Here is a 57671-nt window from a genome sequence, read left to right on the forward strand (position 1 = left end):
TTTCGGGGCACGACCGTCCGGTGATCACAATGTACCGGTATTGATGGGCAGTCCCGAACTGTTGCGCCGGGCTTTTGAAAATGTCGTGCGTAATGCCCTGCGCCATTCGGGCGAAGGACAGATCGTCAAAATCACGGCCACGGATGATACCGATCACCAGCAGTTCCGCATCGACATCAGTGACGAAGGTCCGGGCATTGACGGCGACAAACTCGATGAACTGTTTGAACCCTTCGTGCGCGGGCAATCAAATGCCTGGGGCGGTGGGTTCGGCCTTGGCCTGTCGATTGCCCAGCGCGCCATTCGCGCCCATGGCGGGGATATCAAAATCCGCAACCGCGATCAGGGCGGGCTTCTCGTCACAATCCTTCTGCCCTATGAATTGCGTCAGGCCGAAGTCTGATCATCGCGACGGCCAAGAAAGACACCCATAAAAGCAAACGCCCCGGCCTGTGCAAAGCCGGGGCGTTTTGGCTTTCGGATCGGGATGGCTATCCCATACGTTCGGACGCATAGCTTCCCGGACTTGGCGGGAAGACAATGGTGCGATTGCCGTTGATAAAGGACCGGTGGTGAATGTGGGCGTGAACGGCACGCGCCAGAACCTGACTTTCAACGTCCCGCCCGATTGACACATAATCGGCCGAGTTTTGCGCATGGGTGATGCGCGCGATATCCTGTTCAATGATCGGACCTTCATCAAGATCGGCCGTCACATAATGGGCCGTCGCCCCGATCAGTTTGACGCCGCGTTCATAGGCCTGCCGATACGGGTTGGCGCCCTTGAAACTTGGCAGGAATGAATGGTGGATATTGATGATCTTGCCGCTCATTTTCTTGCACAGGCTGTCAGACAGAACCTGCATGTAGCGCGCCAGAACAATCAGTTCGACCTCGCTGCTGGCAACGATATCAAGAAGCTTTTTCTCGGCTTCGGGCTTGTTGTCCTTGGTCACCGGGATGTGGTGGAACGGGATGTCGTGATTGACCACGACCTTTTGATAGTCGAAATGGTTTGAAACCACACCGACGATATCAATCGGCAAGGCCCCGATTTTCCAGCGATACAAAAGATCGTTCAAACAATGGCCAAACCGCGACACCATCAGAAGAACCTTCATCTTTTCCGCGCTGTCATGGAACTGATAGGTCATGCCAAATTGCGTTGCCGGACCATCAAAGCCACGCGACAGGGTTTCCTGATCGACACCTTCTTCGCTGACAAAGGCCACCCGCATAAAGAACAGGCCGGTTTCCATGTCATCAAACTGGGAACTGTCGGTAATGTTGCAACCATGTTCGGCCAGATAGGCTGAAATGGCGGCAACAACCCCGCGCTGGGAGTCACAGGTGACTGTCAGAACGTAGCTTTTCATCTCGTCTGGCTTTCAAAATAACAGTGAATGAAAATGACCCGGCCCCGTCCATCGGGGAATGTTTTGGGGCCGGGCAGAAGCATCAGATATCAAGCGTGTTTTCGCGTTCCCAGCTTGAGAAATGCGAAACATATGAATTCCATTCTTTTTGCTTGAGCTTGAGGAACGCCTTGGAAAACGCCATGCCAAGTTCGGCCTGAAGCGCCTCGTTGCGGCCCAGTTCGCGTAATGCATCAAGAAGGTTCAGCGGCAGGCGCGGCGCATCCTTGACCAGATGGCCTTCTTCATACATGTCGATGTCATAATGCGGGCCGGGATCGGCGGCATTTGCCATGCCGTCAAGTCCGGCCGCAATGATCACCGCCTGAAGCAGATAGGGGTTGGTCGCCCCGTCGGGCAGGCGCAATTCAAACCGGCCCGGTCCGGGAACACGCACCATGTGAGTGCGGTTATTGCCAGTCCAGGTAACCGAATTGGGGGCCCAGGTCGCGCCCGATGTGGTGCGCGGTGCATTGATGCGTTTGTATGAATTGACCGTCGGATTGGTGATCGCGGCCATGGCCGATGCATGGTTCATGATCCCGCCTAGGAAATGCTTGCCCTTTGATGACAGGCCAAACGGGGCCGCGTCATCGGCAAAGGCATTCTGGCCGGCCTCGTTCCACACCGATACATGGCAATGGCATCCGTTGCCCGTCAGGCCGGCAAACGGTTTGGGCATAAAGGTCGCGCGAAGGCCGTGTTTCTCGGCAATCGATTTGACCATGAATTTGAAAAAGGAATGCTTGTCGGCGGTTTTAAGCGCATCATCAAATTCCCAGTTCATTTCAAACTGGCCATTGGCGTCTTCATGGTCGTTCTGATAGGCACCCCAACCCAGTTCCAGCATGTAATCGCAAATCTCCGCAATCACGTCATAGCGGCGCATGACCGCTTGCTGGTCGTAACACGGCTTTTCGGCGGTATCGGCGGCATCCGAGATTGCAGTACCATCTTCGGTGATCAGGAAAAATTCCGCCTCGACCCCGGTTTTGACATTCAGGCCAAGCTTGGCCGCCTTGGCGATCTGGGCCTTAAGGACATTGCGCGGGGCCTGTTCGACCGGCTGGTCTTCCATGATGCAATCGGCCGCGACCCAGGCAACATCGGGTTTCCACGGCAACTGGATCACAGAGTCCGGATCAGGAACCGCAAACATGTCGGGATGGGCCGGGCTCAGATCAAGCCAGGTCGCAAACCCGGCAAATCCCGCACCTTCTTCCTGCATGTCAGCAATCGCCTGGGTGGGAACAAGTTTGGCGCGCTGTCCGCCAAACAGGTCGGTAAAGCTGATCATGAAATACTTTATGCCGCGTTCCCGGGCAAAGGCTGATAGATCCTTGGTCATTGAAGTCCCCTGACGAATTTTATGCAGTGCCAACGGTTATCCCGGCGTGCCAAAAGGCACACCGGTTCCGGTGGTGCGTTAATGTTCTAGAATCCTCCCTGACCGGGAATCCAACTGGTCCCGGCAAGCGGTACACCGGCCATGGCCGCCGCTTCGATATTCAGTGCGCACAGATCCTCGGGTTCGAGGTTGTGCACATGATTTTTGCCGCAGGCGCGCGCAATTGTTTGCGCTTCAAGTGTCATGACCTTCAGGTAGTTGGCCAGACGCCGGCCAGCGGCAATCGGGTCAACCCGTTTCATCAGGTCGGCATCCTGGGTCGTGATGCCTGCGGGATCACGGCCTTCATGCCAATCGTCATACGCCCCGGCCGTCGTGCCAAGCGCGTTATAGTCTTCTTCCCATTTGGGATCGTTATCGCCAATCGCGACCAGGGCAGCCGTCCCGATCGAAACCGCGTCCGCGCCAAGGGCCAATGCCTTTGCCACGTCCGCACCATTGCGAATGCCGCCAGATACGATCAATTGTACTTTGCGATGCATTCCCATGTCTTGCAACGCTTTTACCGCCGGGCGGATACAGGCAAGCGTCGGCTGCCCGACATGTTCAATGAACACTTCCTGGGTTGCGGCCGTTCCGCCCTGCATGCCGTCAAGCACGATGACATCGGCACCGGCCTTGACCGCAAGGGCCACGTCATAATAGGGGCGGGCACCGCCAACCTTGATAAAGATCGGCTTTTGCCAGTCGGTGATTTCGCGCAGTTCCTGAATTTTGATCTCAAGATCATCCGGGCCGGTCCAGTCGGGATGACGACATGCCGAACGCTGATCGATCCCCTTGGGCAGGTTGCGCATATGCGCCACACGGTCCGAGATTTTCTGACCCAGCAACATGCCGCCGCCGCCCGGTTTGGCACCCTGACCAATGACGATTTCAATCGCATCGGCGCGTTTCAGATCGCGCGGGTTCATGCCGTACCGTGACGGAAGATATTGATACACTAGGGTTTCGGAATGGCCGCGTTCTTCCTCGGTCATGCCGCCATCGCCAGTGGTGGTCGATGTGCCCGCAAGGGTCGCCCCACGTCCCAGTGCCTCTTTGGCCGGACCGGAAAGGGATCCGAAACTCATGCCTGCGATGGTGATCGGGATTTTAAGTTCAATCGGCTTTTTGGCAAAACGGGTGCCCAGCGTGACCGCGGTTTCGCATTTCTCGCGATATCCCTCAAGCGGGTAGCGTGACATGGATGCGCCAAGGAACAGCAAATCATCAAAATGCGGGACCTTGCGTTTGGCGCCACTGCCGCGAATGTCATAGATGCCGGTGGCCGCTGCACGGCGGATTTCCGATAAGGTATAATCATCAAAGGTTGCCGATTTGCGCGGCGTGGTAACGGGATGTTTGTGGCTCATGGTCTGATCCTGTTTCTGGGCTGAAAGCATGGTTTCAGCGCTGCGCGTCAATAAGCGTCGGCATTGTCGATGTTGAAATTGTAAAGCTGGCGGGCAGAGCCATATCGCGTGAATTCTTCGGGCTTCACATCCGTGATCCCCGCATCCGACAGAAGCTTGGTCAGGATTTCGATATGTTCGGGGCGCATGTCCTTTTTGATGCAATCCGCACCAAGCGACTTGACCGTCCCGCGCACGAAAAGCCGTGCCTCATAAAGCGAATCACCAAGCGCATCCCCGGCATCGCCCAGAACAACAAGGTTGCCCGACTGCGCCATAAAGGCCGACATATGGCCGATATTGCCTTTGACCACGATGTCGATGCCCTTCATCGAAATGCCGCACCGTGACGATGCATTGCCTTCGATCACCAGCAATCCGCCGTGGGCGGTGGCCCCGGCATACTGGCTGGCATCGCCCTTGATCACGACCTTGCCCGACATCATGTTTTCGGCCACACCCGGACCGGCATTGCCATGCACCGTGATGTTGGCGGTCTCATTCATACCGGCACAGTAATAGCCGACACTGCCCTTGATCTGGACATTGACCGGGGCATCAATCCCGACGGCAACCGCATGGGCACCGCGCGGATTGGTGACTTCGAATTCCTCGTTCCCACCGTCTTTATCAAGTGCATGAAGCGACGCATTCAAATCGCGCAATTCGGTGGTTGCAAGATCAAACACTGGCATATGTGTTCCTTCCTTAAATGGCTGCCTGTGTGAAGCGGCCGGGTCGGGGCGCGATATCGCTGCACCCGACAGGGTTCTTGAAAATCAGTGTTCCCAGAAATAAACCGTGGCCGGTTCCGGTTCCCAAACCCGCGCATCTTCAATGCCCGGCAGGTTCACAAGCGCGCGATATTCCGACCCGAATGCGACATAGGCATCGGTTTCGGCCATGACGGCGGGCTTACACGCAATCGGATCGCGTACCACGCCAAAGCCCGACTTGGTGCCAACGACGAATGTGAAAAACCCGTCAAGGTCATCAAGCGCGCTGGTCAATGCCTCGCCAAGGTTCTTGCCCTTGGCCATTTCCCCGGTCAGATAGGCGGCGGCGACTTCGGAATCGTTTTCGGTTTCCATGCAAATGCCCTGATGGGACAGTTCGCGGCGCAGATTGTTGTGATTGGAAAGTGACCCGTTATGGACAAGGCACTGGTCCGATCCGGTCGAAAACGGATGGGCACCAAGGGTCGTGACCGCACTTTCGGTCGCCATACGCGTATGGCCAATGCCGTGTGTGCCCGACATGTCGGTAATCTTGAACCGTTCGACCACATCCTTGGGCAGGCCGACTTCCTTATAGATTTCCATGACATTGCCCGTGCCCATCACCCGGATATCGGGGCGAAGTTCGGCAAGGGCGGTACGGGTGGCATCGATCTGATCGGCGCCAACCGTGATCACGGCATGTGTGCTTTTGGGCAGGATCGATGCATTGGCAATGCCCGCAGCACGCAATGCATCGGTCAGGCCGGCAAAATCGGTTTCCGGTTCCGGGGACTGAATGGTGAGTTTGGCCAGATTGTTCTGATCTGCGCCATAAATGGCGATCCCCGCACTATCAGGGCCGCGATCGGTCATGGTCACCAGCATTTCCGACAGCAAAGCGCCGAGCTGCGGTTCCAGACTTTTATCTTTAAGGAATAAACCAACGATGCCGCACATGGCAGGACAGTCTCCATTCTGTTGCTTGAATGGAGACTAACTGTTCGCGATTGCGGAATCAACTCATAAGAATAAAAATTTCATCAGGGTGAATTATATTCTTCACCGTGAAGAAATTTTACGAGCGTGCCGGATAGCAGATGATCGACAGATAACGGATTGGAAATGAAAGAAGTTCTTCCGGTCCGTGCCGGGCATCGGCATCAAAAAACAGGCTGTCACCGGCCTGCATGTAATAAAGCTGATCACCGTGGCGATAGCGTACTTCACCCTCAAGCATATAGATGAATTCCATGCCTTCATGCTGGAAGGCGGGGAAACTGCTCGACTCCTCGGTCAGCGTCAGCAAATAGGGCTCGACCACAACACCGCTGGTATTGTTATCAATATGCCCAAGCAGGTTATATTCATGACCTGCGCGCGTGCCGCGCCGTTCAATCGCAATGCCTTCACCCGATTTGACGAACACCGCATTGCGCGGTTCTTCATAACGGCGGAAAAAGTCGGTCAGCGGCACGCCAAGTGCGCTTGCCAATGCCTGAAGCGATGTCAGGGACGGTGACGTCACACCGTTTTCAATCTTGGACAACATCCCCATCGAAATGCCGGTTGCCGATGCCAGATCGGCAATGGTGATGCCAAGTTTCTTGCGCAGGGCGCGGACTTCATGTCCGATCGCGATTTCCAGATTGTTTTCCTTCGGCTCGCGAAGGGCGTGCGGGTCCTGGTTCAGGGCGGCCGGTTTGTTCATGGAGTCCATGGGTATTCCTTGCTCGCTGTTGGCGTTGGTTTTGGTTGGTTTCTGCGATTTGTTATCTGCCATTGTGGCGGCTTCCTTCGCCACCGTGCCCGTAATCGGCGTGCGGTGCGTTTCCTGATCGTTTCCTGGGTCATGCGCGGACCGCTTTGCTTTGGCGGCCGTCTTTTGTTTTGTGCCGGTCTGCCCGCTGATCATTGCGATCCGTGGTGCAGTGCGGCCTTCTGTTTCATTTAAACTGTCAGGAAAGATTTATCAACTGAAGGGAAAATCATTTTGTGGAACAGGCGGGCGGTGGTGGCACAATCAAATTGTTGCAATGCCGCAGAAAATAGCACTTGAGGAATAATTATTGAATTAAATGAAAAATAATTATTGCGTTCGCGAACAAGTTGCCGCCAGAATGGAGAACATAAAAAGCCAATAATTGCGCGCTGATTGCGCGACAAGGCTGCCAAATCAGGGCGACCAAATCAGGAGGCCATCACAATGACTGCAAGCTGGAGATTCTCCGCCCTTGCCGACCGTCACCGCGCGCTTGGTTCCAATCTTGAAGACTGGAGCGGGATGGGCACGGCATGGACCTATGACAAGGATTGGGACGAAGAATATATCGCCATCCGCACCAAGGCCGGGATCATGGATGTATCGGGCCTGAAAAAGGTCCACATCACCGGCCCCCATGCTTCGCACGTCATTGATTATGCCACCACGCGCAATGTCGAAAAAATCTATCCGGGCAAATCGGTCTATGCCTGCATGCTCAATGATCAGGGCAAATTTACCGACGATTGCGTGATCTATCGCATGGGGCCGAATTCATGGATGGTGGTTCACGGATCGGGCACCGGGCACGAAGAATTGACCCGGGCCGCCGTGGGGCGCGATGTATCGGTTCGTTTTGATGACAATCTTCATGACCTGTCGCTTCAGGGGCCGTTGGCGGTCGATTATCTGGCGGAATATGTGCCCGGTATTCGCGATCTTCCCTATTTTCATCACATGCAAACCCAGCTGTTTGGCGCACCGGTGATGATTTCGCGGACCGGCTATACCGGTGAACGCGGTTACGAGATTTTCTGTCGCGGGCAGGATGCCGGGATGATTTGGGACCGGATCGTTGCCGAAGGGGCCGATATGGGCATCATTCCGACCCGCTTTACTACGCTTGATATGTTGCGGGTCGAAAGTTACCTGCTGTTTTATCCCTATGATAACTCGCAGATGTACCCGTTCGAAAACGAAGGACCGGGCGATACCCTGTGGGAGCTTGGCCTTGATTTCACGGTCAGTCCCGGCAAAACCGGGTTCCGCGGCGCCGAGGAACATTACCGTCTCAAGGGCAAGGAACGCTTCAAGATTTTCGGCATCCTGTTTGACGGCAAGGAAGTCCCGACCGAAGGGGCGGCTGTGTTCAAGGACGGGGCAAAGGTTGGCGTTGTGACCTGTGCGATGTATTCCCCGCTCAAAGACCAGACCATGGCGATTGCCCGTCTGGCGGTTGAGTGCGCCGAGCAGGGTGTGCGTCTTGAAATTGCCGGGGCGAACGGCATGCTGGGCGGTATGGCCCACACCATGCCCTTTGATGATCCGAGCAAATCCAAAAGAACCGCCAAGGGCTAGGACATATCCCCGGGATCGGCCGGATCGGCTGGATCGACCGGATCGGTCGGACCGGTTCCCCGGGGCTGTCATTTTATCCGTTGGTTTCTGACAGAATGGGATCCCGCGACCATGTCTGAGAGTTTAATAGAAGAAAGCATCCTTTCCCGCCCCAAATACGGGCAGTTGGCGATTGCACCGGGGCTTGCGCATTATTTCGTTGCCGATGCATCGGGCGCGGAATGCGTCATCCGCGTGGCCCAGACCGCCCCGAAAGGCTTCATGGAAAAGGTTCATATCCTTTATGTGCCGACACCGGGTGAAAATGCCCTGATCACTGCCCTTTATGCCTTGGGGGCGAAACGGTTCGAACATGTCCCGACCATTGATGCGGCGATTGCCAAGCTGGGCGACTGGCTTTCGGAGTCCAAAATGGGAAGCCAGCTTTATCTCGCCGGGACCGAAGGCCTGATTGGCCGGGCTGTCGCCAAGGGCGAGGAATGCGGGCTCGATCACACGGCTGTTCAGTGTGAACATCGCGGCAGTCTGGCGCGTCGGGTTCAATGCGTTCACTGCAAAACCATGATCGAAAAGGTCACAACACAGCCGGTCAAATGCCCGTCCTGTGATTTGCTGCTTTTGGTGCGCGATCATTATTCCCGGCGACTGGCTGCCTTTCAGGGGGTGTGCATCAATGCCGAAGACCCGACCGAGGTAGTCGAAATCAGGGAGGTCTTCAAATGAGCGCGTCCGATCATCTGATCCCGGTGGTGGTTTCCCGGGTTATCGAAGTCAATTCGATCATCAAGCGGTTTGAATTCAAGCATATCCACGGCAACGAACTTCCGGCCTTTTCCGGCGGGGCGCATATCGTGGTGGAAATGCTTGATGGCCCGACCAAACGCAAGAATGCCTATTCCCTGATGAGTTCGCCCTTTGATCGCGACCAATATGCCATTTCGGTGCGGCGCGACGATAACGGTCGCGGCGGATCGAAATTCATGCATGAAAAGGTCGAACCGGGCATGAGAATGAATATCTCGGCCCCGGTGAACCTGTTTGCGCTTGATCTGCGCGCCAGAAAACATCTGATGATTGCGGGCGGCATCGGCATCACGCCGTTCATCGCCCAGATGACCCAGGCATCATCACTTGGCGTGCCGTTCGAACTTCATTACGCCGCGCGCAGCGCATCACAGGCGGCCTATATGGACAGCCTGCAAGACCGGTTTGGCGACCATGTCAGGTGCTATTGCGATGATGCGGGCGGTGGTCCCGACCTGACCGCACTTTTATCGGATCAGCCGCTTGGCACCCATGTCTATGTCTGCGGGCCCAAAGGCATGATCGAAGCGGTCGTTCAAACCGCAACCGATCTTGGCTGGCCTGCGGCCCACATCCATTTCGAACATTTCCTGTCCCCGCCGGTGGGCAAGGCATTTTCGGTCCATCTGGCAAAGGCCGGGATTGATATCACGGTCGGGCCGGAACAAAGCCTGCTTGAAGCGATCGAGGCATCGGGAACACCGGTCAAATGCCTGTGTCGTGGTGGCGCCTGTGGGCAGTGCGAGACAAAGGTCGTCACCTGTGATGGTGACATTGCCCATAACGATCACTGGCTTGATGACGATCAGCGTGCATCGAAACAGTTCATCATGCCCTGCGTGTCGCGGTTCAGCGGCAAGCGTCTTGAACTTGATCTGTAAGCAAGGGGGATCTGCGATATGACCATTCACTTCAGAAACGAGACATTCCGCAATGATTTCACCTATGCCAACAGTCCGGGCAACATTCCGCGCTTTCCGTTCCCGTTCCCCGAAGACGAATATATGTATTCGACTAATGTGGAACCGCATCATGCCACACGGGCCGGAAGCCCGTTTGAACATGCCTTTGATGTCGACGAACATTATGTCTCGGAAATGAAGGACCGCGCCCTTGTCCTGGCCGACGACCCCGGCCGTTGTCAGGCCCTGCCGCATATGGAAACGGCGGCGTGGGATTTTGTCGAACTGGTGATGGTATCGAAGGCGCGCGACTATCCTGATCTGTTTGAACTGACCATTGACGGGGATCGCTGGCACTGGATCAACAAGCCGCTTCAGATCGATGACACCTTTGTCTTTGGCGACAGTTCGACCCTGCCATGTCATCCGATGGAATATATCGGCCGTCAGGTACAGGGCGACCACGCGATCCTTGATCAGCGCGATGGCAATCTTTGGATGGATGCGGGGATCATTACCGCGCAGGCAGACTGGTCGCTTGATTTCGACATTGGCATGAACTTCTTTGAATGGCATGCGCCGGTACCGCTGGCCCATGAACTCGGCGTGTTTCAACGCGCGTTGAAATTCCTGCTGTCCCTGCCGCAAGGCCAGCCGTCCCGGCGTCTGAACTGGACGCTGACGGTTAATCCAAGGCTTGATACCAGTCCGGAAAACTATCCCAAATGGGGGCCGGACAAGCTGACGGTGAATCCCGGAAATATCGGAGAAAAGGTCCATCTTCGGGTCGAACTTCAGACCTTCTGGCGTCTGCCGCGGTCCAACGCGATCCTGTTTCCGATCCGCACCTATCTGATGGCGATGAACGAAGTTGTGACCCAGCCGAAATGGGGCCGTCGCCTGCATCGGGTGATGCGCGATCTGCGCCCGGAACTGGTCGAATATAAGGGGCTGTCACGCTACCACCCGATGCTGGTGGACTGGCTTGCACAGTTTGACGACGGCGCGCCGACGTCACCGGGGATTTTCCCCGACTAACCAAAACCGGCATCAAAAAAACAAGCCGGACGGAGGAAATAACCAGCCATCTATTGGGGATCTAAGGCAATGACACTTCGCGTGGCGATTATTGGCGCCGGCCCGTCGGGCATGGCGCAGATGCGTGCATTTCAGTCAGCAGCAGCCAAAGGGGCCGAAATCCCCGAAGTGGTATGTTTCGAACGTCAGGAAGACTGGGGCGGTTTGTGGAACTATACCTGGCGCACCGGACTTGATGAATATGGTGAACCGATCCACGGGTCGATGTATCGCTATCTGTGGTCAAACGGGCCCAAGGAATGCCTTGAATTTGCCGATTACACTTTCGAGGAACATTTCGGCAAGCCGATCGCATCCTATCCGCCGCGCGCGGTGATCTGGGACTATATCAAGGGCCGGGTCGAAAAGGCCAATGTGCGCCCGTGGGTGCGGTTCAGAACCCCGGTGCGCCGGGTCGAATTTGATGATGGGTCACAGACCTTTACGGTGACTTCGCATGATCTCAAAAACGATATCATTGCATCCGAGGAATTTGATTATGTGGTGGTCGCCAATGGTCATTTCTCGACGCCGAATGTCCCGGAATTCCCGGGGTTCGAAACCTTTGGCGGGCGTGTTTTGCATGCCCATGATTTCCGCGATGCCCTTGAATTCAAGGACAAGGATATCCTGATCATCGGTACCTCCTATTCGGCCGAGGATATCGGATCGCAATGCTATAAATATGGCTGCAAATCCGTCACGGTCAGTCATCGCACCAATCCCATCGGCTTTGACTGGCCCGATAACTGGGCCGAAGTGCCGCTTTTGACCAGGGTTGAGGGCAATACAGCCTATTTCAAGGACGGATCATCGCGTGATGTCGATGCGATCATTCTGTGCACCGGCTATCAGCATCACTTCCCGTTCCTGACCGATGATTTGCGTTTGAAAACCGCTAACCGATTGTGGCCATTGGGTCTTTATAACGGGGTGGTGTGGGAAGAAAACCCAAGGCTGATGTATCTGGGCATGCAGGACCAGTTCTATACCTTCAACATGTTTGATGCCCAAGCATGGTATGCCCGTGATGTGATCATGGGCCGTCTTGATCTGCCGTCAAAGGACGCGATGAAGGCCGACAGTCAGGCCTGGCGCGACCGGGAAGAAGGCCTGAACGAAGATCATGACATGATCTGGTTCCAGGGCGATTACACCGCCCATCTTATTGAAATGACAGACTATCCGATGTTTGACATCGAAGGGGTCAACAAGACCTTCGAGGAATGGGAACATGACAAGGCCCATGACATTATGGGCTATCGCAACAAGTCATATCGATCGCTTATGACCGGCAATATGTCGCCTGCCCATCATACGCCGTGGCTTGATGAACTTGATGACAGTCTGGAAGCCTATTTGCAGACCGGATTAAAAAGCAGCGCTGCAGAATAAGCCGCATTATTAAAAAGAAACTAATAATCGCACTGACCTTCCCTTAGCAGAGCAAACTCGCAGTCACCCCCGCGCCCGTCGCGGGGTTATTTTTGTATGAGGATTGAATTTTGCAGGGTCCATGATGCCCGCGGCATCCCGGCGTTGACGCTATGTGGAGGCGTGAAAAGGGTAGGGCGCGATTGGCGTAGGTAGCGGGATGGAGCCAGAACGTCGGCGCCGCAGGACGGGGCTCAAGGCAGCACCAGCGCAGGCCGTGGTCTTTATGGAGCAAGGGATAGCGAGGGGCAGCGGGGCGCGGGGCGGGGCGGATAAGGGCTAGGGCTGGCCGAATCAGGGTTGGGGCGGGCCAGCTCAGGGCTGGTGCGGGCCGGATCAGAGTTGGGGCGGCCCAGGGCTGGGGCAGGGCGGCTCAGGGCTGGGGCAGGTCGGCTCAGAGGTGGGGCAGGCCGGCTCAAGGTTGGGGCGGGGCGGATCAGGTTGGGCAGGCCGGATCGGGGTTGTGGGGCGGTGAAATATCTGGGAAAGCGGGGCGAGGTTGGTGCGGGTTATGACGCCCGAGGCATCCCGACTTGGGGATCAATTGGTCGGGGGCAGGAAAGGCGCGCCGGACCGGAAATTCGGGCGTGTTTGGGGTGGGATGTAGGAATGTGAGGATTCCTCGTGTTACGATCTTGGTTTGGTTTTTTCCGGGTCGTAATGCGGGAAGGCGGTGATTTTGGCGGGCAGGCGCATCATGTGGCCGTCGAGTTTGCCAATCTCGACCTCGGTGCCGATATCGGCATGGGCAATGTCGATGCGGGCAAGGGCGATGTTTTTGCCCAAAATGGGGGATCGCATCGCACTGGTGATCACCCCGATCTGGGCGCGGCCGATATGGACGCAATCGCCGTGGCTGGCCGCGACATTGCCATCAATCTCGATCCCGACCAGTTTGTGGGATGGATGATCTTTCCGCCGGATCAGGGCATCGCGACCGATAAAGTCGTCTTCCTTGGATTTCAGCGGCACGGTAAAGCCGATCCCGGCTTCGAACGGGTCGGTCTGATCGGAAAATTCGTAATCGGCAAAAATCAGACCCGCTTCGATGCGGACCATATCAAGGGCGGCAAGCCCCATCGGGGTCAGGCCGTGCGGTTCGCCGGCCTCCCAGATCGCATCAAAAACGGTCAGCGCATCCTTGGGATGGCACCAGATTTCATAGCCGAGTTCCCCGGTATAGCCGGTGCGCGAAACGACAACCGGTGCGCCCTTGGCATTGCCGATGCGGCCAATGGTGAATTTGAACCAGCCGACTTCATCAAGCTTGGGCTGATGAGGGGGCGTCCAGATGACATCGCGCAGGATATCGCGGCTTTTGGGGCCCTGAACGGCGATATTGTGCATCTGATCGGTCGAGGATCGGATCAGAACATGCAGGCCAAGCTTGGCGGCCTGTTCGCGCAGCCAGACGCCGCTGTAATCATCGCCGCAAATCCAGCGGAAATTGTCCTGCCCAAGGCGCAGCAAAGTGCCGTCATCAATCATGCCGCCATGGGGATAGCACATGGCGGAATAGACGACCTGACCAATGCCGAGCTTTTTGACATTGCGGGTCAGACAATGCTGCATCAGGGTTTCACTGTCGGGGCCGGTAATTTCGAATTTGCGCAGGGCCGAAAGGTCGATCACGACCGCCTTTTCACGGCAGGCATAATATTCTTCGATCATGCCAAAGCCGGTATATTCGTGCGCCAGCCAGAAGCCCTTATAGTCAACAAAGTTGCGGGTCAGTTCGCCAAAACGCGGGTGAAAGGCGGTTTGTTTGGTCATTTTTGCTTCGGCCTCTGCTGTCGGGCGCCAGGCAACGGCATGGGTGAATTTTTCGGTGCTGTCATAGGCACGGATATGAATGTCGGTCGGCTTCCAGCCATTGGCCGCCGTGGTGTCATCAGGACAGGCCGACGATACGCAGACCAGATCGGTCATGGCCCGCAAAAGCACATAATCCCCCGGACGCGACCATGGCTGATCGGCATACATCACGCCGTGATCATCAATGCCGGTATTGAAAAAGAAATTGATCGCCATCCAGCCGGGGCGCGGATCAACCCCGTGCGCGGCAAGCGCCCCGTTGAAATTATCGGTGCAGTTCACATGCCCCGGATAGCCGATATCGTCGTAATATTTGGATGCGCAGGCCATGGCAAAGGCATCATGACGCCCGCAGGTATCCTGAATAACCTCGACCAGCGGGTCCATGTCCTGATCATAGTATTTGCCATGCAGGCCGGGCATCGGATAGGCGTGACCCATCAGGGTGCGCGTGGTGGTGACATCGAGCGGGTTCTGAAGACCGCGATCAAGTTTGCGGGCATCAAAGCACTGAAAATCGGTGCATTGCCGCCCGTCAACATCAAGGATCTGGATATAGTCACCGGCCCTGATTTCATAGGCGCGCGCGGTGGCCGCATGAATGCGCAGATCAAGCGTCGGATCGGCCAGCGGATCGGGCAGGGCAAAGCTGTATGTATCGTGATGATGGGCGCGGTCAATGGTCACAATCACCGGGCTTGCCGTGTTGTGGGCATCAATCTGCATGATCGGGGCCGGGGTGGCGACAATGACAAAGCCGTCAAACTGGGCGCATAGCACCACCGTATCACCGGCCGGACTGGCATTGCCAAACATCCGCAAGGCCAGACATTCATCAAGATTGACGTCGCGCCGTTTCAGGGTGCGGGCAAAGCGCGCCAGACTGTCATCAAAGGGATGGCTTAAAAGGTCAATCAGGCCGCGCGGTTTGCCGTGCGGCAGATATTCAAAAATCGATGGCAATGACTTTCCCGACGGATCAAGGCCGATCAGTTCGACCGTCTGCATGCCTTCGCTATTGGTCAGCGATAGCTGATCGCCTTCGCGCACCGCAATCAGCACGGCACCGCGTCCGGGAACCTCGTAACGTTCAATATTGCGCGCCATTGCGGTGCGCCCGGCATTGAGAATGCGACTGGGACGTGCGGCGCGCACGGCATGCGCAGATGACTGGGGATGTGAAAGCGCGATCATTGTGGCCTCTGCGGTGAATGATCTGTGCAGATGCAAGGCAGCGATAACATGGGTGACTTGCGCGGGACCGGATGGCAGGCACATGTGCCAGTCGGGTCGGTTGGCATTTATCGTCCGGCAGATGCCGGGGCAGCATTCAGGTGCAGCATTCAGGTCAGGAGCGAAGGCCAGAGCCAGAACCAGAACCAAGGTCGAGGCCAGAGCAAAGGCCGGGTGAGGGTCGGGACAAGAACCGGGATCAGAGCCGGGACCAGAACCAGAACCGGGGCCCGAGCCAGAGCCGGAGCTACAACCAGAACCCTTGAAAGGCCAGTTTTGAGGCTGGCCTTTCAGAGTGGTCATGATGGGATGCATCACCGGGTGCAGTTGGGTTCAGGGCAGGCTGGTGATGCACCCCGTCAATGTCAAAGATTACATGTCTTTGTAAGCTTTGTTCTCGTGGCTGGCCATCGAGGCGATGGTCCAGATGCACACGCCAATACCGACCAGCGTGAACAGAACGAGAAGGGCCGGTTTGTCGGCAAAGGTGAAATAGGCCTCTGCGCCTTCCCAGCTGGTAATCGGAGCTGTGTTCATTTTACAGTTTCCTTATCTGGATTGATCAGAAACGAACTTACTCGGCCGGGGTCGGCGAGGTCGGGTCGTTGGTGAATGCCGCCGGAACAGAGCTTTCCGGATAGGCGCTGACCGGAACTTCGGCCTTGTCGAGACCGGCAAGTTCAGCCTTGTCGGTAACGCGCAGCAGGCCAACCATCTTCAGAACGAAGGACAGGGCATAGCCCGGTACGAAACCAAGGATCATGAAGACAACGGCACTGGACAGCTGACCAACGAACGAGATTTCCGGACCGGCAACGTTCGGGTAACCCGACGCAAAGATACCAGCCATAACAAGACCCCAGACGCCGCCAAAGCCGTGAACGGCGACCGCGCCAACCGCGTCGTCGATCTTGAACTTGCCAACGAGGATGTCGTTGAGTTTCGGCATGATGCAACCGCCGCCGAAGCTGACAAGGAAAGCGAGCCCCGGATAGTAGAGATCAAGTGCCGGAGCAGAAGAGATCACACCGATCAGCGCACCCGACATCATCCAGAACGGATCGCGGGTCACGAGATACGCACCGATCATGCCGCCAGCAACGCCCATCAGAGTGTTGAATGCGAATGCCGACAGGGTTGCCGGGGTGTTGTAGATGGTCATCCAAGTGTCGCCGGTATAGATGATGCAACCGCCGAGGAAGCCGAAGAAGCCCATGACGATCAGCATCAGACCGATCAGCGACATCGGCATGTTGTGGCCGTCAATATTGTTGACCGAGCCATCAGCATTGAAGCGGCCGATACGCGGACCAAGATTGATCAGCACACCCAGGGTGAAGAAGCCGGCAATGGTGTGAACGGCACCCGCCGCACCAACGTCATGCAGGCCCCATTCGGTGGTCAGCCAACCGTCCGGATGCCAGCCCCAGGAAGCGCCGAAGACCCAGACAACCGCGCCCAGGAACAGGGCAAGAATGGTAAAGCCGGAAATACGGATACGTTCAATGACGGAACCCGACATGATCGAGGCGGTGGTCGCCGCGAACAGGGTGAAGGCCGCATAGAAGATGCCTGACGCGTTATCGGTCAGGTTCGGACCCATATTTGCACTCCAGGGCAGGCCGGCTTCGGAGCCGTCAGCGATGCTGAAGCCTGTCGGAAATGCCAGATAGATCCACCAGCCGACATAATAGAATGCCGGAATAAGGAAAGCGAACGCGATCAGGTTTTTCATACCCGATGCCAGCGCGTTCTTTGCGCGCGATGCACCCATTTCATAGGCAAGGAAGCCTGCGTGGATGGCAAGCATCAGTGCTGTACACCACCAATAGAAAACTTCGGAATTGATGGTCGTTGCCATGCTGAGCGATGACTCAAGGCTATCGAGCCTCGCCATCAACTCCGGTACGGATTGTTCCATTTTAGTCTCTCCATCACATAATGCCCCCCGATGGACATTCCTTTTATTAAAAATCAATTCCCTATAGTGAACAAGTTCAAATGTGTTTTTTATTGTGCGTTGCAAAAAATATAATAAAAACAATTAGATAATAAAAATACGATATCCGTCACAGGATAAATGTTTAAAAAATAGTCGTTGAAAAATGATGCATATCAAATATGCAGACTCGTGGAATCGTGCCGATTCTATCGAAATCGCGTGCAGGGGAATGCACCCCTCGGTTGGATAGGGGGCCTTGCCGAACGGGGGATGGGGCGGAATGGTCAGTCGCCGCGTGCCATGCTGGGCGTGACACCATAGGTTGCCTTGTAGCTGCGCGAGAAGTGGCTGCTATTGGAAAAACCGGTGGCAAAGGCGATTTCGGAAATGGTCAGCGCACTTTGGGTCAGAAGCCGGTTGGCATGGTCCAGACGCACCTGGCGATAGGTTTCAAGAAACGATTTTCCAAGATGCTGATCAAACAGGCGGTCAAGCTGACGGGTCGACAGGCGGGCAAACCGCGCCATTTCTTCGCGGGATTTCGGGTCTTCGATGGTGGTTTCCATCTTTTCGAGAACCCGCAACAGTCCCGGATGATGCACGTTATAGCGTTCGGCAAGCGATGCGCGCTGTGAGCCGGTTGATGTGCCGACCTGGGTATGGAGAAACCAGTCCGACACCCGGGTGGCGAAATCCGACCCCAGATGTTGCGCGATCATGGCATGCATCATATCAAGCGGTGCGACCCCGCCGCCGCATGTGATGCGATCACCATCAATGACAAAGCGGGCGCGTTTTGGTTCCAGATCGGGAAAGGCTTCGATCAAAGCCGGGGCGTGTTCCCAATGGATGGTGAATTGCCGCTGCCCCAGAAGCCCGGCAGCCGCCAGAACATAGGCCCCGCTTGAAATGCCGCCCATCCGCACCCCCCAGCGTGCGAGTTTGCGAAGACCGGGCAATATGCCCGGTGCCTGCCATTGTGACGGGTGGCCGCCGGCACAGACAAACAGGCTGTGCAGGCTGGTCGGGGCCTGGGCCAGCGGCGTGGTCGGCACCATGGTCCCGGTCGATGACAGCACATTGCCGCCGGTCGCCGAATAATTGAGGATCTTATAGACCGGGCGCCCGGCCAGAAGATTGGCCGCACGTAACGGTTCAATCGCCGAGGCATAGGACATCAGCGCAAAATCAGGCAGCAGGAAAAAGCCGATATGTTGCGGGGCCGGGAATGCAGTCGGCCCGGCAGGGGCGTTGGAATGGGCATCAGGCCTGGATGAGGGGGGCTTGGCAGACTGGGCGGACTTGGCCGACTGGTAGGCAGTCCGGGCGAGCGGGAAGGCCGGGTTGGGATTGGCGCTGGTTTGGGTTTGCGTGTCCTCGTCCCTGTCTCTGTGCGTATCCCTGAGCTTTTCCCTGTCCGTGCCAGATGTCATCGCATGCCCCTGATCGCGCATTTGGCGGCATCGGATGTGATGTCCCAAATATGTTATTAGATGTCCTTTTTAGACAAGCTGGAAATTGTGTCTCTGTCAAGATCAGCTGGTACCCGTTGCGGGCAACAGCGAAAGATCAAAGATGCGTTATTCAGCCCTGTCACTGCTTGGCAATGCTTTTTCCAAGAACAAGAACTGGAAACCGGCCTGGCGCAATCCGGACCCGAAACCCCGTTATGATGTGATCATCATTGGCGGTGGCGGGCATGGATTGGCGACGGCCTATTACCTGTCCAAGGTGTTTGGCGTCCGCAATGTTGCGGTTCTTGAAAAGGGCTATCTGGGATCAGGCAATATCGGGCGTAACACGACGATCATCCGGTCGAATTACCTGCTGGAAGGCAATAACCCGTTCTATGAATTCTCGATGAAGCTGTGGGAAGGGTTGGAACAGGATTTCAATTTCAACGCCATGGTATCCCAGCGCGGGGTGATCAATCTGTATCATTCCGATGCACAGCGCGATGCCTATACCCGGCGTGGCAATGCCATGCGGTTGCATGGGGTTGATGCAGACCTTCTTGATCGTGATCAGGTGCGTGAAAAGCTGCCATTTCTGGATTACGACAATGCGCGTTTCCCGATCATGGGCGGTTTGATGCAGGCGCGTGGCGGCACGGTGCGCCATGATGCGGTGGCCTGGGGATTTGCCCGCGGGGCTGATCAGAACGGTGTGGATATCATCCAGAATTGCGAAGTCACGGCAATTGACCGCGATGGCGATCAGATCACCGGTGTTCAAACCACACGCGGGGTGATCAAGTGCGGCAAGCTTGCGATGGCGGTGGCGGGCAGTTCAAGCCATGTCGCAAGGATGGTCGATATGCGTCTTCCGATTGAAAGCCACGCGCTTCAGGCGTTTGTGTCCGAGGGGTTGAAGCCGTTTATCGATACGGTCGTCACATTCGGGGCCGGGCATTTTTATGTGTCGCAATCGGACAAGGGCGGGCTTGTGTTTGGCGGGGATATCGAAGGGTATAATTCCTATGCCCAGCGCGGCAACCTTGCCTGTGTCGAACATGTGGCCGAGGCCGGAATGGCGATGATCCCGGCATTGTCGCGGGTGCGTATCCTGCGCAGTTGGGGCGGGATCATGGATATGAGCATGGATGGATCGCCGATCATGGATCGGACCCATCTTTCCAACCTCTATTTCAATGGGGGGTGGTGTTATGGCGGGTTCAAGGCGACCCCGGCATCTGGATATTGCTTTGCTCATTTGTTGGCGACCGATACCCCGCATGAAACCGCGACCGCATTTCGCATGGACCGGTTTGCACGCGGTTATCTGCTTGATGAAAAGGGCGTTGGTGCCCAGGCCAACCTGCACTAAGCCGCAAAGGAATTTGGAAATGAGCAGTCTTGTCAAATGTCCCCATTGCGGTCTTCGTCCCCGTGAGGAATTTACCATCCGTGGCGAGGTGCCAACCCCGCGTCCAGCCGCCGGTGCCGATGAAAGCGTGTGGTTTGATCATGTCTATCTGCGCGACAACCCGCGCGGGCAGCATCGGGAATATTGGCACCATTCGGGCGGGTGCCGTCGCTGGCTGGTGCTGGATCGCAACACGGTCACCCATGAAACCGGTGATGTGGTTGATGCCAGTACCCTGAAATCGGAGGGCCGGGCATGACCAGTTTTCGGATTGATGGCGGCACGCTGATTGACCGCGATGATGTGCGTGAATTCACCTTTAACGGCGAGAAACTTCGCGGTTTTGGCGGGGATACGGTTGCATCGGCCTTGCTTGCCAATGGCAGGCAACTGGTCGGGCGCAGTTTCAAATATCACCGCCCGCGTGGCATTCTGACCGCCGGGGCGGCAGAACCCAATGCACTTTTGACCATCGGGCGCGATGGGCGGCGTGATCCCAACACGCGGGCGACCATGGCGGAACTGTTTGACGGGCTTGAAGCCCGATCCCAGAATTGCTGGCCGAATGTGGATTTTGATATCGGGGCGATGAATGGTCTTTTGGGGCCGTTGCTGGGTGCCGGGTTCTATTACAAGACATTTATGTGGCCCGCGGCATTCTGGGAAAAGGTTTATGAACCGCTGATCCGCAAGGCCGCCGGTCTTGGCCGGGCAAGCTATGATCCCGATCCGGGGTCTTATGAAAAATGCTGGGCGCATTGTGATGTTCTGGTGATCGGGGCCGGTCCGGCCGGGCTTGCCGCGGCACTGACCGCCGGACGAGCAGGGGCACGGGTGATCATTGCCGATGAGGGCGCGCAACTTGGCGGCGGGATGCTGGCCGAAGGCGGGATGATCGGCAATAAACCCGCCGATGCGGTTCTGGCCGATATGGTGGGGGAATTGCATGCCCTGCCCAATGTCGAGGTGAAAAAACGCACCACCGTTTTCGGGGCCTATGACGATCAGGTCTTTGCCGCGGTCGAGCGGGTGCAAAAGCATCTGTCTGACGCGGCGATCAATCCCGACCGGGCGATGGAACGGCTTTGGCGCATTGTTGCCAAGCAGGTCATTCTGGCCACCGGGGCCGAGGAACGCCCGATTGTGTTTGGCGGCAATGATCGGCCCGGCGTGATGACGGCGGGCGCGATGCGGACCTACCTGAATGCGTTTGGTGTCGCACCGGGCAAGCGGGTTGCGCTTTTTGCCAATAACAATCAGGCCTATCAGACCGCGATGGATCTTGAGGCAAGGGGGATCGAGGTCGCAGCGATCATTGATCCGCGCAAATGCCCCGATATCGATTATGGCGGCAAGGCACGCCTGATTGCTGGGGCCATGGTTCGTGATACGGCGGGGCGCAAGGCGATCAAATCAATTGCCGTGCGTCATGATGATGGCCGTGATGAAATGATTGCGGTTGATGCGCTGGCGGTTTCGGGCGGTTATAGCCCGATTGTGCATCTGGCCTGTCATCGCGGGGCAAGGCCGGTCTGGTCGGATGAACATGTCGGTTTCATGCCGCCCGAAAATTGCGATGGCATGGTGCCGGCCGGGGCGGTTGCCGGAAAGGCCGGGATTGCATCGTGCTTTGTCGCCGGTGCGACGGCCGCAGTTTCGGTATTGAATGCACTTGGACTGAATGCCGCGCCAGCAGGTTTGCCCGATACGCAAACAGCCGATGATATTGCGCAGGGAACGGTTGCGATCTGGTCGGTGCCATCCAGCAAGGGCAAGGCATTTGTTGATTATCAGAACGATGTGATGGCGGGTGATATCAATCTTGCGATGCGCGAAGGGTATGATCACGTTGAACTTGCCAAGCGCTATACCACCAACGGCATGGCGACCGATCAGGGCAAGACATCGAATGTGATTGCGATTGGCATCCTTGCCCAAAACAAGGGTGTGTCGCCCGGCGAGATTGGCACCACGACATTCCGCCCGTTCTATACGCCGGTGTCGTTTGGCGCACTTGTTGGCGCATCGAAGGGGTTCGAATTCCAGCCGGTGCGCAAATCGCCGCTGCATGGCTGGGCCGAACGCAACGGGGCGAAATTTGTTGAAACCGGGCTTTGGTACAGATCAAGCTGGTTCCCGAAAGACGGCGAGACATTCTGGCGCGACAGTGTCGATCGCGAAGTCATGAATGTGCGCGAAAATGTCGGGATTTGCGATGTTTCGACCCTTGGCAAGATCGAGATTTTTGGTGCGGATGCGGCAGAATTCCTGAACCGGGTTTATTGCAATGCGTTCCTGAAGCTGCCGGTTGGCAAGGCGCGCTATGGCATCATGCTGCGCGAGGATGGCTTTGTGTATGATGACGGCACGACCAGTTGTTTGGCCGAAAATCATTACTTCATGACCACCACAACCGCCCTTGCGGCGGGGGTTTTGACCCATCTTGAGTTCTGTGCGCAGGTTTTGTGGCCCGATCTTGATGTGCGGCTGGCATCGGCGACCGATCAATGGGCGCAGATGGCCATTGCCGGGCCAAGGGCGCGTGATGTTCTGGCCAAAATCATTGATGACGACATTTCAAATGATGCCTTCCCGTTCCTGGCGGCCCGTGACGTTTCGATGTTTGGCGGGCGGTTGACCGGGCGGTTGTTCCGAATTTCGTTTTCGGGCGAGCTTGCCTATGAAATCGCGGTTCCGGCCGGATATGGCGAAAGCGTTGCCGATGCCATCATGGTGGCAGGCAAGGAATTTGGTATTGCGCCCTATGGCACCGAGGCGCTTGGCGTCATGCGGATTGAAAAGGGTCATGTCACCCATGCCGAGATCAATGGCACGGTGACGCCCGCCGATCTTGGCATGGGGCGGATGGTATCGGCCAAAAAGGATGATTTCATTGGCCGGGTGATGAATATGCGCGAAGGGCTTGCTGACCCGATGCGCCCGGCACTTGTTGGCATCAAGCCGAAATCACCGGCGGATAAATTCGCGACCGGGTCGCATATCCTGAAAATCGGGGATGAGGTCAGCCTTGCCAATGATCAGGGCTATGTGACGTCGATGTGTTATTCGCCAAACCTTGGTCATGCGATTGGTCTGGCCCTGGTGAAAAATGGCCCGGCGCGATATGGCGAGGAAGTCGTCATCTGGAACGGTCTGGCCGGGACCAGCATTACCGGCATCCTGTGCAATCCGGCCTTTGTCGATCCAGAGAATGAGAAGCTCCATGCGTGATTCTCCGTTAAATAACGTATCGCCCTTTGCCGCCATGCCGGACGGGCAGGCGCATGGCGCCATCCATATTGCGCCGGTCAGAACGGGCTTTGTCTTTCATGTTCTGGGGCAGGCGACAGGAACAATCGATCAGACCCGTCAGCAGCAGCTTCAAAAGATGCTGGATGCGATTGCGCCGGATCTGGGCGGGGAGCTTCGGGTATTGTCGCCCGGTCAGTGGTTCTGGGTCGGGGAAAATGATGTGTCGCAAGGCCGGTTTGGCGAAATCGCCGGGCAGCTTCCGGGCGAATTCGCCGTTTCGGATCAGACCCATGGCCGGGTGCGGTTGCGCCTTACGGGGGCGCGGGTATGTGATGTTCTGGCCAAGGGGGTGATGATTGACCTTGATGAAGGTATCTTTGGCGTCGGGCAATCGGCAATGACCCAGATCGGGCATATCGGGGCGATGGTCACGCGCCTTGATCGCGACAGTTTTGAAATCACGGTCCTGCGCAGCTTTGCCGACAGCCTGTGGCACGAGCTTCATCACATGGCCGCCGAATTCACCGGGCCGCATTCCTGAACCGCGGTGGCGTTTGCATCCATGAAGCCGGTTTTTTGATCCTGTGACCTTGTGATGTCACAATCAGGGCATAACTGATTGGGCACAAAGATCAAAACAAGGAGGTTGATTGCGATGACAAAGCTTGCTGTGAGCACCCCGGACGGGAATTTCGAGGCCTATGTGGCGATGCCGGCGAAGCTTCCGGCACCGGTTGTTGTGGTTATCCAGGAAATTTTTGGCGTCAATGCGGTGATGCGCGGCATTGCCGATGATTATGCCAAGCAGGGCTATATCGCGGTATGTCCGGACCTGTTCTGGCGGATCGAGCCGGGGATTGATATCACCGATCAGACCGAAGAAGAATGGAAGCAGGCCTTTGGCTATTATCAGGCATTTGATGTTGATAAGGGCGTTGAAGACATTGCCGCGACCATGAAGGCCGCGCGCGGGATCGAAGGGGCCAATGGCAAGGTCGGGGTCGTTGGTTTCTGCCTTGGCGGATTGCTGACCTTCCTTTCGGCCACGCGGACCGATGGCGATGCCTTTGCCGCCTATTATGGCGGTGGCATGAATAATTACATGAATGAAGCCGATAACATCAAAAAGCCGCTGATCGTGCATCTGGCGGGCAATGATGAATATATCCCGGCCGAGGCCCAGGACGTGATCAAGGAAGCACTTGGCGATCATCCGCTGACCGAGCTTCATATCTATCCGGGGCGCGATCACGCCTTTGCGCGCAAGGGCGGGGCGCATTATGACGAAGCCGATGCCAATACGGCAAATGCGCGCACGGCGGAATTCTTTGAAGCCAATCTGGTTTGATTCAGCAATAATGTGCCAAACGACAAAGGGCTGCGAAATTCGCAGCCCTTTTTGTATTTGTGCTGTGATCTGGCCGGTTATTTGACCAGAACGGCCAGCAATTTATCGAGAAACACTTCGCAGCGGCCCAGCTGGTCAAGTTCGATGAACTCGTCAGGTTTGTGGGCCTGTTCGATATTGCCCGGACCACAAACCACGGTCGGAATATCCCCCATGGCGGAAAAGACCCCGGCTTCTGTGCCAAAGCTGACCTTGCCCGTCGTGTTGGCGCCGGTCAGCGCCATGACCAGTTTGGTGACTTCCTCGTCATCGCCGGTGGCAAGACCGGGCATGTCGGAAATGACTTCGATCTCGACCCCGACATCGGCATAGGTTTCGCGCATTTCCGGGATCAACGTATTGTCGAGATAATCGAAAATCCTGGCCTTAAGCGCGTCGCGATCATCATTGGGCAGATTGCGGAATTCGAAATCGACAAAGCAGTTTTGCGGAATGATGTTCAACTGGGTGCCGCCCTTGATCACGCCTGTATGGAAGGTGGTGTGATTGGGGGTGAATTCATCGTCATGCGGGCCTTCATCGCGGCATTGACGGCCGAGCTTGCGCAGGAAGACCACAAATTCCGAGGCGAACTCAACAGCGTTAACACCTTCGCCCGGAAGCGACGAATGCCCCGACCGGCCGGTGAAATGCGCACGGGCGGAATATTTGCCCTTATGCTGGGTGATGACCTTCATCTCGGTCGGTTCACCAACGATGCACATGGCGGGTTTGTGGGGCAGGTTGTTGATCGCCTCGACCAGGCTTGGCACGCCAAGGCATCCGACTTCCTCGTCATAGGTGAAGGCCAGATGGATCGGCACGCGCAGATCGGCGTTTTTGAAAGTTTCGGCCTTGGCCAGCAGACACGCCAGGAACCCCTTCATGTCGCATGATCCGCGGCCATAAAGTTTGCCGTCGCGGATATCGATGTCATAGGGATCGGATGCCCAGTTCTGGCCTTCGGTCGGGACCACGTCACTGTGACCTGACAGAATGACGCCGCCATTCACGGCCGGACCGATGGTGGCATACAGATTGGCCTTGGTGTTGCTGTCATCGCGAACAACAAGGGTTTCGTAGCCCAGCCCGTCGAGGAAGGCTTTGACTTCTTCGATCAGGGCCATGTTCGGGGTCATGCTGACCGACGGGTGGGCAATCAGTTTGCGGCACCAGTCGATGGTGTCTTGTGACGGTGCAAGTGCGGCGGTGGTCATTCGACGAATTGTTCCTTAAGGATACGCTCTTCGAGATTATGTTCTGGATCAAACAGCAATTTGATCTTCATGTTGCGATCTTCGCGGATCTTCACATGGGACACATCGCGGACCTCGGTATAGTCGGCCACGGCAGAAACCGGGCGTTTTTCCGGGTTTTCGATGGTAAAGACAACTTCGGCCCCGTGCGGCAGCAACGCCCCGCGCCAGCGACGCGGGCGAAACGGGCTTATGGGTGTTAAGGCCAGCAAACCACTGCCCATCGGCAGGATCGGACCATGGGCCGAGAGGTTATAGGCCGTGCTGCCCGCAGGGGTGCAGACAAGTGCACCATCACAAACCAGTTCGGCCAGACGTTCAACCCCGTCGACCTTGATGCGCAATTTGGCGGCCTGACGGGTTTCACGCAAAAGGGAAACTTCGTTGATCGCAAGCGCGCACATGCTTTCGCCGGAAACCGTATGGGCTTCCATCTGAAGGGGGTGAAGTTCGACGGTCTGGGCTTCGGTGATGCGATCAATCAGATCCATCTCGCGGAATTCATTCATCAGAAAACCGACCGTGCCGCGGTTCATGCCATAGATCGGAACTTTCCGGCCCATATAGCGGTGCAGGGTTTCAAGCATGAAGCCGTCCCCGCCAAGGGCGACAATCACATCGGCCTTATCGGGCGCAATGTGGCCATAACGATGTTTCAGCCGATACATCGCATCCTGTGCGATTTTGGTCTCGGCCGCGACAAAGGCGATGGAATCAAGCTGCATCTGCATGTCCGACGGGTAATTGGGGCGCGCCCATAAACGAGCATTTCCAACAATAGAGTATGCTTTGCATTGAATTGCAAGGGGCTGCGTCATCGATCATGTCACACAGCGCATGCAATATACAGGTAGTCAGGTTGACCAGTGCGCGAAAAGAGAGGAACCTGAAACTTATCAATAATTTCGTTTCAGCAGTCATTTTCAGATTGGCGCAATGACCAAAGAACCATTCAGCATCACAGCGGCACTTTCGCGGATCACCCGTGCGGATGATCAATATGATGACGGGACGCTTGAGGTGGATGAAAGCATGGAGGTCGACGCGCTGTCAGAAGGCGCACTTGTGCCCAAGCGGGTGCGCGATCCCGATCTGACCCGTCAGAAACTTCTTGATGCGGCGTTTGGCGAAATCCGCCGGGCCGGTTTTGGCGGGGCATCGATTGCCAATATCCTGGATGTCAGCGGCTGTACCAAAGGGGCGCTGTATCATCATTTTTCCGGCAAGGCCAAGCTGGTCAATGCGGTGATCGAGGAATGCCTGCCCGGCTATGTCGATCAGGTGTGGCTGAACGAGCTTGAAGATGTGGATGACATCCTGCCGGTCATGATGGGGCAGGTCGACCGTCTTGGCCGTCATGATGCGCCCGAACTGCTTGAAGGCGGCTGCCCGCTGGCACGGTTGGCATCGGGGGCAGGCGAACTTGACGAAGGATTGCGCAAACGGATTGACGGTGTTTACCGCTATTGGCGGCGTGGCTTGGCATCGCAGATCGGCAAGGCGCAATTCAACAAAACCGTGCGAACCGATATCGAACCATCGGCGGTGGCGGAATTTGTCATCGCGTCCCTGCACGGGTTTTTGACCCGCCCGCCAGCCTTGCGTACCCGGGAAACCCAGGATGCCTTTGCACGCGAGTTTGCCCGTTATCTGAATAATTTAAGGCCTTAGACTACTCAGAGGTTAAGTGTCGAGCGTTTCTTACGTACACTGGATACTGTAATATCCTGCTATATTCGGCTGTTCCGTCTCTCGAACTTTGCGGGAGTATGTCATACATATATTCCTCATGTAGCAATCTGTATATTGGCCCGTTGAGAGGGCCTTGTTGCGACAGTTCAGCCAGTTTGTGCAAGTCTCTGCCTGATTTGTCGAGCAATTCCGTCAAATAATTTGGGAAGTCGATACGTGATGTTTTGTAACTGTGTGTACTTCTATCAAGATAGGTGCTGGTGAAGTAAAAATTAGAAGATATATCTTTTCGATCTTTTTCCCAATTAATGAACCATTGTCCCAATTCGCGTGAGCATAATTGTTTGAACTCTTCCGTATTCCCAGCATAGTCAGAGAATATTAATGGGAGAAGGTATGCTAGTTGTATTTTAGTGGTGTATCTCCAGAGTGATGTAATTATTGATGTGTATTCAAGACATTGTTCCAAGTCTCGCAGGGTGAGGGAGTAGGATTTTGCACAGTTCACAATAAATTCAACGATATCCGTGTCAAATGGAGCTGCAATCTTCTCCGTCGGAATGTTTTTTGACGAAAGTAGCAGTTTTACAAAGTCTGACATGGATGGGTCGGTGAAGTGATATGTGCTGTCGAAAAATCTGCGAAGATAGCGTGAGCCATCAAACTTCTCGCCGTAAACTGCTGAGATAGAGTGAGCGAGTTGCTGCTTATCAGTTGCTATAACAAAAACGGCACCCTCAACTGCGAAAAGATGCTTAATACGTTCAAGTAAAGTAATTGCGTAGGTTGGTTTACAGCGATCAAGTTCATCTATGAGGATAAATAGTGGGCCGTTGTGACCGGAGTCTCTCAGCGATTTTGTGACTGCAGAAAATGCAGATTTGAACTCGTTGAAGTGTTTCTTGTTCTTGCGAAAATTACTTAATATTTTGTCGGTCGCCTCGCTACTGGCCTTTTCGCTGATATTTACGATGTCATCCTTGATGTCGAGTTCTTCTGCAATTTCAGGTAAGCTGATCCCGGTAATCTTATTTACAATCCCTATTGCGGCATGTTTCCCAAAGGCTTTAGCCAATACAAATAGGTGTGATTTTGCTAGTTTCCATTTTTCGGATGTTTCATGTCCTATCGCAAGTAGTTGTCGGTCAAGTGAAGCTATGATTGGGATCATTGGATCTTCACTAAAGTCATCTTCCCAAGCATTAATGTAGCATGTCGCGTGACCGTCATTTTCGAGTTGCTTTCGCATCCGTGTTAAAAAGAAAGTCTTCCCGGCGCCCCAACCTTGATCAATATTGATTACGTAGGATGGTGATTCTGGGGTGTTTGCCATCTGCGTGCTTTTTGTTAGCAGGAGGTGGATTAGAAAATCCGCATCTTTCTTGCGGCCCAGAAGGTCATCTTCCCAGATTTCGGAATTGCACATGAATGATATCCTTGGGATCTGCACCGTTAGGTTGTGTGATGATAGTGCCAATCTCCAATGCACATATAAACAACAAAAAAATGGTGTATTAATTGAAATATTGACATTTTTCTGTGGGTGATTACATCTCTTTCACAGTTTCATGAATTTTTCGACATATGGAGACAGGCCCCATGCGCTCTCTCATTCTTTCTGCTGTTGCAGTGGTGGCATTTGCCTTTGCTGGAAATGCTGCCCAGGCCGAGCGCCTGACGGAAAAGCCGCTGGTTGATGCCAACTGGGTTGAAGCAAACCTCGATAATCCGTCGCTGGTGGTTGTTGATATCCGTTCGATGACCAAGGAAGGCAGCCCCTATGACGCCGGTCACATCCCGGGGTCGGTTTATGCGCCTTATGGCAAGTTCGGCTGGCGTGCCAAGGTCAATGATGTTGTCGGCATGTTGCCGCCTTTGGATGTGATTTCAAAGCGCATCGGGTCGCTTGGCATCGACAATGACAAACAGGTCGTGGTTGTCCCGGCCGGTCAGAACAGCTCGGACTTCGGGGCTGCAACCCGTGTTTATTGGACCTTCAAGGTTCTGGGCCATGATGCGGTAACCATTCTTGATGGTGGCCAGCGCGCATGGCTTGCCGCAGGCAAGGCGGTTTCGACCGATGCGGTCGCACCTGATGCGGTTGCGTTCAATGTCAATTTCCGTCCGGAACTTCTTGCCACGGCAGAAGACGTTGCCAAGGCACGTGAAAACGGTGTTGCGCTGATTGATGCCCGTCCGGAATCACAGTTCAAGGGCGAAACCAAAAGCGGCGTTGTTGCCCGTGCCGGTGCGGTTCCGGGTGCAAAGAACATTTCGCAGTCGGAATTCTATAGCGATCAGGACGGTGCATTTGTTGCATCGGACGTGATTGAAACGCTGGTTTCGGATGCCGGTGTCGACAAGGATGCCAAGGAAATCACCTATTGCAATACCGGTCACTGGGCATCGGTCGCATGGTTCGGTCTGTCCGAAGTGATGGGCAACAAGAACACCGCGATGTATGATGGTTCCATGACCGAATGGGCTGCTGATCCGAACCGTGAAATGGTTGTTTCGGAATAATTCCGGAATTCATATCAGCCCTGATGGCACAGACATTTTGGACGGAATCGGGTTTGCCCCGGTTCCGTTCGTGTTCGTGGGCTTTGACCCGACAGATTTCCTTTAACGTTACTGAGCGTCACCATGTCAGAAACGACACTTAAGGCCCGCCCGGACGTCCCGGGCTTTGACTTTGACAAGGGACCGGCGGCGATTACCGCGGTTCTGTTTGTTGTGGTCGGCATTGCCATTGCCCAGGCGGTGGATCTGCATCAGGCCGTGCTTTACGGTCTTGGCGGATTGCTGGGCATTTCACTTTATCATGCATCATTCGGTTTTACCGGCGGCTGGCGGCGTTTTTCGGTCGAGAAACGCGGACGGGCGATGCGGGCCCAGCTTTTGATGATCGGGGTTGCGGCCGCGGCCTTTATTCCGATGCTGGCGCTGGGAAGCCCGCTTGGCAACCCGATTGTCGGGGCGGTGGCACCGGTGGGGACATCGGTGCTGGTCGGGGCCTTTATGTTTGGTCTTGGCATGCAGCTTGGCGGCGGATGCGGTTCGGGCACCCTGTTTACGGTTGGTGGTGGCAGTGCGCGCATGTTGCTGACGCTGGCCTTCTTTATCATCGGGGCGGTGATCGGAACGGCGCATTTGCCGATGTGGCTTGAACTGCCATCCTTGCCGCCGATGAGTGTCGGTCGTGAATTCGGTGTTGCGGGCGGCCTTGCCGTGACCTTTGGCGGTCTGGCGCTTGTCGCGCTGATGACGGTGGTTGTCGAAAAGCGTGCCCATGGTTCGCTTGAAGCAACGCCCAAGGCGCCGCGTGCCGGTCTGGCGCGCCTGTTCCATGGTCCCTGGCCGCTGGTCTGGACCGGGTTGCTGTTGGCAGGGCTTAATATCGCGACCCTTCTGATTGCCGGTCACCCGTGGTCGATTACGTTCGGCTTTGGCCTTTGGGGGGCAAAGATCGCCCAGGGCATTGGTATTCCGGTTGAAACCTGGGAATTCTGGAACTGGGCGGGGCCTGCCAAGGCGCTTGGCAATTCGGTTCTCGAAGACAATACCTCGGTGATGAATTTCGGCATCGTGATCGGTGCGGCCTTTGCCGCGGCCCTTGCCGGAAAATTCGCGCCCAAGGTATCGGTGCCGATGGCGTCACTTCTGGCGGCGGCAATTGGCGGGCTTTTGATGGGCTATGGCGCGCGCCTGGCATTTGGTTGCAATATCGGTGCGTTCTTTAGCGGGATCGCATCGGGCAGCGTGCATGGCTGGCTGTGGTTTGTTCTGGCCTTTGCGGGCAGTTGGGTCGGCATTGCGCTGCGTCCGGCATTTGGATTGGATGGATTCCGGAAATGAGCGAGAAAAACACACTTCTTTTCGGTGCGGTCTTCTTGGCGGCGACCGGTGCGGTTGCCCTTGATCATTACACCCATACGGCCAATGTCCCGGCAATCGCCAATCCGGCCCCGGCCAAGCGCCCGGCCGCCGGGGCAAACCCGTGCGCGGGAAATCCGTGTGCCGCCAATCCGTGTGGCGCGAATCCCTGTGGTGCCAATCCGTGTGGGGCGGGCTACAACCCCTGTGCAGCGAACCCGTGTGCGGCAGGGTACAATCCGTGTGCAGCCAATCCATGTGCCGCAAGCCCGTGCGCAGCAGCACCCTGTTCGGCAAATCCGTGCGCGGCCTATAATCCCTGCGGGGCGGCAAACCCCTGTGCGGCAAGCCCGTGCAGTCCATGTGCCGCCAATCCGTGTGCCGCTTATAACCCATGTGCTGCCGCGCCGTGTGCGCCGGCCAGCAATCCCTGTGCTGCGGCCAACCCTTGTGCCGCATACAATCCGTGCGGTGCCGCGAACCCGTGTTCGGCCTATTAGGTCGAAAAAAAACGCGTCATATAAAGCAATTTTCACAGGCCCGGCGCGCAATTCTGCCGGGCCTGTTTGCGTAAAACGCGGGGCTGTCACAAATATGGCGTTTGACAAGCCGGGCAAACTCTGCGCATGGTGTCGCAGAAATTTGATCGCTCCAGAAGCGTAGAGGGGACTGAAATCCCCCACTGTTGAGTGGTTGACCTAAGAACGCATTGAAGTGTCCAGCTACGCGGGTACTTCCTGAACTGCAAGGCGCAGACCTGATTACTACATTTCACCGGGCGTTGTCCCAGCTGTCTGCAGCCTCTAATTTACGAGTTACCCTTATTTGACCCAGTTTTCCGAACTCGGCCTGGCCGAGCCGGTCCTTCGCGCATTGGCGCAAGAAGGCTATGACGCGCCGACACCCATTCAGGCGCAGTCCATCCCGTCCCTGCTTGAAGGTAAGGACCTGCTTGGTATCGCCCAGACCGGTACCGGCAAGACGGCAGCATTCGCGTTGCCGATTCTTGATCGACTTTCCAAAACCGAAGGCCGTACACCCAAAGGTGCCTGCCGTGTGCTGGTGCTTGCGCCGACGCGCGAGCTTGCCGCACAGATCGGTGACAGTTTCCGTGCCTATGGCCGTTTCCTGAATGTCCGTGTGGCTGTGGTTGTGGGCGGTGTTGCCCATGGTCCGCAGATCAAGGCGATTACGCCGGGCATCGAAGTTCTGGTGGCGACACCGGGCCGTCTTCTTGACCATGTTGATAGTGGCAAGCTGACGCTTAAACATGTTGATGTGGTTGTGCTTGATGAAGCCGACCATATGCTTGATCTTGGCTTCTTGCCGCCGATCAAGCGCATCATCAAGATGTTGCCGCGTGACCGTCAGAACCTGTTCTTCTCCGCGACCATGCCGACCCAGATCGGTCAACTGGCCGGTGATATGCTTTCCGATCCGGTCAAGGTTTCCGTGACCCCGGTTGCAACCACCCAGGAACGTGTTGATCAGTCGGTTTATCTGATCGAGCGCACCCGCAAGCGTCAGCTTCTGGCAGAGCTTCTTGATAATCCGGTCTTCAAGCGGACCCTGGTCTTTACGCGCACCAAGCGCGGTGCAGATCGTGTGGCCCGTCATCTTGAAGCCAATAAAATCAGTGCAGCCGCCATTCATGGCAATAAAAGCCAGAACCAGCGCGAGCGCGCCCTGAACGCATTCAAGGATGGTCAGATCGGTGTGCTTGTCGCAACCGATATCGCCGCACGCGGTATTGACGTTGACGGCGTGACCCATGTCGTGAATTTCGAGCTTCCCAATGTGCCGGAAAGCTATGTGCATCGTATTGGCCGTACGGCCCGTGGCGGTGCCAGTGGTACGGCGATTGCGTTCTGTGATGAAGAAGAACGCGGTCTTTTGCGCGATATCGAAAAAACCACCCGCCAGTCGATCCCGGTGATTGATCGCCGCGATGCCGAAGCTGCTGCCGAACAGGAAGCGCAATCGGCAGAAGCGTGTGAAGCCAACCGTGGCCGCCGTGCAAATGGTGGTGGTCAGGCGCGTTCTCAGGGCCGGGGACAGGGGCGCGGACCGAATGGTCAGGCCCGTGGCAATGGCCGTGGCAATGGCAACGGTAATGTCGGTCGTGGTCAGGGTGGCAATGGCCGCCGTGATGGCGAGGCAAACCGTGCAGCCGCCGGCAACCGTCCGGAACGTTCCAATGATCGGCCAGTGCGCCAGTCGTCGCAGCGTCGTGACGGGGAAGGCAATGCCAACGCCAATGCCGCACAGGCAGAGGTGAGCCCGGCACTCGAAAAATCCAGAAGCCGTTACAAGGGCGGGATCAAATCCGGCCCGGCCAACGGTCGCGGGAACGGCCCGGCAGGCAATGCCGGTTCGTCCGATGGGCGCAAGCGCCCGGTCAAGCGCGTTGATTCCGATGGAAACCGCCGCGACCGTGCGCAGGGCGACAATTCAATTTCTTCCGGTCTTTCCTTTATGGGCAGTACCGAGGAACGCCGCGCGAAAGGCAACGGGGGCAATGGTGCCCGCAATGCCAAACCGCAAGGCAAGCGCGGCGGTGCGAACCGCAATCGCAATCCACGTGGCCCACAATCTGGCGGGCAGCCAGGGGGTGCTGGCCGCAACACATCTTCGAACAATCAGAGAAGGCGCGACCGCGCCTGATCTGATTGTCGATCCCAAATAGGCGCGCCCAGTCGGGGCGTGTCGTAACGCCACTCAATACTCGATAGGAGATCTAAAGATGGCAACTGGTACCGTTAAATGGTTCAACGCAACTAAAGGTTTTGGTTTCATTCAGCCGGACGAAGGCGGAAATGACGTATTCCTGCACATCAGCGCTGTTGAGCGCGCTGGCATGGGCCACCCGCAGGAAGGCGACAAAATCAACTACGAACTGCGCACCGATTCCCGTTCGGGTCGCGTTTCGGCTGACGACCTGTCGGCTGCCTAATTCGGTTTGTCCTTCCTTGTGAAGGGCACCGCGTTAATGAAACCCCCATCTGCGCAAGCAGGTGGGGGTTTTGTCTTGCCCGGAATTCGGATCAGGGACGCAAAAAGGCGATCTTGGCCCGGGTCGCGGCGCTGAGAACATGGAAATGCATGGCGTCGCGGGCGCCAGACGGGTTGTGTTCGCGGACATAGCGCAAAACCTGTTCATGTTCGGCCAGCGGGGCGGCAATCGCCTTGGCATTGGCAAAGGGCAGCATCTGGTTTTCATGGATGGTTTGGGCCGCAGGGTGCATGGCCTTGGCAAACATCGGGTTGCCCGATGCCAGCAGCAATATTTCATGAAAGTCGGTATCGGCCATGGCCGCGGCAATCAGGTCGTCCTGTTCAAGGGCGGTGCGCATGTCGGTGATGCTGGTTTCAAGGGCATCCAGATGATCCTTGCTGCGCATTTGTGCCGCAAGCCCAGCGACATAGGGTTCGATTGCCAGTCGGAACTGATAGACCTGACCGGCCAGGCGGTTGCGGTCCTGATCAAGGGGTGTCTGATGGTGACGATCGGCAATGTATACACCCTTGCCAGCATGAATATGGACCATTCCCAAAGCTTCGAGGGTGGCCAGGGCTTCGCGCAGGCTGGTGCGGCTGATGCCCAGTTCGGTTGCCAGAACACGTTGGGCAGGTAACGAGTCACCTGCTTTCAGATCATTGTTTTTAATCAGATTTCGTATGTCCCGCGCGGCGCGTTCCGGGGCGGTTTCGCTGCGTGCCATCTGTTGTTCCTGTTACTGGTCAGACCAGTTTAATAGTTTTTGATATTCGAAAGTGGCCGGTTTTTCGGGGTTTAGGATTGATCTGATATTGAATTTACGCTGAAGAAAAAATTATTCATAGACAAAAGATCAAAAAATGTGCAGCGTCAGTATCAGGTTAAAAATAGTGCATAAACAAATCCAGAAAATCACAGACAGACGGGTAGAGGCTTATGAAACAGTTTTTCAAAACCGCGATTGCGGCCGTTGCGATCCTGACCGCGCCGCTTGGTGCTGCGTCGGCAGGCGCGCTTGACAGCATTGCCGAGGCCGGGGTTCTCAAGGTTGCAGTCCCACAGGATTTCCCACCATTCGGATCGGTCGGTACTGACATGCAGCCCAAGGGCTATGACATTGATATGGCCGCCCTGATCGCCGAAGACCTTGGTGTGAAGCTTGAACTGGTACCGGTGACGTCGGCCAACCGCATTCCGTATCTGACCACCGGCAAGGTCGATCTGGTGATTTCCAGCCTTGGCAAAAACCCGGACCGCGAAAAGGTGATCGATTTCAGCGCACCTTATGCCCCGTTCTATAACGGCGTTTTCGGGCCTGCTGATTTCTCGGTCGAGAAGGCCGATGATCTTTCGGGCATGTCGGTCGGTGTGACCCGCGGGGCGATCGAGGATCTTGAACTGACCAAGATTGCGCCGGCTGATGTCGATATCAAACGCTATGAAGACAATAACGGCACGATTTCGGCATTCCTGTCGGGTCAGGTTGACCTGATTGCCACCGGCAACGTTACCGCCGCTGCGATCATTGAACGCAACCCGCCGCGCAAGCCGGAACCGAAATTTCTGATCAAAAACTCGCCCTGCTATGTCGGTCTGAACAAGGAAGAGCCGGAATTCATGGCCAAGGTCAACGAGATCATTGCCGCATCGATGGCCGATGGCCGTTTGAATGCGATTGCTGAAAAGTGGCTTGGCATTCCGCTTCCGGAAAAGCTCTGAGCAATTTCAAGCCACACCTGACGGGATCGTTGCAGATCAATGGCATATAAATTCGACTTTGGCGCGATCGTGCCGCATTGGGAACTTCTGGTCGACGGGATGATCCTGACGACAGAATTGACAGTGATCGGTGCTGTGGTCGGCGTCGGATTGGGGATCATGGGGGCGTGGGCGCGGGCGTCGCGCGCCCCGGTGATAAGCCAGATTGTCGGTGTCTATGTCGAACTGATCCGCAACACCCCGTTTCTGGTGCAGCTGTTTTTTATCTTTTTCGGGCTTCCGGCCCTTGGCGCGAAGCTTTCCGAATTTCAGGCCGCACTTTTGGCGATGATCGTCAATCTCGGGGCCTATTCCACCGAAATCATCCGGGCGGGTATCCTTGCTATTCCGCAAGGTCAGATCGAGGCGGCCCAAAGCCTTGCCATGAACCGGGTGCAGATTTTTCGTTATGTGGTTTTGCTTCCGGCACTCAAGAAAATCTGGCCGGCCCTTTCAAGCCAGATCGTGATTGTGATGCTGGGATCGTCGGTCTGTTCGCAGATTGCAGCCGAGGAGCTGACATTCGGGGCAAACTATATCCAGGCAATCAATTTCCGCGCCTTTGAAGTCTATTTCGTGGTGACGGGGCTTTATCTGGCGATGTCGATCCTGCTTCGGATGGGGTTGAAAGTTTTGGGCAATTTCCTGTTTGAACGGCGGCGTCATGTCTGAATTTTCCCTATGGGATATTGTTTATAACCTGCTGCTTGCGGCGCGCTGGACGGTGTTGCTTTCGCTGACCGCGTTTGTTCTTGGCGGGATTGTCGGGCTGTTGCTTTTGATGGTGCGTACGGCGGGCAACCCGTGGGTCGTTCGGTTTGTGCGCGGCTATGTCGAACTGTTTCAGGGCACGCCGCTTTTGATGCAGCTTTTTATCGTGTTCTTTGGCTTGCCGCTGATCGGGCTTGATGTATCGCCCTGGGTGGCCGCGACATTCGGGTTAACACTGTTTACCAGTGCGTTCCTGACCGAGATCTGGCGCGGATGCGTTGAATCAGTAAGTCGGGGCCAGTGGGAAGCATCGGCCAGCCTTGGCATGAATTTCACCCAGCAGATGCGCTATATCGTCTTGCCCCAGGCGCTTCGCATTGCCATTCCGCCAACGGTCGGTTTTTCGGTTCAGGTCGTCAAGGGAACGGCCGTGGCATCGATTATCGGTTTTGTCGAACTGACCAAGGCCGGCACCATGATCACCAACGCGACCTACGCGCCGTTTACGGTCTATGGCTGTGTCGCGGTGATGTATTTCCTGATTTGTTATCCGCTGTCGCTGTTTGCCCGTCATCTGGAAGGAAAGTTCCGCAATGTCGCTCGTTGAATTGCATGCCATTCATAAAAGTTTTGGCGCGCTGGAAGTCCTTAAGGGTATCGATCTTTCGATTGAGGAGGGGCAGGTTATTGCCCTGATCGGCAAAAGCGGGTCGGGCAAAAGCACGCTTTTGCGCACGATCAACGGGCTTGAGGCGATTGATGACGGCGTCATCATGGTGGGGGGCAAGAAAATCAGCGAACGCGATACGGATTTGCTGGCCCTTCGGCTTCAGGTCGGCATGGTGTTTCAGCAGTTCAATCTGTTTCCCCATTACATCGCGCTTGAAAATGTGATGCTGTCCCCGCAGGTCGTCAAAAAGCAATCCAAGGCCGAAGCCCGCGAGATTGCCGAGGAAATGCTGGCCAAGGTCGGGCTTGCCGACAAGATGATGCATTACCCCGATCAGCTTTCAGGCGGGCAGCAACAGCGCGTGGCGATTGCGCGCGCCCTTGCCATGAAGCCCAAGGTGCTTTTGTGTGACGAGGTGACATCAGCACTTGATCCGGAACTGGTCAACGAGGTGCTGGCGGTTGTCCGCCAACTGGCCGAAGAAGGCATGACCCTTGTCATGGTGACCCATGAAATGCGCTTTGCGCGCGAGGTGTGCGACAAGCTTGTTTTCATGCATCAGGGCCGCATTCACGAAACCGGCGACCCGGAAGAGGTTTTCGCCAACCCGAAAACGCCCGAGCTTTCAAGTTTTGTTGGTGGGCTGGCCTGATCAGGGGGCGCGATATTGGCAGCTGTTGAAAAGCTGGGGAAGCCCCGAAGGATCGGCGGCCTTCGGGGCGTTCGGGAGTATCCTGTCGAAATGTCCGATTAATTCATCAAATGGATCACGCCATTTGATGCAAGAACGTCCATTTGCTGGAAGGGCATGCCATTTGCGATATCACCGTCTTCACGCAGGAAGTTGGTTTTGATTGGATCGCCGCCCAGGCTTTTGTATTCCATCTGCCCATTCCACATATTGTCTTTGTAGTAGGGGCGGGTTGCGATCTGAGAGCCTACAATTTTGTGGATGATCAGTGTCTTATCTTTGACAGTGAGCGGTGTTGCAGAGTTGCTTTTCGCCGTCGCAATTGCGTCTTCTACTTTGGCGGCAAGGATGCTGTCTTTGATTGCAAAGACTGTAATGGTGTTGTTCTCCAACATGCCGTTGTGGAGTTTGGGAACTTCCCCGCCGTTCATGGCATCACCAAGTCCAGCGGATGCAGCAAAGCTGGCCATAAGTTTATAGGTTTCGGTGTATTGCTCCAAAACTGCATTACCGTCTGTGCCGATCACGATCTTGCCGTCTGCGTCGCGCATGGGGCGTTCTTTTTCAATTTCGATAGATCGTAACACCTCAGCGACAGTTCCCGGGCAGGCTGCGCTTTCTTCTACTGCTTGTTCGGTTCCAACAATCAGGCACGTTTTTTTCGCAAGTTCTTCTGCGTGTGCAGAGATTGCGCAAGTAAAAGTCAAAGTAAAGCCAAGGAATGGTTTCAGTATACTAGTCATCATGAGACCCCTTAGATGATGATTTTTCAAAGCCCAGTATGTTGATCTGGCGGCTGCTGGGCCGGACTGCGGATTGCAGAGTTCAGCTAGAGGGTAATCTTGGGTTGATAATGTGAGAGGCGCATCCCCCATTTGAGGGATGAACTCAAAACAATTGCGTTTCAGAATGCCCGAAAGTCACATGCTAGCGAGGGTGTCGATTAACCTGGGTGAATATTTGATTGGTATTTAAGTAAATCAAGATGTAACCTATGGTTGATATTTTCCTGATCTGTTACGCTGAATTCGCGTTGATCATTTTTAATTCGAGAAGACGTGGTGGACACACACAAAATCTTGGAGTTGATCTCTCTAATTTATGATTTGCCTTACCGAGAAAGCGATCAAAGTTGACGGTCCGTGTTGGATCGTTGTATGGGGGAATTTGGCTTCAGTTTCGGTTCTGTTGATTTGTATGACCCGCTTAGGCGCACCTTCGAGAAAAGTGTGCGGACGAGTTCGTATCACGACGCTGAAGTTTTCGAAAAGTTGTATCAACGCGAACTCATGGCGACCGATATGCAGGCCTATCATGCAGTATCGTCGTACCGAGACCACATATTCAGATCGGATAATGAGGTCATGGGGATATTGAGGGAAGAGAGATACAAGGTATTACCAGCTACCAAGCTTCTTCATGACGTTTTCGGAATAGACGAGCGTTATGCGGCCTGCCTGAATACGCACGGTGCATGGGCAGACGTGATTACTGTTCAGTTGGCTGGTACTGAGAACTGTATCGGCAAACAGGACTGGTCATTATTAACTGCTTTGTTACCCCATTGGGCCAAGGCGATGGAGTTGTATAGAACTTTTAAGCAACTTCGAGTTCGATTTGAAACGATTTTAGCTGGATTGGATCGCCTCCAACTGGGGGTCTGCATAATGACAAGCCAAGGTGAAGTGATCATAAAAAATGAAGAGGCGTTGCGAATAACCGGTGCTGCTGATGGAATTCGGTTAGGGCGAGCCGGGAATGTCATATTGTCAAGTATCAAGCAGCAGGATGCCTTTGATAGGGCCATAATTAGTGCTCGAGATATCGTAGCAGCGGAAGGGGTAGGGAAGTCCACCATGTTGACGGTACCGCGCAAGGAGGGGTTAAGTCCTTATTTAGTAGAGGTTATGCCGCTGAGAGATGATGCTGGTGCGCTTGAGGCTTCATGCCGGGGCATGATTGTTGTGCTGATTGATCCTGACAGGACTGATGTTATTTCGACGAAAGGAATGGAGCTTCTTTACGGGTTAACTGCTGCGGAGAGCGAAGTTTGTGAATTGATTGCAACAGGATTAACCACGCTTCAGGTTGCAGAGAGTAGAAATACCAGCGTTGAAACAACCAAAACTCAGATAAAAAAAGTTCTAGAGAAAACCAGTACGTCAAGTAGATCGCAATTGGTTCGGCTTGCTCATCACGTAAACTTGCCTATAACCAAAAACTGAGTTCGTTGATTCCTGCTCGAGCTAGGTGACTTTCTTTTTTCAGCTAATTCTCTAAGTTATGTTGAATTTTTGGCGTGTTAGTGTGCCAGATGTTATTGGCTTATGAGTAAGTTTAAGTTTTTTGAACTCAATTTTTTAAGTAATTGGATGTGCGTGTGTGATGAGTTTAACTAGTCAAAATACACGCCCGCGTTTGTTTGTGGATGCCGATGCCTGTCCGGTGAAGGCGGAATGCGAACGTGTGGCTGAGCGGCACCGGATCGAGATGATCCTGGTGTCCAATGGCGGTATTCGTCCGTCGCGCAATCCGTTGATCAAAATCGTGATCGTGCCGCCCGAACCCGATGCCGCCGATGACTGGATCGCCGAGAATGCCCGGGCGCGCGATGTGATTGTCACCAATGACATTCCGTTGGCGTCACGCGGGCTTGAGATCGGAGCGCGGGTGTTAAAGCCCAATGGCCAGGAATTTACCGAGGCCAATATCGGCAATGCATTGGCCGGGCGCGAGATCGCGGCTCATATGCGCGAAGTCACGGGCGAGCAGGGGCGCAATGCGGCCTTTACCCAGAAAGACCGGTCGAAATTTTCAAGCGCGCTTGAGGTGCTGGTGCAGGCGGTTCTGCGCGCCTGATCAGACTGAGAGACAAAGACAAATGCAAAAGAGGCCGTCCTGTTTAAGGGCGGCCTCTTTTTTTCAGTTCAGGATGCTGATGGTGATTTTGGCATCGCCTTAAAGGCTGGGTTCCTGACGTTCAGGCTGCGGATTTGATGCGGTGGTGAGGGCAGGGGTGCTGCCGGGCGTGAATGTTTCGCCACGGCCAAGGGCGTTCATCCCCTTGATGACGCGGATCAGGGTCCAGACGAACCAGTAAATGCCCAGCGCCAGCGGCACGATATACAGAATTGCACCGATGCCAAGCGTCATGAAACTCAATGCGCCAATCAGCATGTAAAGCACGATATTGATGACCATGATGATCACGCCGCGCCAGAAAATGGCGATCTGGTGTTCGAAATGATTGGCGGCAACCGCGTCGCTAGTCGTGCGGTTCATATAGGCCATGACGACCCCGGCCAGCGCCGTCAGACCGGTCACAAAGCCGACCAGATAAAGAATGTAAACAATGTTCGCCAGATTGCGGCCTTCGCCGCTTGGGGCTTGCGGGGCGGAATTGGTGGTTGCTTCCATTATGTCCTCAAAATCTAATATGAAGAGAAAATAAACAAGTCGATACCACCATAAAGAGAGTTTCAGGTGAAGGCGAGGAAATAGTGATTGAAATCAATCGGCTGTAAAACAAAACAGGCCGCCGGACATAAAGTCCGACGGCCTGCACACAGGTCCTGACTTGCAAGGGAACTCAGTGCAAGTCAGGCTTCCCCCCTGCGTTAGCTGATTGAACGGGAGAGCCGGACAGAAGTTCCATCCGGTTTCTGTTCCGGTTCCAGTTCCAGTTCCAGTTCCAGTTCCGGTTGGCTTAGAACGGGTAGTGGCGTTTGCCGCTTTGGATGGTGATCCAGCGCATTTCGGTGAATTCGTCGATCGATGCCTGGGAGCCAAACCGGCCATAACCGGACGATTTCACACCGCCAAACGGCATCTGTGCTTCGTCCTGAACGGTCGGGCTATTGATGTGGCAGATGCCGCTTTCGATGCGTTTGGCAACGTCCATGGCACGCGGAATATTGGTCGAGAAGACCGCAGAAGACAGGCCATATTCGCTGTCATTGGCGATGCGAACGGCTTCGTCTTCGTTGCCGGCACGAATGACGACACAGATCGGGCCAAAGCTTTCCTCGGAATAGATTTTCATTGCCGGGGTGACATGATCGAGAAGGGTCGCATCCATCAGAACGCCATCCTTGGCCTTGCCCGAACCGGCCACCAGTTTGGCACCCTTGGAAACGGCGTCTTCGACCAGTTCTTCGATGCGATTGACAGCTTCGACATTGACCACACCGCCCAGGATGTGTTCGGCCTTGGCCGGATCACCAGCGGTAAGGGTTTTTGCCTTGGCAGCCAGTTTGGCAACGAATTCGTCGGCAACCGCATTGTCAACGATCAGTCGTTCGGTCGACATGCAAATCTGGCCCTGGTTCATATAGGCGCCGAATGCCGCGCCATTGACGGCTTCGTCAAGGTCGGCATCGTCAAGAACGAGGAACGGTGCCTTGCCGCCCAGTTCAAGCAGAACCGGTTTGAGATGTTCGGCACCCAGCTTGGCAATGATGCGGCCAACACGGGTCGAGCCGGTAAAGTTGATGCGACGTACCGCCGGATGGGCAATCAGGGTTTCGACGATTTCCGGGGCATCTTCCGGGGCGTTGGTGACAACGTTAACGACGCCCTCGGGTGCGCCGGCTTCGACCAGGCATTCACCGATCAGGCGGTGCAGGGCCGGGCAAAGCTCGGACGCCTTGAGCACCACGGTATTGCCACAGGCAAGCGGCATGGCAATGGCGCGCGTGCCCAGAATGACCGGTGCGTTCCACGGTGCAATGCCAAGAACAACACCGACCGGCTGACGCACACCCATGGCCATCAGGCCCGGATGATCGGACGGAATGATATCGCCGGTGATCTGGGTGGTCATCGCACCGGCTTCGCGGAGCATGTTGGCAGCAAGATGGGCGTTGAAGCCGCCCCACATGCGGGTACTTCCGGTTTCATCAAGGACAAGCTGACCGAACTGGTCGCCCTTGGATTCCATGATGTCGGCTGCCTTGAGCAGGATCTTGCGACGGGCACCCGGGCCCATTTTCGACCATTCCGGGAAGGCCGCGGCAGCGGCATCGGCGGCCTTGCGGGCATCGGCGGCATTGGCCGCCGCGGCAACCGTTGCGGTTTCGCCGGTGACCGGATTCTTGCGTTCAAACGTGCGGTTGTTTGACGCATTCACATCCTGGTTGCCGATCAACAATTTTACATCATTCATGACGTTTCTCCTGACTTTATCAATTACTGCTGCGAGGTGGCGAAAAGCGGCATCATGCCGCCCCAAGGCCAAGGAAGGCCTTTTGCACAGCAGGGTCGGATTGCAGGGCCCGGGCGCTGTCTTGTCCGGTGATGGCCCCGTTTTCAATCAGATATCCCCGATCTGATATGGCAAGGGACTGGTGCGCGTTCTGTTCGACCAGAAGAACACCAACCCCGGTTGTACGAATGGCGGCAAGCGCCTTGAACAGATCCCCGGTCATGATGGGTGACAGACCAAGGGAGGGTTCATCAAGCAGCAAGATATCGGGATTTGACATCAGCGCACGGCCAATTGCGACCATTTGCTGTTCGCCGCCGCTCATGGTGCGGGCGGCCTGGTTCAAACGTTCGGCCAGTTTGGGAAACAGGCCGATCACCCGATCAAGGTTTTGTTTTTCCGATGCGCGTGCACGTTTGGCAAAGGCCCCGAGTTCAAGATTTTCACGCACTGTCAGTTCGCCGAAAATGCCGCGGCCTTCGGGCACAAGCGCCAGACCGGCCTCGACGATTTTGTGGGCGGAAAGATCGGTAAGCTCCGCGCCCGAAAGATTGATGCGCGTCCCATCCTGTGCGGTGACAAGGCCGGCACAGGCTTTGAGCAGGCTGCTTTTGCCCGCACCATTGGCGCCAAGCATCACAACGATTTCACCGCGATCCACGGTGAGCGATACATCGCGCAGGGCTGCGTGTTTGCCATAGGATACAGACAGGTTTTTGATATCAAGCATGGCTGTCTCCCAGATAGGCGCGGACAACTTCGGGATCGGAAAGAACTTCGTCAGGCGTGCCATCGGCGATCTTGGCCCCGGCATTCATGACAACGCAACGATCGCACAGGCTTCTGATCGCATCCATCACATGTTCAACCATGATGATGGTCAGGCCTTCTTCCTTGAGCTGCCGCACCAGGGCAATGCCGTCCTGAAGTTCGGACGGGTTCAGACCGGCCAGCCATTCATCAAGCAAAAGAAGCCTGGGCTGAAGGGCAAGGGCGCGGCCCAGTTCAAGGCGTTTCTGATCGATATATGTCAGATCACCGGCAGGCGTGTGGGCCTGTTTGGCAAGACCGATGCGGTCCAGCAGTTCAAGGGCAGCCGAATGGGCGGCATCCCCCCATAGCGGATTGGTGCGATAGGCAAGACCGGCTTCGATATTTTCCACGCAATCAAGATCAGGCAGAACGCGGACAAGCTGGAACGTGCGCGCAATGCCGGAATGGCTGATTTTATGAGCCGGAAGGTTTGTGATGTCCTTGCCGCTGATGACAACCTTTCCTTCGTTGGCCTGAAGGGCACCGGAAATCAGGTTCATCACCGTGGTTTTGCCCGACCCGTTCGGACCCAGCAGGCCGACAATTTCACCGGCATGGACATCAAACTGCATCTGATTGACCGCAATCAGACCGCCAAATGCCTTATGCAGGCCCGAGATCGAGAGAAGAATTTCGGTATTCATGCTGTTTTCTCCCCTGATTTGCGGGTGGTTTCGGTGTCGGCTGAAAGCGTGCGCTTTTTCGGTGCACGGTATTTTTCATACAGACCCACCACACCACCGGGCAGAAGATAGACAATCACCATGAACACACAGCCAAGCAGAATGCTGAAATGGTTCGGGAAGCTTGCGGTCAGAACTTCAAACAGAAGGGTCAGCGGAATGACACCGAGAAGCGGACCCAGCAAGCGGCGCGGACCGCCCAGAAGTGCCATGATGACAACCTGGAATGACAGCATCGGGTTAAAGGCGATTACCGGATCGATATAGGTCCAGCGCGGTGCGATGATGGCGCCGGTCAGTGTCATGAATAGGGCAGACAGAACAAACAGCGCGACTTTGACGCGGGTAACATCAATACCGCAATGCTTGGCGACGGTTTCGTCTTCGCCAATGATGCGAAGCGCAAAGCCAAGGCGCGAACGCCCAAGGACAAACCCGGTCAGAAGCAATACGGCAAACAGGGCCAGCAACTGCCAGTAAATGTCATTCTGCGTGATATCAAGGAAGACATAACGGCCCATTTCACGGGTGACATTGACTTCGTACCAACTGACAACCTGACGGACCAGTTCGGTCAGGCCGAAGGTGAAAATCACGAAATAAACACCCGCCAGTCGCAGGGTCGAAAAACCGACCAGAAGGGCAACAACCGTTCCGGCAAGACCCGCACACAGAAGAACAAGCGGGAAGGCCATGACTTCACCGAGGACTGCCACCGTATAGGCGCCAATGCCAAAGAACACGACAGTTGCAAGCGAGATATAGCGCGTCGGGCCGGAAAACATCGACCAGGCTGTGGCAAGCACGGCGAAACTTACGACACTGATGGCAAGCGACATATAGTAGCTGTCAACAAGCGATGGCAGGAAGGCAAGAGCGGCAAAGATTGCGGCACCGATGGCCACCGGCTTGATGAAATCGGGTTTCAGGAAGGGGGGCATTATGCGGTCCTCCCGAACAGGCCGGATGGTTTGATCAGCAAGACCAGAAGGAAGATCACATAGGTGACAGCAATGGTCAGGCCCGGATCGATATAGGTCGCCACCAGACTTTCGGCGATGCCAAGGATCAGACCGGCAATCAGCGCACCGAGAAGGTTACCCACCCCGCCCATGATTACAACGATCAGGGCCTTCATGGTAAAGACAACACCCATCGAGGTCGAAAAGGTCAGGAACATGCTGACCAGGACGCCGCCGACAGCCGCGACCGCACCGCCAAGCGCAAAGGCAAAGCAGGCTGCGAAATTGACATCAATGGCAACAAGGCGGGCCGAGGTCGGATCAACCGCAACCGCACGAAGGGCGGTGCCAATACGGGTACGCGTCAGGATCAGATAGAAACCAAGACCAATGACAACGGCAAAGCCAAGGGCAACCAGACGGTTGGCCGCGATGGCCGCGCCAAACACGTCAACCGCGTCATTAAGGAAATCATAGCTGTAATAATTGCCGCCAAACCAGACCAGCAGCACACCCTGAACGATGAACAGCAGGCCGAAGGTGGCCAGAATGCTGTCAACTTCAAGCATGCCACGGTTTTTGGCACGCGCGACCAGCGGGGTCAGCAAAAAGCGATAAATGCCCCAGTTCAGCGCGAAGCTGACCGGAATGATGATCAAAAGACCAAGGATCGGGTTGATCCCGAGTGCGGTCATGAAAACAAAGGCAATAAAGGACGCGACGATCATCAGTTCGCCATAGGCGAGATTCATGATGCGCGAGACACCGTATTGCAGGGTCAGACCCATGGCGACAAGGGCATACATGCCGCCAAGCGTAATCCCCGATAATAATGCGTAGCTTAACATTCACTTCTTCCCAAAGGGGGTATCGGGTCCCGGACGGGGCGGTATCGGGGTTCCCGTGCGGTTGTGCACACACGGAAACCCCGACAATCCTTAAAGGCTGCGATCAGTTCGCGCCTTTCCAGGCCGGTTTCGGGAAGACAAGTTCATGGGCGCCTTCCATGCTGGTCGGGGCAACGCCGACAAATTTGCCGTCCTGCCACTGACCGACCTGCCAGAAGGTCTGGTCGCCCGGCTTGTAGGTGCCAAGGATGGTGTCAAAGCCGCCTTTGGCCAGTTCGGCATTCACAGCTTCGCGGTCGGTGGAACCGGCACGTTCGATTGCCTGTTGCAGGGACTGAAGCGATGCCCAGTTGACGATCGATGCCCAGCGATCCGGTTCGCGACCGGCAAAGGCGATGTGACGTTTGATATAGTCGGCGATCTTCGGATCGTTTTCGCTGGCACCGCCAAGGCTTACGACGCCTTCGGCATCTGCGCCAAAGCGGTCCTTATAAAGCGGGAAGGCCGTACCGACACCGGCATAGAAGACTTTGGGGTTGAAGCCCAGAACGCGGGACTGTTCGGTCAGGCCAAGAGTGCCCGGCGGATAGGAGAAGGCAACAAAGGTGTCTGCACCAAGCGATTTGATGTCATTGACGATGGTTGCAAGATCCTGGGAGCCCAGCGGATAGGTTTTGTCATAGACCAGATCAAAGTCGCGATCTTCAAGGGCAGCACGACCGGCCTTGGACAGTTCGATGCCAAAGCCGTCGGCAACAGCGATCATGGCGACCTTGTCATTGATTTTGCCGGCGTCTTTCAGGCCCTTGAGGAATTCGGCCATTTCGACGGCATATTGTTCACCGGTACCCAGCAGCCAATAGGAGTTTTTCCAGCGCTGAGCCAGTTGCGGTGCCTTGTCGGTCACAGCCGTACCGGCCAGATGGGCATAGCCCGCGCGATCAAGGATCGGCGCAACGGCAAGGTTCATGCCCGTGCCCCAGGGCGACAGGATGAAATCAACCTTGTCCTGGTTGATCAGGCGTTCAACCGCACGTACGGCTTCTTCGGAGCTCGATCGGTCATCATATTCGACGACTTCGATCGGGATCTGTTTGTCGCCGACCTTAAGGCCGCCGGCATCGTTGATTTCCTTGACCCACATTTCATAGTTGGGCGTGGTGCTGGTCGCAGCCCCCGGCGCGCCCGGCCCGGTTTTCGAAATGGCATAACCAATGCGATAGGTTTCCTGGGCATTGGCACCAAACAGCGTCGCGGTGCTCATCAATGCGGTGGTCGCCGCAGCAATGGTCGCGATGCGCAGTTTTGCTGAAATTTGCATGCTTTTCCTCCTGATCTCTTTGCAGAGACGGTTTTCCCGTTTGCGCGTTATTTCAGGAGTTTAGGCAAAGAGATTCTGTAATTTACTTTGGGATTCAAAGTAAATCTCCGGCGTATCCTCCCGCCCATTAGTTCGCAGATGCAAAATAATGGGAACGCATTTTTAATATGTATTGTTGTTTTTGCGGTTCCTTTGACCGTCACTCTAGTAAGCGATGGAACCGTTCCAATGTAAAGATAGCGAAATTGACATTTTAAGACGAAAAATTGTACTTTTATACGTATAACCATTTGGAATGGATGGGCGATAAAAAGGCATGTGTGCGCAGTCATCCCGCGATATCCCGGTATCCAGCCCGGCACGTCTGGCGGAAAATCCGTTTGAAGATCTGTTGCCGGTCACGGCACAGGCGATGATGGACCGGTTTGATCATCCGTTATCCCCGCAAAGCTGGGTGATGAATGATCCGGGGCGGCGCGACCGGTGTTATGCGGTGCTGTTATTGTCCGGGCGGGCGCAGATCGCCCTGCGCCAGGGGGTGATTGATTGCAGGGCCCCGGCACTTGTGTGGTTGCCGCTTGGCGAAACGCAACGGTTTACGGTAACGGCGGGCAGCGAGGGCTATTTGCTGTCGGTGGCCGATGATCTTGTCGCACGTCATTGCGGGGATGGGGCGGGGGTTGCCGGGGGCGGTATGGCCGGCGGGGGGCTTCCGCTTCGGCTTGCGGCCGATACGGTGCATAATGTGACCCCGTCGGAAAACGGCGAAAACATTGCACATTTGCGCCGCAGTTTCGAGGCAATCCGGGCCGAGCTGATGCAAAATGCGCTGGGGGCCAGTCTTGTGGTCGGGGCGCATTTGCAGATCATTCTGACCATGGTGTTGCGTCTGGCCGAAAATGTAATGGAACAGCGCGACAAGCATCGACCGGGCTCGATTACCTTTCAGCGGTTCTTGCAGGTGCTTGAGCTTCATTTCCGCGAACACTGGAATGTGGCCGATTATGCAACCGCCCTTGGCGTCAGTGAAAGGCGCTTGGGATCGGCTGTTTTGCGCGCAACCGGCAAGCCGCCGCTTACGGTTATTCATGACCGCGTCTTGCGCGAAGCCTGCATGCGGCTGGAACAAAGTCCGCTGGGTGTGGCACAGATTGCCTATGGGCTTGGTTTTCGCGACCCGGCCTATTTCAGCCGGTTTTTCAAACGCTATATGGGGGAGGCGCCCGGCGCATACCGGCGTCTGCGGCGTGCGGCAGAACGGGTACGCGATGATACTTTTGCCGCCTGGCCATAGGGTTTTGGCCGGGTAACCGGTTGGTAAATGTCGCGAAAATGTATCAATGGCTCACGGCTTGTTGAATGCCGGTCAAAGTTGCGTTGCCTTTTTTTGATCTTACTTCTTCGCTTTGATCGTAATGTTATTGCAACGCGAAATCAGATTGGATGAAAAACCTTGGGTAAAGGCAAAACACTTCTTCTTGGGCTTGTCGCGGTTCTGGTCCTGCCATTCGGGATCAGTCTTGCCGAAGATCCGCCCGGTCAGGACAAGAAAGAAAGCTATACCTGGCGCAATGCGCCGCGCCATTCATCGGGGGTTGCGCCCAGTGCGCAGGATCATGCCAATCAGGCCATTGTCATGGTGATGGCAGCCGATACATTTGGCTGGCGCGGATATTTTGCGGTTCATCCATGGATCATTTTCAAGCGTGCCGGTGAAACCAGCTATACCCGTTATGACGTGGTTGGCTGGGGTGGCGGCAATGTGGTGCGCAAGAACTATGCGATCCCCGATGGTCTTTGGTTCGGGGCCAAACCGAAAGTTCTGGCCGATCATCGCGGCGAGGCGGCAGAAGCCCTGATTGACGAGATCGAGGCCGCGGTGGCGAGCTATCCGTTCCCCAATGAATATCGCAGCTATCCGGGGCCGAACAGCAACACCTTTATCGCCCATATCGGGCGCGAGGTCCCCGACCTTGATCTTGATATGCCGGCCAATGCGATTGGCAAGGATTACCGCCCGATCACCAATCCGGTGGGCATGTCATCAAGCGGGCAGGGTGTGCAGGCCAATCTGCTTGGCGTTCTTGGATTGTCGGTCGGGCTTGAAGAAGGCATCGAGTTCAATGTGCTGGGCCTGAATTTCGGGATCGATTTCAATCGCCCGGCATTGCGGTTGCCGTCGGTCGGACGGCTTGGCATGGATAATGTCGCAGTCGAAAATGGGCAAGGGGGCAGTGCTGATGATGTTGTTTCCCGGTCAAGAGACTGATTTTTGCCTGATGCCTATTTGTCTTAAGTTGCTCTAGTTGCGGGGGGGGCGAATTTTGGAAGCCCTGAGTTTCCCGTTGCGAGTAAGCTGTTGGGTTACTCAAAAATAGCAAAGGGTCGGAGGTGTCTTTTGTAATAGGGCCTTTGGTTGGGGGAGGCTTCAAGGTGGCCCGCCGGAGACTAAACAGTTCCAATCGCTGTCAGTGGTTCTCCATAAATTGATTCAAATTTTTCAGCTACTCTCTCGTCATCTCTTGCCCATTTAAAAGCAGGCCACTCGATAAAATCATCTTTCTCTAATTCATTGCTAGGCATGAGTTTATCCATTAGGTCTAGTACATGCTCTATTTCCTCTTTCAGGGCGTGAACACATATCTTGTAAACTCCGGTTGTTGCGCTCCAATCTTCTGCATCTAAGACTGCGTGAGCTTCAGAGGTTTTTCCCATGTGTCTCAGGCAGCTAGCGTAGTTGACGATCATCGTTCGTCGTACTGCGTCGCTTGGTGAGGTCGTCTGCCTGTTTAATGCTAAGTCCATTAGCTTATGGGCTACCTTATATTGACCTTCTTTAATCATTCGAAAGGCATGCTCTCCAATAAATTGAAATATTCTATCTTTTTCATTTTTGAAGAACTTCATGGCTACTGAGAACATTAAAGATGTTCCAAATATCAAAAGTGTGGATGCAGAATTTTTCATGTAGTCCTTCTTTAGGTCTAGTGTGTCTCCTATATTTATTTGTGATATGTCAACTCCGCATTCTTTGCATTTTTTTAAGTATGTATTATTTACTATGCACTTTCCATGAGCAACAAGATTTCTTCTTTCAAATATTTCTATAAAGTTGTTCCAGTAATCTATGTTTTTAATTATTGTTAGGTTTAGCTTTTTTTCAATGTATAAAACTTGGTCGTGATGCGATGCGTACATTATGCTGTTTATTTCTTCTTCTGTTATTCTTTTTTTTATTTCATCGACGCCACCAAGTTCAATGATTTCTTTGACAGTAAGTTTCTTTTCTGAGGCGTTCATAAGCTCAGGTTTTTCCTCGAGAATGAACCTAATTGTTTCGGCAATAAACGAATCAAAAGTTGCGACAAGGCTAAGGAGAATTGCACCAGGTAGTACGGAAGAACCTTTGTCAAATTCGCGCAGTTTCCGAACTTGTTCTGAAATTGTTCTTAAACCACTTTTGGGTACGGCAAATGTTTTAAATCGTAGGTTTTCTTGGTGTACATCGAAGTGAGTTTCTGCGTGAGCAAGCATTTCTTGTTCTATGTAGTTGGTTCTCATCGCAGGTATTGTGAAGCTGCTAGCTGCAATTAGCGGGCTGTATGACGATACTGCTTCCCCAAAATCTGTTAGCATCTTGAATAAGCGATCTATGCCAGTAATTTCTTCTTCATCATCGGTTTTAGGAGATTTATTTCTATCATCCTTCTTATTGTCAGTTTTGTTGGAAACCGTATCTACGTCATTTTGACGGATTGAGGCCATCCAGTCTTCGATGACGGATAAATTCTTGGAGGTACAGACATAGGCAAACAAGTCATCATCACTCGCATTGGCAATGCACAGGTAACCAACGTATTTATCCTCATTGTTAGCCGTCATGTAACTTCTCTCCCATATATTCAGCCTACTTCTAATAGAATTTTTTTTATAAAATGCAACTTGATGGTGGTGCTGTTTGAGTTTCTATGTCTGATTCCGTTAGTGGTTGGGGGCGGAACGGATTAAGGAGATGAAGGGGCTTGGTTGCCGCAGTTTTAAATGCTTGCCATTTCGATGAAATGCGGCGAAGTCTTGGGTTCATAAGAATCATTCGCAAGGCTTGGCCGTGTTTTCCCAAATCAGTCTGCTGGCCCGTCCGGGCCAAATCCCCGCGACCGTCTGGATCCTTGGGTTTGTCAGTCTTCTGATGGATGTGTCCTCGGAGATGGTGCAAACCCTGTTGCCGCTTTATATGGTTTCGGGGCTCGGATTGTCGGCGGTGACCATCGGACTGATCGAGGCAATCGCCATCGCAACCGCAACTGCGACCAAATTATGCGCCGGTGTTTTTTCCGATCTGATCGGATCGCGCAAATGGCTTGTTGTGGTCGGGTACGGGTTTGGCGCGCTGGCCAAGCCGTTCTTTCCCCTGGCCGAAGGCTTGGGCGCGATTGTTGCCGGACGGTTTGTTGACCGGGTTGGCAAGGGCATTCGCAGTGCGCCGCGGGATGCGCTGATTGCCGACGCCGCCCCGGCCGATAAACGCGGTGCCTGTTTCGGGTTACGCAAATCCCTTGATACGGTCGGCGGCTTTGTCGGGCCATTGATTGCCGTTCTGGTCATGATGGCGTCGGGCGGGGATTTCAGGCTGGTATTCTGGCTTGCGGTTATACCGGCTGTGCTGGCGGTGGCGATGCTGGTGGCAGGTATCCGCGAACCGGAAACCGCACAGGGCCGCGACGGGCGTCAGACCATAATTGGTCTTTTGAGACGTTCCGGCGATCTGGGGCGCGGTTTCTGGCTTGTCATGGCGGCAGCGGCAATTTTGATGCTGGCCCGGTTTAGCGAGGCATTTTTACTGCTGCAAGCAGGCACGGTCGGGATTGCGGCAAGTTATGTGCCGCTGGTTCTGGTGTTGATGCATCTGGTTTACGGGCTGTGTGCCTATCCGGTCGGGGTGATGTCGGACCGGATCGGGCGGCGCGGACTTCTGGTGGGCAGCATTGCGGTGCTGGCGGTGGCCGATCTGGTCATTGCCTTTGCGCCGGGGATTGCCGGCTATGTGATTGGCATCGGGCTTTGGGGGCTGCATATGGGCATGTCACAGGGGCTGATTGCGACGCTGGTTGCCGATCACAGTCAGGAACGTCTGCGCGGCACGGCCTTTGGGGTGTTTAACCTGGTCTGCGGCGTTGCGCTGATGCTGGGCAATGTGATGGCCGGGCTGATCTGGGAACAGTTTGGCACCTATATGACCTTTGTTGCCGGCGCCGTGGCCTGTGTGATGGCCCTGATCCTGTTCGGGGTGGTGGTTATGCGGGGACACACGCCAGGCGCGAGATAGGCGAGAGCGCAAAACAGGCCGTGAAATTGGCCCGGACCCTAGCCGTTAAGATGCCAGATCGCCCCGTTCAGCAGGGCGGCAAACCCGACCCACAGCACATAGGGGATCAGAAGGATGCCCGCCAGCCGGTCGATTTTGAGAAACATCGCGCAATTGACGATGATCAGGGCAAGCAGGATCACAATATCGACCAGCCCCCAAAAAGGTGACTGGGCGCCAAAGAACAAAAATGACCATGCCAGATTAAGCGTCAGCTGGAGCCCGTAAACAATAAACGGGCCCTTGGCATTGGCGATGCCGGCTTTCAGCCAGACCCGCCAGCCGCTAAAGGCGATCAGGAAATAAATGATGGTCCACATCGGACCAAACAGCCAGTTTGGCGGATTGAAGGCCGGTTTCTGCAGGCTTGCGTACCAGTCATTGACACTGGTTGCGGTTACGGCACCACCTGCGGCCGATATGATCGCACAATACCATAAAGGCAATCAGCGCAAAGACCCTGGTGCGGTGATTGGGGATACGGTGATTGGGGGTGCGGGTTTCGGCATGGGGATCACGCATTTCCGTTCCGATCATTTGGGGCAGCCATGTGGTGATAGTCGCATGTTTCGGACATCATAACCACATGGCATGCGTTTCGAAATCGGCTCGGCTGGTACCCGGTTTATGCAGTCCTTTTGCCCCAGCGCGGAAACGGATCAGGCAGATTGGCATAACGGGTCGGATCAAAGGATGTGGCCAGAGCATCTTCATCCTCATCGACAAGGCAGTCCGAAAGACGCTGGCGCAGGGCGGCCTCGTTCATGTGCTGACCGATAAAAACTATTTCCTGACGACGATCGGCAAAGACCGGATCCCATTTTGAAAAGACCATATCGCGCCATGCCGGATTGTCGGGCCATTGATCGCGCGGAACCGCGCACCACCATGTTCCAAGGGCCTCTGTCTTGACAGCTGCCCCGGCCTGACTGATTTCACCGACCCAGTCCGGGCGGGTCGCCAGCCAGAAATGCCCCTTTGCACGCAGGACGCCGGGCCATTCGCTATTGATGAAGGCATGAAACCGTTGCGGGTGAAAGGGCAGGGATGTACGGAAGGTAAAGCTTTTGATCCCGTATTCTTCGGTCTCGGGCACGTGATCGGCAAAGCCATAGAGTTCCTTGGCCCACAGCGGATGATTTTGTGCCCGTTCGAAATCAAACCGCCCGGTATTGAGGATGCGTTGCGGGTCAACGATGCTGTTGGTGGTTTCGATGATTTCGGCATCGGCATTCAGGGCCCTTAGAATGGCCAGTACCGATTGGCGTTGTTCGGTATCGACAAGATCAAGCTTGTTAACAACGATCACATCAGCAAATTCGATCTGATCAACCAGAAGATCCACAATCGATCTGTCATCCCCGTCGCCCAGGCTTTCGCCGCGGTCGGACAGAAAGTCGGTGGAACTGTAATCGGCAATCATGCGCGCGGCATCGACAACCGTCACCATGGTATCGAGCCGGGCAATATCACCAAGCGATTGGCCGTTTTCATCGCGGAAATCAAAGGTGGCCGCGACTGGCAACGGTTCGGAAATGCCGGTTGATTCAATCAGTAAATAATCAAAGCATCCCTGTTCGGCGAGACGGCGGACCTCGGCGAGGAGATCATCGCGCAAGGTGCAGCAAATGCAGCCATTGGTCATTTCGACCAGCTTTTCATCGGTCAGGGAAAGCTCCGAGCCGCCATTGCGCACAAGGTCGGCATCGATATTGACCTCGGACATGTCATTGACAATGACCGCAACCCGCAAGCCACGGCGATTGTTGAGAACATGATTGAGAAGAGTGGTTTTGCCCGCACCAAGAAAGCCGGACAGAACAGTAACGGGAAGGCGTTTCATCAGATCGACCGTAAATGTTATGTTATAACGTAACATTTACGGGGAAGGGAGCCGTAATGCAATCAAAAAAGTAAGAAGTCCCGAAAGGCTTGGCAAAAGGCTTGCCAAAAAGGCCGGGCAAAAGGCTTGGAAAAATGGGCGGGAAAAAGGGGAAGGTAATAGGTGGGGGCACAAGCTGCCGGTACAGACGATCCGGTCAAAAAAAAAGACCCGGCAGGGACCGCCGGGTCTGTTTCGGTATCAGGCCGGTTTGGATGTCTGTCCAAACAGGATTTTCTTGCCTTCTTCCGTCACAGCAGGCTGTGCGGTGAATGGTTCGGCGGCCTTGTAGGCGGCAATGGTGGCCGGGCGCGCCTTGATGGTTTCAAACCAGCGTTTCAGGTTCGGGAAGTCATTGAGATCCTGTTGCTGTTTTTCATGGCTTACGATCCACGGATAGGATGCCATGTCAGCAATGGTATATGCATCACCGGCAATGAAGTCGCGGCCTTCGAGACGTTTGTTCAGCACACCGTAAAGACGGTTGGTCTCGTTGACGTAACGCGTGATGGCATAGGGGATCTTTTCAGGGGCATAGGTGCCGAAATGATGGTTCTGACCGGCCATCGGACCAAGTCCGCCCATTTGCCAGAACAGCCATTCCATCACCGTTTTGCGGCCGCGTATATCAGTCGGCAGGAACTTGCCGGTCTTTTCGGCGAGATATTGCAAGATCGCCCCGGATTCAAACACCGTGATGGCATCGCCGCCATCTGCCGGATCATGGTCGATGATGGCCGGCATGCGATTGTTTGGCGAAAAGGCCAGGAATTCCGGCTTGAACTGGTCACCGGCACTGATATTGACCGGGAAAATCTTGTAATCCAGCCCGGCTTCTTCAAGGAACAGCGTGATCTTGTGGCCGTTCGGGGTAGGCCAGTAATAAAGGTCAATCATGGGCTTGGGGCTCCTGTGATGATTTTTGAGTGGCAGGGTCAATAAAGGAACCTTGCCAACTGAGACATTATCGGTCAATTTAAAACGAACGTTCCAAAATGCAATACCGGGTCACAGCTTTGTGTTATCAGGCGGGCCCGCAAGGAGACCATTGATGATCCGCTTCTATTTTCATCCGACCCCGAACCCGCAGAAAATCTCGATGATGCTTGAGGCATCCGGGCTTGAATATGAAGTCCTGCCGGTCGACACCCGCAAGGGTCAGCAACATGACCCGGCCTTTCGCGCGGTCAATCCCAATGGCAAGGTGCCAGCCATTGTCGATACCGACGGGGCCGGCGGCACGGAAGTCCGGGTGTTTGATTCCAATGCCATCCTGATGTATCTGGCCGAAAAGTCCGGCAAGTTTCTGGGCAAGCCGGAAGATCGTGGCGAGCTTCTTTCATGGTTGATGTTCATTGCCACCGGCCTTGGTCCGTTTTCCGGTCAGGCGGTGCATTTCCAGTATGTCGCCCCGGAAGGCAGCGATTACGGTGTGAACCGTTACCGCAATGAAATCGCCCGGCATTATCAGGTTCTTGAAGATCATATGAAGGGCCGTGAATTTATTGTCGGCGATGAAATGACCATCGTTGATATTTCGGCCTGGGGCTGGGTCGACAAGGCGCCCTATGTCCACAAGAACCCGGATGTGATGGATAACTATCCCAACCTGAAACGCTGGTTCGCGGCGATGAACAGTCATCCGGCGGCAATTGCCGCACGCGATGTCGGCAAAGGTCACAGCTTCAAAACCGAAATGGACGAAGACGCCAAACGCGCGATGTTCCCGTCAAACTACGTTTGATTGGGCATTCCTTTGTAAGAGCGACCACGTCGGGAAGTTTGGTCTTGCAATGAATGCATCTTTAAAGTGCAATAGTTGTTTGATTGTGCAATCAAAAGGCCATGCCCAAACTTTTCGAAAGAGGTTACTTGCATGCAGGAACTCGAACTTACAGACGGGCGAATTGTGCGCGTATGGTGGCTGTTGACTTGGCGATCGTTTGCGGGGGCGTTTG

At 55.1% G+C, this 57671-nt stretch carries 55 protein-coding genes (2 of these 55 cut by a window edge); 28 read left to right on the forward strand and 27 right to left on the reverse strand.

Features of this window, described 5'->3' with window-relative positions:
• Positions 1-403: the 3' portion of a HAMP domain-containing sensor histidine kinase gene (locus WA429_RS15555; protein ID WP_287466481.1), read on the forward strand. It extends 1025 nt beyond the left edge of the window; the window shows 403 of its 1428 coding nt (coding positions 1026-1428); its start codon lies beyond the left edge, outside the window; it ends in the stop codon at positions 401-403.
• Positions 404-491: 88 nt separating this feature from the next.
• On the opposite strand, the gene purU is transcribed toward WA429_RS15555, so the two are convergent.
• From purU to WA429_RS15590, 7 genes are all read right to left on the reverse strand, one after another.
• Positions 492-1376, reverse strand: coding sequence for a formyltetrahydrofolate deformylase (gene purU, locus WA429_RS15560; RefSeq protein WP_068517035.1), 885 nt, complete (start codon positions 1374-1376; stop codon positions 492-494).
• Between the two features lie 82 nt (positions 1377-1458).
• Positions 1459-2763 carry a type III glutamate--ammonia ligase gene (gene glnT / locus WA429_RS15565; RefSeq protein ID WP_101247833.1) on the reverse strand — a complete coding sequence of 435 codons (1305 nt, stop codon included), beginning with the start codon at positions 2761-2763 and terminating at the stop codon, positions 1459-1461.
• A gap of 86 nt (positions 2764-2849) precedes the next feature.
• On the reverse strand, positions 2850-4178 hold the full coding sequence (locus tag WA429_RS15570) for an FMN-binding glutamate synthase family protein (RefSeq protein WP_101247928.1): 1329 nt from the start codon (positions 4176-4178) through the stop codon (positions 2850-2852).
• Positions 4179-4225: 47 nt separating this feature from the next.
• The gene (locus WA429_RS15575) at positions 4226-4912 is read right to left on the reverse strand and encodes a GXGXG domain-containing protein (protein ID WP_228195703.1); all 687 of its coding nucleotides are present in this window, start codon (positions 4910-4912) and stop codon (positions 4226-4228) included.
• 84 nt (positions 4913-4996) lie between these two features.
• The gene (locus tag WA429_RS15580; RefSeq protein ID WP_287466480.1) at positions 4997-5893 is read right to left on the reverse strand and encodes a class II glutamine amidotransferase; all 897 of its coding nucleotides are present in this window, start codon (positions 5891-5893) and stop codon (positions 4997-4999) included.
• A 118-nt stretch (positions 5894-6011) separates the two neighbouring features.
• A complete protein-coding gene (locus WA429_RS15585; RefSeq protein ID WP_068517160.1) occupies positions 6012-6653 on the reverse strand; it encodes a helix-turn-helix domain-containing protein in 642 nt (213 codons plus the stop codon).
• A 230-nt stretch (positions 6654-6883) separates the two neighbouring features.
• Positions 6884-7108 (reverse strand): hypothetical protein, encoded by a 225-nt coding sequence (locus WA429_RS15590; RefSeq protein ID WP_250282684.1) that lies wholly within the window; start codon positions 7106-7108, stop codon positions 6884-6886.
• Positions 7109-7139: 31 nt separating this feature from the next.
• Here WA429_RS15590 and WA429_RS15595 point away from each other — a divergent pair, with 31 nt between their 5' ends.
• The 5 genes from WA429_RS15595 to WA429_RS15615 all read left to right on the forward strand — a co-directional run bounded on the left by WA429_RS15595 (position 7140) and on the right by WA429_RS15615 (position 12451).
• Entirely contained in the window at positions 7140-8273 is a 1134-nt protein-coding gene (locus tag WA429_RS15595) for an aminomethyltransferase family protein (RefSeq protein WP_287466479.1), read from the forward strand.
• A gap of 111 nt (positions 8274-8384) precedes the next feature.
• A complete protein-coding gene (locus tag WA429_RS15600) occupies positions 8385-8996 on the forward strand; it encodes a dimethylamine monooxygenase subunit DmmA family protein (protein WP_287466478.1) in 612 nt (203 codons plus the stop codon).
• A complete protein-coding gene (locus WA429_RS15605; RefSeq protein WP_287466477.1) occupies positions 8993-9958 on the forward strand; it encodes a PDR/VanB family oxidoreductase in 966 nt (321 codons plus the stop codon). The genes WA429_RS15600 and WA429_RS15605 overlap by 4 nt, the downstream gene beginning before the upstream one ends.
• A gap of 18 nt (positions 9959-9976) precedes the next feature.
• Complete coding sequence (locus WA429_RS15610; RefSeq protein ID WP_114113787.1) at positions 9977-11017, forward strand: heme-dependent oxidative N-demethylase family protein; 1041 nt, start codon at positions 9977-9979, stop codon at positions 11015-11017.
• Between the two features lie 69 nt (positions 11018-11086).
• Positions 11087-12451 (forward strand): NAD(P)/FAD-dependent oxidoreductase, encoded by a 1365-nt coding sequence (locus WA429_RS15615; protein ID WP_287466476.1) that lies wholly within the window; start codon positions 11087-11089, stop codon positions 12449-12451.
• A 666-nt stretch (positions 12452-13117) separates the two neighbouring features.
• Here the strand turns inward: WA429_RS15615 and WA429_RS15620 are convergent.
• From WA429_RS15620 to WA429_RS15635, 4 genes are all read right to left on the reverse strand, one after another.
• Complete coding sequence (locus WA429_RS15620) at positions 13118-15499, reverse strand: DUF1989 domain-containing protein (RefSeq protein WP_287466475.1); 2382 nt, start codon at positions 15497-15499, stop codon at positions 13118-13120.
• A gap of 411 nt (positions 15500-15910) precedes the next feature.
• Complete coding sequence (locus WA429_RS15625; RefSeq protein ID WP_170310292.1) at positions 15911-16075, reverse strand: hypothetical protein; 165 nt, start codon at positions 16073-16075, stop codon at positions 15911-15913.
• A 37-nt stretch (positions 16076-16112) separates the two neighbouring features.
• Positions 16113-17459 carry an ammonium transporter gene (locus WA429_RS15630; RefSeq protein ID WP_068517045.1) on the reverse strand — a complete coding sequence of 449 codons (1347 nt, stop codon included), beginning with the start codon at positions 17457-17459 and terminating at the stop codon, positions 16113-16115.
• 305 nt (positions 17460-17764) lie between these two features.
• Positions 17765-18913 (reverse strand): GlxA family transcriptional regulator, encoded by a 1149-nt coding sequence (locus WA429_RS15635; RefSeq protein ID WP_287466474.1) that lies wholly within the window; start codon positions 18911-18913, stop codon positions 17765-17767.
• Between the two features lie 142 nt (positions 18914-19055).
• Here WA429_RS15635 and WA429_RS15640 point away from each other — a divergent pair, with 142 nt between their 5' ends.
• From WA429_RS15640 to WA429_RS15660, 5 genes are all read left to right on the forward strand, one after another.
• On the forward strand, positions 19056-20306 hold the full coding sequence (locus tag WA429_RS15640; protein WP_287466473.1) for a sarcosine oxidase subunit beta family protein: 1251 nt from the start codon (positions 19056-19058) through the stop codon (positions 20304-20306).
• A gap of 19 nt (positions 20307-20325) precedes the next feature.
• A complete protein-coding gene (locus tag WA429_RS15645; RefSeq protein WP_068517047.1) occupies positions 20326-20604 on the forward strand; it encodes a sarcosine oxidase subunit delta in 279 nt (92 codons plus the stop codon).
• Positions 20601-23576, forward strand: a complete 2976-nt coding sequence (locus tag WA429_RS15650; protein WP_287466472.1) for a sarcosine oxidase subunit alpha family protein — start codon at positions 20601-20603, stop codon at positions 23574-23576. Before WA429_RS15645 ends, WA429_RS15650 begins: the two co-directional genes overlap by 4 nt.
• Entirely contained in the window at positions 23569-24138 is a 570-nt protein-coding gene (locus WA429_RS15655) for a sarcosine oxidase subunit gamma (RefSeq protein WP_287466471.1), read from the forward strand. Before WA429_RS15650 ends, WA429_RS15655 begins: the two co-directional genes overlap by 8 nt.
• 114 nt (positions 24139-24252) lie before the next feature.
• Complete coding sequence (locus WA429_RS15660) at positions 24253-24945, forward strand: dienelactone hydrolase family protein (RefSeq protein ID WP_101247845.1); 693 nt, start codon at positions 24253-24255, stop codon at positions 24943-24945.
• A gap of 77 nt (positions 24946-25022) precedes the next feature.
• Here the strand turns inward: WA429_RS15660 and argE are convergent, their stop codons facing one another.
• On the reverse strand, positions 25023-26201 hold the full coding sequence (gene argE / locus WA429_RS15665; protein ID WP_287466470.1) for an acetylornithine deacetylase: 1179 nt from the start codon (positions 26199-26201) through the stop codon (positions 25023-25025).
• Positions 26198-26965 carry an NAD kinase gene (locus WA429_RS15670; RefSeq protein WP_068517051.1) on the reverse strand — a complete coding sequence of 256 codons (768 nt, stop codon included), beginning with the start codon at positions 26963-26965 and terminating at the stop codon, positions 26198-26200. Before WA429_RS15670 ends, argE begins: the two co-directional genes overlap by 4 nt.
• A gap of 211 nt (positions 26966-27176) precedes the next feature.
• Here WA429_RS15670 and WA429_RS15675 point away from each other — a divergent pair, with 211 nt between their 5' ends.
• Positions 27177-27911, forward strand: coding sequence for a TetR/AcrR family transcriptional regulator (locus WA429_RS15675; protein WP_287466469.1), 735 nt, complete (start codon positions 27177-27179; stop codon positions 27909-27911).
• Position 27912: 1 nt separating this feature from the next.
• Here WA429_RS15675 and WA429_RS15680 read toward each other — a convergent pair whose 3' ends face one another.
• Positions 27913-29358, reverse strand: a complete 1446-nt coding sequence (locus tag WA429_RS15680) for a KAP family P-loop NTPase fold protein (protein ID WP_287466468.1) — start codon at positions 29356-29358, stop codon at positions 27913-27915.
• A gap of 173 nt (positions 29359-29531) precedes the next feature.
• On the opposite strand from WA429_RS15680, the gene WA429_RS15685 reads away from it, so the two are divergent.
• The 5 genes from WA429_RS15685 (at position 29532) to WA429_RS15705 (ending at position 34761) form a co-directional block, all read left to right on the forward strand.
• The gene (locus WA429_RS15685; RefSeq protein ID WP_287466467.1) at positions 29532-30455 is read left to right on the forward strand and encodes a sulfurtransferase; all 924 of its coding nucleotides are present in this window, start codon (positions 29532-29534) and stop codon (positions 30453-30455) included.
• 123 nt (positions 30456-30578) lie between these two features.
• Positions 30579-31790 carry a YeeE/YedE family protein gene (locus WA429_RS15690; RefSeq protein ID WP_287466466.1) on the forward strand — a complete coding sequence of 404 codons (1212 nt, stop codon included), beginning with the start codon at positions 30579-30581 and terminating at the stop codon, positions 31788-31790.
• Positions 31787-32308 (forward strand): hypothetical protein, encoded by a 522-nt coding sequence (locus WA429_RS15695; protein WP_287466465.1) that lies wholly within the window; start codon positions 31787-31789, stop codon positions 32306-32308. Before WA429_RS15690 ends, WA429_RS15695 begins: the two co-directional genes overlap by 4 nt.
• Positions 32309-32633: 325 nt before the next feature.
• On the forward strand, positions 32634-34472 hold the full coding sequence (locus WA429_RS15700; RefSeq protein WP_336107626.1) for a DEAD/DEAH box helicase: 1839 nt from the start codon (positions 32634-32636) through the stop codon (positions 34470-34472).
• A gap of 79 nt (positions 34473-34551) precedes the next feature.
• Positions 34552-34761 (forward strand): cold-shock protein, encoded by a 210-nt coding sequence (locus WA429_RS15705; protein ID WP_068517057.1) that lies wholly within the window; start codon positions 34552-34554, stop codon positions 34759-34761.
• Between the two features lie 91 nt (positions 34762-34852).
• Here WA429_RS15705 and WA429_RS15710 read toward each other — a convergent pair whose 3' ends face one another.
• Positions 34853-35530 carry a FadR/GntR family transcriptional regulator gene (locus tag WA429_RS15710; protein ID WP_250282706.1) on the reverse strand — a complete coding sequence of 226 codons (678 nt, stop codon included), beginning with the start codon at positions 35528-35530 and terminating at the stop codon, positions 34853-34855.
• 212 nt (positions 35531-35742) lie between these two features.
• On the opposite strand from WA429_RS15710, the gene WA429_RS15715 reads away from it, so the two are divergent.
• From WA429_RS15715 to WA429_RS15730, 4 genes are read left to right on the forward strand one after another with little or no spacing between them, the layout of a single operon-like run.
• A complete protein-coding gene (locus WA429_RS15715) occupies positions 35743-36525 on the forward strand; it encodes a transporter substrate-binding domain-containing protein (protein ID WP_114113775.1) in 783 nt (260 codons plus the stop codon).
• Between the two features lie 39 nt (positions 36526-36564).
• Positions 36565-37236: an amino acid ABC transporter permease gene (locus WA429_RS15720; RefSeq protein ID WP_287466463.1), complete on the forward strand. Its 672-nt coding sequence runs from the start codon at positions 36565-36567 to the stop codon at positions 37234-37236.
• Positions 37229-37882 carry an amino acid ABC transporter permease gene (locus WA429_RS15725; RefSeq protein WP_287466462.1) on the forward strand — a complete coding sequence of 218 codons (654 nt, stop codon included), beginning with the start codon at positions 37229-37231 and terminating at the stop codon, positions 37880-37882. The genes WA429_RS15720 and WA429_RS15725 overlap by 8 nt, the downstream gene beginning before the upstream one ends.
• A complete protein-coding gene (locus WA429_RS15730) occupies positions 37869-38597 on the forward strand; it encodes an amino acid ABC transporter ATP-binding protein (protein ID WP_287466461.1) in 729 nt (242 codons plus the stop codon). The genes WA429_RS15725 and WA429_RS15730 overlap by 14 nt, the downstream gene beginning before the upstream one ends.
• A gap of 98 nt (positions 38598-38695) precedes the next feature.
• Here the strand turns inward: WA429_RS15730 and WA429_RS15735 are convergent, their stop codons facing one another.
• On the reverse strand, positions 38696-39379 hold the full coding sequence (locus WA429_RS15735; protein ID WP_287466460.1) for a hypothetical protein: 684 nt from the start codon (positions 39377-39379) through the stop codon (positions 38696-38698).
• Between the two features lie 414 nt (positions 39380-39793).
• Here WA429_RS15735 and WA429_RS15740 point away from each other — a divergent pair, with 414 nt between their 5' ends.
• A complete protein-coding gene (locus WA429_RS15740; protein ID WP_287466459.1) occupies positions 39794-40861 on the forward strand; it encodes a helix-turn-helix transcriptional regulator in 1068 nt (355 codons plus the stop codon).
• A gap of 160 nt (positions 40862-41021) precedes the next feature.
• Positions 41022-41495: a YaiI/YqxD family protein gene (locus WA429_RS15745; RefSeq protein WP_287466458.1), complete on the forward strand. Its 474-nt coding sequence runs from the start codon at positions 41022-41024 to the stop codon at positions 41493-41495.
• A gap of 99 nt (positions 41496-41594) precedes the next feature.
• Here the strand turns inward: WA429_RS15745 and WA429_RS15750 are convergent, their stop codons facing one another.
• From WA429_RS15750 to WA429_RS15780, 7 genes are all read right to left on the reverse strand, one after another.
• Entirely contained in the window at positions 41595-42053 is a 459-nt protein-coding gene (locus WA429_RS15750; protein ID WP_068517065.1) for a DUF4870 family protein, read from the reverse strand.
• A gap of 289 nt (positions 42054-42342) precedes the next feature.
• Complete coding sequence (locus WA429_RS15755; protein ID WP_068517066.1) at positions 42343-43800, reverse strand: aldehyde dehydrogenase; 1458 nt, start codon at positions 43798-43800, stop codon at positions 42343-42345.
• A 52-nt stretch (positions 43801-43852) separates the two neighbouring features.
• Positions 43853-44569: an ABC transporter ATP-binding protein gene (locus tag WA429_RS15760; protein ID WP_068517067.1), complete on the reverse strand. Its 717-nt coding sequence runs from the start codon at positions 44567-44569 to the stop codon at positions 43853-43855.
• Positions 44562-45296 carry an ABC transporter ATP-binding protein gene (locus tag WA429_RS15765; RefSeq protein ID WP_101247852.1) on the reverse strand — a complete coding sequence of 245 codons (735 nt, stop codon included), beginning with the start codon at positions 45294-45296 and terminating at the stop codon, positions 44562-44564. The genes WA429_RS15760 and WA429_RS15765 overlap by 8 nt, the downstream gene beginning before the upstream one ends.
• On the reverse strand, positions 45293-46276 hold the full coding sequence (locus WA429_RS15770) for a branched-chain amino acid ABC transporter permease (RefSeq protein WP_287466457.1): 984 nt from the start codon (positions 46274-46276) through the stop codon (positions 45293-45295). Before WA429_RS15770 ends, WA429_RS15765 begins: the two co-directional genes overlap by 4 nt.
• Positions 46276-47145 carry a branched-chain amino acid ABC transporter permease gene (locus WA429_RS15775; protein ID WP_287466456.1) on the reverse strand — a complete coding sequence of 290 codons (870 nt, stop codon included), beginning with the start codon at positions 47143-47145 and terminating at the stop codon, positions 46276-46278. Before WA429_RS15775 ends, WA429_RS15770 begins: the two co-directional genes overlap by 1 nt.
• A gap of 103 nt (positions 47146-47248) precedes the next feature.
• Positions 47249-48466 carry an amino acid ABC transporter substrate-binding protein gene (locus WA429_RS15780; protein WP_082817652.1) on the reverse strand — a complete coding sequence of 406 codons (1218 nt, stop codon included), beginning with the start codon at positions 48464-48466 and terminating at the stop codon, positions 47249-47251.
• Positions 48467-48782: 316 nt separating this feature from the next.
• Between WA429_RS15780 and WA429_RS15785 the strand changes: the two genes are divergently transcribed.
• Complete coding sequence (locus WA429_RS15785; protein ID WP_287466455.1) at positions 48783-49760, forward strand: helix-turn-helix domain-containing protein; 978 nt, start codon at positions 48783-48785, stop codon at positions 49758-49760.
• A 159-nt stretch (positions 49761-49919) separates the two neighbouring features.
• Positions 49920-50735: a DUF3750 domain-containing protein gene (locus WA429_RS15790; protein ID WP_287466454.1), complete on the forward strand. Its 816-nt coding sequence runs from the start codon at positions 49920-49922 to the stop codon at positions 50733-50735.
• Positions 50736-50914: 179 nt separating this feature from the next.
• Here WA429_RS15790 and WA429_RS15795 read toward each other — a convergent pair whose 3' ends face one another.
• The gene (locus tag WA429_RS15795) at positions 50915-52348 is read right to left on the reverse strand and encodes a hypothetical protein (protein WP_287466453.1); all 1434 of its coding nucleotides are present in this window, start codon (positions 52346-52348) and stop codon (positions 50915-50917) included.
• 226 nt (positions 52349-52574) lie between these two features.
• Between WA429_RS15795 and WA429_RS15800 the strand changes: the two genes are divergently transcribed.
• Positions 52575-53792 (forward strand): MFS transporter, encoded by a 1218-nt coding sequence (locus WA429_RS15800; protein ID WP_287466452.1) that lies wholly within the window; start codon positions 52575-52577, stop codon positions 53790-53792.
• A gap of 38 nt (positions 53793-53830) precedes the next feature.
• On the opposite strand, the gene WA429_RS15805 is transcribed toward WA429_RS15800, so the two are convergent.
• The 3 genes from WA429_RS15805 to WA429_RS15815 all read right to left on the reverse strand — a co-directional run bounded on the left by WA429_RS15805 (position 53831) and on the right by WA429_RS15815 (position 56610).
• Positions 53831-54277, reverse strand: a complete 447-nt coding sequence (locus tag WA429_RS15805; RefSeq protein ID WP_287466451.1) for a TspO/MBR family protein — start codon at positions 54275-54277, stop codon at positions 53831-53833.
• Positions 54278-54456: 179 nt separating this feature from the next.
• Positions 54457-55674: a zinc metallochaperone GTPase ZigA gene (zigA, locus tag WA429_RS15810; RefSeq protein WP_287466450.1), complete on the reverse strand. Its 1218-nt coding sequence runs from the start codon at positions 55672-55674 to the stop codon at positions 54457-54459.
• Between the two features lie 240 nt (positions 55675-55914).
• Positions 55915-56610, reverse strand: a complete 696-nt coding sequence (locus WA429_RS15815; protein WP_101247857.1) for a glutathione binding-like protein — start codon at positions 56608-56610, stop codon at positions 55915-55917.
• Between the two features lie 154 nt (positions 56611-56764).
• Between WA429_RS15815 and WA429_RS15820 the strand changes: the two genes are divergently transcribed.
• Positions 56765-57457 (forward strand): glutathione S-transferase family protein, encoded by a 693-nt coding sequence (locus WA429_RS15820; protein ID WP_287466449.1) that lies wholly within the window; start codon positions 56765-56767, stop codon positions 57455-57457.
• Between the two features lie 132 nt (positions 57458-57589).
• Positions 57590-57671 carry the start of a hypothetical protein gene (locus tag WA429_RS15825; protein ID WP_206927202.1) on the forward strand. The gene runs 242 nt beyond the window's last position, so the window shows 82 of its 324 coding nt (coding positions 1-82); its start codon is at positions 57590-57592; its stop codon lies beyond the right edge, outside the window.

This window comes from Thalassospira sp. CH_XMU1420-2 (assembly GCF_037029325.1).
Lineage (GTDB): Bacteria > Pseudomonadota > Alphaproteobacteria > Rhodospirillales > Thalassospiraceae > Thalassospira > Thalassospira povalilytica.

Excerpts from the sequence above, each read along its gene's own strand:
- purU (WP_068517035.1), bottom strand. The coding sequence starts at position 1,376 with ATGAAAAGCTACGTTCTGACAGTCACCTGTGACTCCCAGCGCGGGGTT.
- WA429_RS15625 (WP_170310292.1), bottom strand. The coding sequence starts at position 16,075 with ATGAACACAGCTCCGATTACCAGCTGGGAAGGCGCAGAGGCCTATTTC.
- WA429_RS15650 (WP_287466472.1), top strand. The coding sequence starts at position 20,601 with ATGACCAGTTTTCGGATTGATGGCGGCACGCTGATTGACCGCGATGAT.
- WA429_RS15630 (WP_068517045.1), bottom strand. The coding sequence starts at position 17,459 with ATGGAACAATCCGTACCGGAGTTGATGGCGAGGCTCGATAGCCTTGAG.
- WA429_RS15610 (WP_114113787.1), top strand. The coding sequence starts at position 9,977 with ATGACCATTCACTTCAGAAACGAGACATTCCGCAATGATTTCACCTAT.
- argE (WP_287466470.1), bottom strand. The coding sequence starts at position 26,201 with ATGACCACCGCCGCACTTGCACCGTCACAAGACACCATCGACTGGTGC.
- WA429_RS15820 (WP_287466449.1), top strand. The coding sequence starts at position 56,765 with ATGATCCGCTTCTATTTTCATCCGACCCCGAACCCGCAGAAAATCTCG.
- WA429_RS15620 (WP_287466475.1), bottom strand. The coding sequence starts at position 15,499 with ATGATCGCGCTTTCACATCCCCAGTCATCTGCGCATGCCGTGCGCGCC.
- WA429_RS15750 (WP_068517065.1), bottom strand. The coding sequence starts at position 42,053 with ATGGAAGCAACCACCAATTCCGCCCCGCAAGCCCCAAGCGGCGAAGGC.
- WA429_RS15690 (WP_287466466.1), top strand. The coding sequence starts at position 30,579 with ATGTCAGAAACGACACTTAAGGCCCGCCCGGACGTCCCGGGCTTTGAC.
- WA429_RS15770 (WP_287466457.1), bottom strand. The coding sequence starts at position 46,276 with ATGCCCCCCTTCCTGAAACCCGATTTCATCAAGCCGGTGGCCATCGGT.
- WA429_RS15780 (WP_082817652.1), bottom strand. The coding sequence starts at position 48,466 with ATGCAAATTTCAGCAAAACTGCGCATCGCGACCATTGCTGCGGCGACC.
- WA429_RS15710 (WP_250282706.1), bottom strand. The coding sequence starts at position 35,530 with ATGGCACGCAGCGAAACCGCCCCGGAACGCGCCGCGCGGGACATACGA.
- WA429_RS15645 (WP_068517047.1), top strand. The coding sequence starts at position 20,326 with ATGAGCAGTCTTGTCAAATGTCCCCATTGCGGTCTTCGTCCCCGTGAG.
- WA429_RS15585 (WP_068517160.1), bottom strand. The coding sequence starts at position 6,653 with ATGGACTCCATGAACAAACCGGCCGCCCTGAACCAGGACCCGCACGCC.
- WA429_RS15815 (WP_101247857.1), bottom strand. The coding sequence starts at position 56,610 with ATGATTGACCTTTATTACTGGCCTACCCCGAACGGCCACAAGATCACG.
- WA429_RS15570 (WP_101247928.1), bottom strand. The coding sequence starts at position 4,178 with ATGAGCCACAAACATCCCGTTACCACGCCGCGCAAATCGGCAACCTTT.
- WA429_RS15615 (WP_287466476.1), top strand. The coding sequence starts at position 11,087 with ATGACACTTCGCGTGGCGATTATTGGCGCCGGCCCGTCGGGCATGGCG.
- WA429_RS15725 (WP_287466462.1), top strand. The coding sequence starts at position 37,229 with ATGTCTGAATTTTCCCTATGGGATATTGTTTATAACCTGCTGCTTGCG.
- WA429_RS15675 (WP_287466469.1), top strand. The coding sequence starts at position 27,177 with ATGACCAAAGAACCATTCAGCATCACAGCGGCACTTTCGCGGATCACC.
- WA429_RS15580 (WP_287466480.1), bottom strand. The coding sequence starts at position 5,893 with ATGTGCGGCATCGTTGGTTTATTCCTTAAAGATAAAAGTCTGGAACCG.
- WA429_RS15595 (WP_287466479.1), top strand. The coding sequence starts at position 7,140 with ATGACTGCAAGCTGGAGATTCTCCGCCCTTGCCGACCGTCACCGCGCG.
- WA429_RS15795 (WP_287466453.1), bottom strand. The coding sequence starts at position 52,348 with ATGACGGCTAACAATGAGGATAAATACGTTGGTTACCTGTGCATTGCC.
- WA429_RS15635 (WP_287466474.1), bottom strand. The coding sequence starts at position 18,913 with ATGACATCTGGCACGGACAGGGAAAAGCTCAGGGATACGCACAGAGAC.
- WA429_RS15600 (WP_287466478.1), top strand. The coding sequence starts at position 8,385 with ATGTCTGAGAGTTTAATAGAAGAAAGCATCCTTTCCCGCCCCAAATAC.
- WA429_RS15740 (WP_287466459.1), top strand. The coding sequence starts at position 39,794 with ATGGGGGAATTTGGCTTCAGTTTCGGTTCTGTTGATTTGTATGACCCG.
- WA429_RS15745 (WP_287466458.1), top strand. The coding sequence starts at position 41,022 with ATGAGTTTAACTAGTCAAAATACACGCCCGCGTTTGTTTGTGGATGCC.
- zigA (WP_287466450.1), bottom strand. The coding sequence starts at position 55,674 with ATGAAACGCCTTCCCGTTACTGTTCTGTCCGGCTTTCTTGGTGCGGGC.
- WA429_RS15730 (WP_287466461.1), top strand. The coding sequence starts at position 37,869 with ATGTCGCTCGTTGAATTGCATGCCATTCATAAAAGTTTTGGCGCGCTG.
- WA429_RS15715 (WP_114113775.1), top strand. The coding sequence starts at position 35,743 with ATGAAACAGTTTTTCAAAACCGCGATTGCGGCCGTTGCGATCCTGACC.
- WA429_RS15640 (WP_287466473.1), top strand. The coding sequence starts at position 19,056 with ATGCGTTATTCAGCCCTGTCACTGCTTGGCAATGCTTTTTCCAAGAAC.
- WA429_RS15680 (WP_287466468.1), bottom strand. The coding sequence starts at position 29,358 with ATGTGCAATTCCGAAATCTGGGAAGATGACCTTCTGGGCCGCAAGAAA.
- WA429_RS15705 (WP_068517057.1), top strand. The coding sequence starts at position 34,552 with ATGGCAACTGGTACCGTTAAATGGTTCAACGCAACTAAAGGTTTTGGT.
- WA429_RS15785 (WP_287466455.1), top strand. The coding sequence starts at position 48,783 with ATGTGTGCGCAGTCATCCCGCGATATCCCGGTATCCAGCCCGGCACGT.
- WA429_RS15695 (WP_287466465.1), top strand. The coding sequence starts at position 31,787 with ATGAGCGAGAAAAACACACTTCTTTTCGGTGCGGTCTTCTTGGCGGCG.
- WA429_RS15685 (WP_287466467.1), top strand. The coding sequence starts at position 29,532 with ATGCGCTCTCTCATTCTTTCTGCTGTTGCAGTGGTGGCATTTGCCTTT.
- WA429_RS15765 (WP_101247852.1), bottom strand. The coding sequence starts at position 45,296 with ATGAATACCGAAATTCTTCTCTCGATCTCGGGCCTGCATAAGGCATTT.
- WA429_RS15735 (WP_287466460.1), bottom strand. The coding sequence starts at position 39,379 with ATGACTAGTATACTGAAACCATTCCTTGGCTTTACTTTGACTTTTACT.
- WA429_RS15660 (WP_101247845.1), top strand. The coding sequence starts at position 24,253 with ATGACAAAGCTTGCTGTGAGCACCCCGGACGGGAATTTCGAGGCCTAT.
- WA429_RS15575 (WP_228195703.1), bottom strand. The coding sequence starts at position 4,912 with ATGCCAGTGTTTGATCTTGCAACCACCGAATTGCGCGATTTGAATGCG.
- glnT (WP_101247833.1), bottom strand. The coding sequence starts at position 2,763 with ATGACCAAGGATCTATCAGCCTTTGCCCGGGAACGCGGCATAAAGTAT.
- WA429_RS15670 (WP_068517051.1), bottom strand. The coding sequence starts at position 26,965 with ATGCAGCTTGATTCCATCGCCTTTGTCGCGGCCGAGACCAAAATCGCA.
- WA429_RS15655 (WP_287466471.1), top strand. The coding sequence starts at position 23,569 with ATGCGTGATTCTCCGTTAAATAACGTATCGCCCTTTGCCGCCATGCCG.
- WA429_RS15605 (WP_287466477.1), top strand. The coding sequence starts at position 8,993 with ATGAGCGCGTCCGATCATCTGATCCCGGTGGTGGTTTCCCGGGTTATC.
- WA429_RS15760 (WP_068517067.1), bottom strand. The coding sequence starts at position 44,569 with ATGCTTGATATCAAAAACCTGTCTGTATCCTATGGCAAACACGCAGCC.
- WA429_RS15755 (WP_068517066.1), bottom strand. The coding sequence starts at position 43,800 with ATGAATGATGTAAAATTGTTGATCGGCAACCAGGATGTGAATGCGTCA.
- WA429_RS15775 (WP_287466456.1), bottom strand. The coding sequence starts at position 47,145 with ATGTTAAGCTACGCATTATTATCGGGGATTACGCTTGGCGGCATGTAT.
- WA429_RS15720 (WP_287466463.1), top strand. The coding sequence starts at position 36,565 with ATGGCATATAAATTCGACTTTGGCGCGATCGTGCCGCATTGGGAACTT.